This window comes from Citrobacter sp. Awk 4 (genome assembly GCF_028069725.1).
In the GTDB taxonomy this organism is placed as follows: Bacteria; Pseudomonadota; Gammaproteobacteria; order Enterobacterales; family Enterobacteriaceae; genus Citrobacter_D.
The window spans coordinates 1-57,671 of the sequence record NZ_JANEWG010000001.1 but is presented as its reverse complement, the minus strand read 5'-3'; the positions used below and the strand labels follow the sequence as shown (position 1 = coordinate 57,671).

Here is a 57,671-nt window from a genome sequence, read left to right as displayed (position 1 = left end):
TGAGCGCAACCGGTCAAAAAATGGCGGCGCTCGGCAACGATCCCCGACTGGCGGCGATGCTGGTTAGCGCCAGCAATAGCAGTGAAGCCGCAACGGCTGCAAAGCTTGCGGCGATGCTTGAAGAGCCGCCGCGGGGAGGGAACAGTGATTTAAGCGTCGCGTTTTCACGCCATCATCCAGGCTGGCAGCAGCGCAGTCAGCAACTTCTGAAGCGGCTCAACATGCCAGCCACGGAACCGGACAGTCATTTCATAGCCCCGTTGCTTGCCCAGGCATTTGCCGATCGCATCGCGCGTCGGCGCGGGCTGGATGGACGCTATCAACTGGCAAACGGGATGGGGGCAAAACTGGATGCCGATGACGCGCTGGGCCGCCATGAGTGGCTGATAGCGCCACTGCTGTTGCAAGGGAGCGCTTCACCGGATGCGCGTATTTTGCTGGCGCTGCCGCTGGACATCGACGCGCTTATTCAGACGTGTCCCGCACTCTTGCAGCAATCCGATACGGTTGAGTGGGATGACGCGCAAGGTACGCTGAAAGCGCTACGACGGTTGCGTATCGGGCAACTGACGGTAAAAGTTCAGCCGCTTGCCAAACCTTCTGAAGACGAACTGCATCAGGCGATGCTGAATGGCATTCGCGATAAAGGCTTAAGTGTGCTCAACTGGACGCCGGAAGCCGAGCAGCTACGCCTGCGTTTGCACTGTGCGGCAAAATGGCTGCCGGAGTACGCGTGGCCTGCCGTGGATGAGGCTTCTTTGCTGGCTAGTCTGGAATCCTGGTTACTGCCGCAGATGACCGGTGTGCATTCTCTGCGTGGGCTTAAGGCCGTGAATATTGGTCTGGCGTTACGCAGTTTGCTGGACTGGTCTATGCTGCAACGTCTGGATAGTGAACTGCCTGCGCATTACACTGTGCCGACGGGAAGCCGGATAGCCATTCGCTATCATGACGATAACCCGCCTGCGCTGGCCGTCAGAATGCAGGAGATGTTTGGAGAAGCGCAAACACCTACTATTGCTCAGGGGCGCGTTCCGCTGGTGCTGGAGTTATTATCACCGGCGCAGCGACCGCTGCAAATCACGCGGGATTTAAGTGCGTTCTGGCAGGGCGCCTACCGTGAGGTGCAAAAGGAGATGAAAGGACGCTATCCCAAACATGTGTGGCCGGACGATCCGGCGAATACCGCGCCGACGCGGCGTACCAAAAAGTATTCGTAATATTTGTAGGCCGGGTAAGTGAAGCGCCATCCGGCAAAACAGCCCAATAATTGAGAGATTTCTTCTTCTGTCCTCTGGCGGAAGAACAGAGAATCAGGCCCTTGCGCCTGAACGTTGTGGAGAAAAAGCATGGCCGGGAATGACCGCGAGCCAATCGGGCGTAAAGGGAAACCGACACGTCCGGTGAAACAAAAAGTGAGCCGTCGTCGACTCAGAGATGAAGAGTATGACGACGATTATGATGATGACTATGAGGATGAAGAACCGATGCCGCGTAAGGGTAAAGGCAAAGGCGGTAAGCCTCGTGGTAAGCGCGGCTGGGTCTGGCTGTTGCTAAAACTGTCGATTGTTTTTGTGGTGCTGATTGCCATTTACGGCGTCTATCTGGATCAAAAAATCCGTAGCCGTATTGATGGCAAAGTCTGGCAATTGCCTGCGGCAGTCTATGGCCGCATGGTGAACCTTGAGCCGGAAATGCCGGTCAGCAAAACCGAAATGGTGAAGTTGCTGGAAGCGACGCAGTATCGTCAGGTGTCGAAAATGACGCGTCCTGGCGAGTTCACCGTGCATGCGAACAGCATTGAGATGATTCGTCGCCCGTTTGACTTCCCGGATAGCAAAGAAGGGCAGGTACGGGCGCGTTTGACGTTTGATGGCGATCATCTCGACACCATCGAGAACATGGACAACAACCGCCAGTTCGGTTTCTTCCGTCTCGATCCGCGCCTGATCACGATGCTCTCTTCACCGAACGGCGAACAGCGTCTGTTTGTACCGCGTAACGGCTTCCCGGATCTGCTGGTGGATACGCTGTTAGCGACCGAAGATCGTCATTTTTATGAGCATGATGGGGTCAGCCTGTATTCCATCGGGCGCGCGGTGCTGGCGAACCTGACGGCCGGACGTACGGTGCAGGGGGCGAGTACGCTGACTCAGCAACTGGTGAAAAACCTCTTCCTCTCCAGCGAACGTTCCTACTGGCGTAAAGCCAACGAAGCCTACATGGCGCTGTTGATGGATGCGCGTTACAGCAAGGACCGTATTCTCGAACTGTACATGAACGAAGTGTACCTCGGTCAGAGCGGCGACAATGAAATTCGCGGCTTCCCGCTGGCGAGTTTGTACTATTTTGGGCGTCCGGTTGAGGAACTGAGCCTTGATCAGCAAGCCTTGCTGGTGGGGATGGTGAAAGGGGCGTCCATCTATAACCCGTGGCGTAACCCGAAACTGGCGCTGGAGCGTCGTAACCTGGTATTACGTCTGCTGCAACAGCAGCAAATCATTGACCAGGAACTTTACGAAATGCTGAGCGCGCGTCCGTTGGGCGTACAGCCGCGCGGCGGGGTGATCTCTCCGCAACCGGCGTTCATGCAGATGGTGCGTCAGGAGCTACAGGCGAAGCTGGGCGACAAGGTTAAAGATCTCTCCGGGGTGAAGATCTTCACGACGTTTGACTCGGTGGCGCAGGATGCCGCAGAGAAAGCCGCCGTTGAGGGGATTCCGGTACTGAAGAAACAACGCAAACTCAGCGATCTGGAAACGGCGATCGTGGTGGTTGACCGCTTCAGCGGCGAAGTGCGTGCGATGGTGGGCGGGGCTGAACCGCAGTTTGCCGGTTATAACCGCGCCATGCAGGCGCGTCGTTCCATTGGCTCTCTGGCGAAACCGGCGACCTATCTGACCGCGCTCAGTCAGCCGAAGTTGTATCGTCTCAATACCTGGATCGCCGATGCGCCGATTGCCCTTCGTCAGCCAAACGGTCAGGTCTGGTCGCCGCAGAACGATGACCGTCGCTACAGCGAGAGCGGTAAAGTGATGCTGGTGGATGCTCTGACGCGTTCAATGAACGTGCCGACGGTGAATCTGGGGATGGCGCTGGGACTGCCTGCCGTCACCGATACCTGGCTGAAACTGGGCGCGCCGAAAGATCAGCTTAATCCGGTGCCAGCGATGCTGCTCGGGGCGTTGAACCTGACGCCAATCGAAGTCGCGCAGGCGTTCCAGACGATCGCCAGCGGCGGTAACCGTGCGCCGTTGTCGGCGTTACGTTCGGTGATTGCTGAAGATGGCTCGGTGCTTTATCAGAGCTTCCCGCAGGCGGAACGCGCGGTTCCGGCACAGGCGGCCTATATGACGCTGTGGACCATGCAGCAGGTTATACAGCGTGGTACCGGACGTCAGCTGGGTGCGAAATATCCGGGACTGCATTTGGCCGGTAAAACCGGGACCACCAACAATAACGTGGATACCTGGTTTGCCGGTATCGACGGTAGCCAGGTCACCATTACCTGGGTGGGCCGTGATAACAACCAGCCAACCAAACTGTACGGCGCCAGTGGTGCGATGTCGATTTATCAGCGTTACCTGGCCAACCAGACGCCAACTCCGCTGGTGTTAACACCGCCGGAAGACATTGTGGATATGGGCGTGGATTACGACGGCAACTTTGTGTGTGGCGGCGGAATGCGTACGCTCCCGGTCTGGACTACCGATCCTGATTCGCTGTGTCAGCAGGGAGAGATGATGCAACAACCGCAATCGGGTAATCCGTTTGACCAGTCATCTCAGCCGCAGCAGCAGCAACAACAGCAACCGCCGCAGCAGGAGAAGAAAGACGGTGACGGCGTAGCAGGCTGGATAAAGGATATGTTTGGCAGTAATTAATGCCCTCAAAACCCGCTTCGGCGGGTTTTTCTTTGCCGTCAGGTAAGGCAAATTCACCTGACTCATTAACCCCTTTTTTTCATCTGGTTATTTCTTAACCCCTCAGTTTTCATAGGGTCGCGTATCGCTTGCGATCTCGCCAGCGTTTCGAATATCATGCTGCCGTCATAATAATAATTCTCGTTTACGTTATCATTCACTTTTCATCAGAGATATACCAATGGCGCGTTATAAAACTGCTCAGCCAAACTACTCGCTGCGTAAAATCGCAGTCGTAGTAGCCACAGCGGTTAGCGGCATGTCTGTCTATGCACAGGCAGCGGTTCAACCGAAAGAAGAGACCATTACTGTTACTGCCGCACCTGCCCCGCAGGAAAGCGCATGGGGACCCGCAGCCACCATCGCAGCACGACAGTCCGCTACGGCAACCAAAACGGATACCCCTATTCAAAAAGTTCCACAGTCTATTTCTGTGGTCACTGCCGAAGAGATGGCGCTGCACCAGCCTAAATCCGTAAAAGAGGCGCTCAGCTATACCCCCGGTGTGGCGGTGGGCACTCGTGGCGCGTCAAACACTTATGACTATCTGATTATCCGCGGTTTCGCTGCCGATGGCCAAAGCCAGAATAACTATCTGAATGGCCTGAAGATGCAGGGCAACTTCTACAATGATGCGGTTATCGACCCTTATATGCTGGAGCGCGCTGAAGTGATGCGCGGTCCGGTTTCCGTTCTGTACGGAAAGAGCAACCCGGGCGGCTTACTGAATATGGTCAGCAAGCGTCCAACCACGGAGCCCCTGAAAGAAGTTCAGTTTAAAATGGGCACCGACAACCTGTTCCAGACCGGGTTTGACTTCAGCGATTCGCTGGATGACGATGGCGTTTACTCTTATCGCTTAACCGGCCTGGCGCGTTCCGCCGATGCGCAGCAGCAAGGCGCAGAAGAACAGCGTTACGCCATCGCGCCGTCTTTCTCCTGGCGTCCGGATGACAAGACCAACTTCACCTTCCTCTCTTATTTCCAGAACGAGCCGGAAACCGGTTACTACGGCTGGTTGCCGAAAGAGGGGACCGTGTCTGAATTGCCGAACGGTAAACGTCTGCCTACCGATTTCAACGAAGGCGCTGATAACAATACCTACTCTCGTAACGAGAAGATGGTGGGCTACAGCTTCGATCACGAATTTAACGACACCTTTACCGTGCGCCAGAACCTGCGTTACGCGCAAAATAAGGTTTCGCAGAAAAGCGTGTACGGATACGGCATGTGTTCCGATCCGCTCTATTCGAGTAACCCGTCCACCAGTCCTTGCGCCAGTGTTCCGCAGTCTGAGTGGGGGCATACGCTGACCCGTCAATATGTTATCGATAATGAGAAGTTAGAGAACTTCGCCGTTGATACCCAGTTGCAGAGCAGCTTTGCGACAGGCGACGTCGACCATGTCCTGCTGACTGGCGTCGACTTTATGCGTATGCGTAATGACATTGATTCCTGGTTTGGCTACGCCGGCTCAGTTCCGCCGTCTGACATTTACAACCTTGACCGCGGCGACTTCGATTTTGGTTCACATCCTGGTCCTTCAGGCCCTTATCAAGTGCTGAACAAGCAGAAGCAGACAGGGTTGTATATCCAGGATCAGGCGCAGTGGGATAAAGTTCTGGTAACATTGGGCGGTCGTTATGACTGGGCCGATCAGGAGTCGTTTAACCGTGTTTACGGTACTCATGATTCCCGTGATGATCGAGAGTTCACCTGGCGTGGCGGTGTTAACTACCTGTTCGATAACGGTGTGACACCTTACTTCAGCTACAGCGAATCGTTTGAACCGTCTTCACAGACTGATGCGCAAGGCAATCTGTTTGCCCCTTCAAAAGGCAAACAATACGAAGTCGGCGTGAAGTATGTACCGAAAGATCGCCCGATCGTGATTACCGGTGCGCTGTATCAACTGACGAAAACCAACAACCTGATGGCGGACCCGACGGCGGGTTCATTCTTCTCGGTTGACGGTGGTGAGATCCGTGCGCGTGGCGTTGAGATCGAAGCGAAAGCGGCGCTGTCAGCAAGTGTTAACATCGTCGGTTCATATACTTATACCGATGTTGAATACACGACGGACACCAAATACAAAGGCAACACGCCTGCACAGGTGCCGGAACACATGGCATCACTGTGGGGGGATTACACCTTTTATGATGGCGCATTGTCTGGTCTGACGCTGGGTACCGGGGGACGTTTTAGCAGCTCAAGCTATGGTGACCCGGCAAACTCCTTTAAAGTGGGCAGTTATGCCGTTATGGATGCGTTAGTACGCTACGACCTGGCTCGCGTGGGTATGGCGGGTTCCAACGTGGCGCTCCACGTCAACAACCTGCTTGATCGTGAATACGTCGCCAGCTGCTTCAACACGTATGGTTGCTTCTGGGGCGCGGAACGTCAGGTTGTTGCAACCGCAACCTTCCGTTTCTAATTTCTCTTAGGGCACGGTTTTCCGTGCCCGCTATACAAGTTGGCCGCTATGCAGGAAAACACAACCCATCCCGACACGACGTTTGCATTGCGCAATGTCTCCTTTCGCGTGCCTGGACGCACGCTGCTGCATCCTCTCTCTCTAACCTTTCCTGTCGGCAAAGTGACCGGACTTATCGGGCATAACGGCTCAGGTAAATCCACCCTGCTGAAAATGCTGGGGCGACATCAGCCGCCTTCAGAAGGTGAGATTCTGTTGGATGATCAGCTACTGGAAAACTGGAGCAGCAAAGGGTTTGCGCGCAAAGTTGCTTATCTGCCCCAGCAGTTACCGCAGGCTGAAGGGATGACGGTGCGTGAACTTGTCGCGATTGGGCGTTATCCGTGGCATGGCGCATTGGGACGTTTTGGCGTGGCCGACAGAGAGAAAGTGGAAGAAGCGATTGCGTTGGTTGGCTTAAAACCGTTGGCGCATCGGCTGGTGGATAGTCTTTCCGGCGGCGAACGTCAGCGGGCATGGATAGCGATGCTGGTGGCGCAGGATAGTCGCTGCCTGTTGCTTGATGAACCTACCTCGGCGCTGGATATTGCGCATCAGGTTGATGTGCTGGCGTTGGTGCACCGTTTAAGCCAGCAGCGCGGCCTGACCGTGATTGCCGTGCTTCATGATATCAACATGGCTGCGCGCTACTGCGACTATCTGGTCGCGCTGCGTGGCGGTGAAATGATCGCGCAGGGAACGCCTGCCGAACTGATGCGTGGTGAAACGCTGGAACAGATTTACGGCATCCCGATGGGGATTCTACCGCACCCTGCAGGCGCCGCACCTGTGAGTTTTGTTTATTAATGAGTGGCTTATATCCTCTTTCTCGCCGTCGCTTATTAACCGCGATGGCGCTTTCTCCGTTGCTCTGGAAAATGGGGCAGGCGCGCGCCGCCTCTGTTGACCTGCAACGTATTGTGGCGCTGGAATGGCTGCCGGTAGAGCTCCTGCTGGCGCTGGGTATTACGCCGTACAGCGTGGCGGATATTCCTAACTACCGTTTGTGGGTCAACGAACCGCCGTTGCCGGATTCCGTGATTGACGTGGGTTTGCGTACGGAGCCGAATCTGGAACTGCTGACCGAGATGAAACCTTCATTTATGTTCTGGTCGGCAGGATACGGCCCTTCGCCTGAGAAGCTGGCACGTATTGCGCCAGGGCGTGGGTTTAACTTCAGTGACGGCAAAAATCCCTTAGCAGTGGCGCGCCAGTCGCTCACTGAGATGGCGCAACTTCTCGATGTGGAACCCGCAGCCCAACGCCATCTGGCGGAGTTCGACAGCTTTATCGAAAGCCATAAAACACGTTTTACGCAGCGTGGAGAGAGACCGTTGCTGATCACGAGCCTGCTGGATTCGCGTCATATGCTGATCTTCGGGCCGAATTGCCTCTTTCAGCCGGTGCTGGATGAGTATGGCATTCGCAATGCCTGGCAGGGTGAAACCAATTTTTGGGGAAGCACCGTGGTGGGGATTGATCGTCTGGCGGCCTATAAAGAGGCTGATGTTATCTGCTTTGATCACGGTAATCAGCGTGAGATGGAAGCATTGATGGCGACGCCGCTGTGGCAGGCGATGCCGTTTGTGCGTGCCGGGCGTTTTCAGCAGGTGCCCGCCGTCTGGTTCTATGGCGCAACGCTTTCCACCATGAGTTTTGTTCGTATTCTGGATAATGCGTTGGGAGGCAAGGCGTGAGTAAACGTATTGCGCTGTTTCCGGCAGCATTTCTGGCGGTACTGCTGATTGCCGCCGCCGGGCTAACCTGGACTAATTTCTCGATTGCACTGCCTTGTCGCCAGTGGCTGCAGGCGTTGTGGTCACCCGATATTGATGTGGTTGAGCAGATGTTGTTCCACTACAGTTTGTTGCCGCGTCTGGCGATCTCTTTGCTGGTGGGCGCTGGGCTGGGTCTGGTGGGGGTACTCTTTCAGCAGGTGCTGCGTAACCCACTGGCGGAGCCGACGACGCTGGGGGTGGCAACCGGTGCGCAACTGGGGATCACCATCACCACTCTGTGGGCGCTTCCCGGCGCGTTGACAACGCAATTTGCCGCACTGGCGGGAGCCTGTGTCGTCGGTGCCGTGGTGTTTGGCGTCGCATGGGGAAAACGACTGTCTCCGGTAACGTTAATTCTCGCCGGGCTGGTCGTCAGCTTGTATTGCGGTGCCATCAATCAACTGATGGTCCTTTTCCATCATGATCAACTGCAAAGTATGTTTCTCTGGAGTTCCGGGACGCTGACGCAAACGGACTGGGGTGTCGTGCAGCGTCTGTGGCCGCAGTTGTTGGGCGGGGTGATACTCACGTTGCTGCTGTTACGCCCGATGACCCTGATGGGGTTAGACGACGGTGTGGCGCGAAATCTGGGGCTGGCCTTATCGCTGGCGCGCCTGGCGGTGCTATCACTGGCGATTGTGCTCAGTGCGCTACTGGTTAACGCTGTGGGGATTATTGGCTTCATCGGGCTGTTTGCACCGCTGCTCGCGAAAATGCTCGGTGCACGGCGTCTGCTGGCGCGTTTAATGCTGGCACCGCTGATTGGCGCGCTGATCCTCTGGCTTTCCGATCAAATCATTCTCTGGCTGACGCGGGTGTGGATGGAAGTGTCCACCGGATCGGCAACGGCGTTGATTGGCGCGCCGCTGCTTCTGTGGCTGCTGCCACGTCTGCGCAGCATGAGCATGCCAGCGATGAATGCGAATGACAGGATTGCAACCGAACGACAGCATGTGCTGGGTTTTGCGCTGGCAGGCGGCGTGTTGCTGCTGGCGGTGATGATGGTGGCGCTCTCACTGGGACGCGATGTGCATGGCTGGACGTGGGCCAGCGGCGCAATGCTGGATGAGTTAATGCCCTGGCGCTGGCCACGTATTCTGGCCGCCATGATTGCCGGTGTGATGCTGGCGGTCGCCGGGTGTATTATTCAGCGTCTGACCGGTAACCCGATGGCGAGCCCGGAAGTGTTGGGGATAAGCTCCGGTGCGGCGTTTGGCGTGGTATTAATGCTGTTTCTGGTTCCGGGTAATGCGTTTGGCTGGCTGCTACCTGCCGGGAGTCTTGGCGCGGCAGCCACGTTGCTGATCATTATGATTGCCGCGGGGCGCGGCGGGTTCTCTCCACACCGTATGTTACTGGCGGGGATGGCGCTCAGTACGGCATTCACCATGCTATTGATGATGTTGCAGGCAAGCGGCGATCCACGAATGGCGGAAGTGTTAACCTGGATCTCTGGCTCGACCTATAACGCCTCGGGTGAGCAAGTGTTGCATACCGGGATTGTGATGGTGATTTTGCTGGCGATTGCGCCGCTGTGTCGCCGTTGGCTGACCATCTTACCATTAGGTGGCGATACCGCACGGGCCGTGGGGATGGCGCTGACGCCTTCGCGCATTGGCTTGCTGATGTTGGCCGCGTGTCTGACGGCGACGGCAACGATGACCATTGGCCCGCTGAGCTTTGTCGGACTGATGGCGCCACATATTGCGCGGATGGTTGGTTTTCGTCGGACGATGCCGCATATGATCATGTCGGCGCTGGCGGGGGGCGTGCTGTTAGTCTTCGCTGACTGGTGCGGCAGGATGGTACTGTTCCCGTATCAGATCCCGGCGGGATTGCTGTCGACGTTTATTGGCGCGCCGTACTTTATTTATCTGTTGAGAAAGCAGAGCCGATAATAATACCACGCGCTTAAATGGTGTATTGGTAGGCCGGGTAAGGCGTCTGCGCCACCCGGCATTGTATTGCCTGATAGCGCAGGCGCTTATCAGGCCTGCAGTTCTTCACGCGTTGTTACAGCTTCGCGAACACCCGACGCGCGGCGTCGATGGTGTTATTGATATCGTCCATGCTGTGCGCGACTGACATAAAGCCCGCTTCAAAGGCTGACGGCGCCAGATAAACGCCTTCATCCAGCATCAGATGGAAGAAACGCTTAAAGCGTTCCACATCACAGGCCATCACATCCTGGTAGCAGGTCACGGACTCGGCATCGGTGAAGAATATCCCGAACATGCCGCCAACATGGTTCATCACCAGCGGAATTCCCGCCTCTTGCGCCGCATCCAGTAGACCTTCAGACAGACGCGTGGTCAGCTCATCCAGCGTTTCATGGATCCCCGGTTGGGCGACTTCGGTCAGACAGGCAAAACCGGCTGCCATCGCGATAGGGTTACCGGAAAGCGTTCCCGCCTGGTAAACCGGACCGGTCGGAGCCAGCGCATCCATCACGTCGCGGCGACCACCGAAAGCGCCGACAGGCATACCGCCGCCGATGATTTTGCCCAGACACGTCAGATCCGGCGTCACGCCGTAGTAATCCTGTGCGCCTGCCAGCGCGACGCGGAAACCGGTCATCACTTCGTCGATAATCAGCAGTGCGCCGAACTCGTCACACAATGCGCGCAGGCCAGGCAGGAATTCCGGCAGCGGCGGGATGCAGTTCATGTTACCTGCAACGGGCTCAACGATGATGCAGGCAATTTCCTGCGGATACTGCTCGAACGCTGCGCGAACAGAGTCCAGATCGTTGTAAGTACAGGTCAGCGTATGTTTAGCGAAATCCGCCGGTACGCCCGGAGAGTTTGGCTGGCCCAGCGTCAGTGCGCCGGAACCGGCTTTGACCAGCAGGCAGTCGGCGTGACCGTGATAGCAACCTTCAAATTTGATGATCTTGTCGCGACCCGTAAAGCCGCGCGCCAGGCGAATGGCGCTCATGGTAGCTTCGGTACCTGAGTTCACCATACGCACCATGTCCATGGTCGGCACCAGATTGGTGACCAGTTCCGCCATTTTCACTTCCATCTCGGTAGGGGCGCCGAAACTCAGACCCCGTTCGGCAGCTTCAATCACCGCGTTACGGATCGCCGGATGATTGTGACCCAGCACCATCGGTCCCCAGGAACCGACATAATCGATGTAGGCTTTGCCATCGACATCATACAGATACGCGCCGTCTGCTTTTTCGATAAACAGCGGAGTGCCCCCCACGCCAGTAAAGGCGCGAACAGGGGAGTTAACGCCGCCGGGGATAAGCTCGCGTGCTGCGCTGTAGAGGTTTTCAGACTTACTCATGGAAGGGTTCCTGGTTCGTAGAAAAAGTGAATGCCCGCTATTCTAAGTAAAGTTATCCGCATTTGAAACAACACGATTTACAGGGGATTTTCATCATTGGGACGAGTAGAATGCCGTCTCTGTATTTGTATTACCAATTAATGATCATCCGATGAAAACAGACTCTCCCTCTTTTCAGGCACAGCAAATTGTACGTTTACGGCGCAGGGATCTGATCCGCAGACTCGTTGAGCGCGATAAAACGCCGCTGGCGATTTTGTTGATGGCAGCCGTTGTCGGCACAGCGACCGGGTTGGCTGGCGTGGCATTCGAAAAAGCGGTGACCTGGGTCCAGAACCAGCGTCTCGGTACATTGGCCCATGTCGCAGACCATGCGTTATTGGTCTGGCCGCTGGCCTTTATTCTCTCTGCCGGGCTTGCGATGGTCGGTTATTTTCTGGTGCGTAAATTTGCGCCGGAGGCCGGTGGTTCGGGTATCCCGGAAATTGAAGGCGCTCTGGAAGAGTTGCGTCCCGTGCGCTGGTGGCGCGTACTGCCCGTTAAGTTTGTGGGAGGAATGGGAACGCTCGGCGCAGGAATGGTACTCGGGCGCGAAGGACCTACGGTGCAGATAGGCGGCAATATAGGTCGCATGGTGCTGGACGTATTTCGTATGCGCAGCGCCGAAGCGCGCCATACGTTGCTGGCAACCGGTGCGGCTGCGGGGCTTTCTGCCGCTTTTAACGCACCGTTGGCGGGCATTTTATTCATTATTGAAGAGATGCGTCCGCAGTTTCGTTACAACCTTATTTCGATCAAGGCGGTGTTTACTGGGGTTATCATGTCCAGCATCGTGTTTCGCATCTTCAACGGTGAAGCGCCGATCATTGAGGTGGGGAAACTGTCGAATGCGCCGGTTAACACCCTCTGGCTCTATTTGATCCTCGGAATGGTTTTTGGCTGCGTGGGGCCTGTCTTCAATACGATGGTGCTGCGTACCCAGGATATGTTCCAACGGTTTCATGGCGGCAATATCAAAAAATGGGTATTGATGGGCGGCGCTATCGGCGGGCTGTGCGGCATTCTCGGGCTGATTAAACCGGAGGCGGCTGGCGGAGGATTTAACCTGATCCCCATTGCCGCCGCCGGTAATTTTAGCGTTGGACTCCTGCTGTTTATTTTTATCGCCAGGGTCATTACCACGCTGCTCTGTTTTTCATCCGGCGCGCCTGGCGGCATTTTTGCGCCAATGCTGGCACTGGGGACGTTACTGGGCACGGCGTTTGGCATGGCGGCGGCGGTGTTTTTCCCGCAGTATCATCTTGAGGCGGGGACGTTTGCGATTGCCGGAATGGGAGCCTTGCTGGCGGCATCTGTGCGTGCGCCGTTGACGGGAATTGTGCTGGTGCTGGAAATGACCGATAACTATCAGCTCATTTTGCCAATGATTATTACCTGTCTTGGCGCAACACTGTTAGCGCAATTTATGGGCGGAAAGCCGCTATACTCTACAATCCTTGCCCGCACACTGGCAAAGCAGGACGCAGAGCAGGCGGCAAAAAGTCAGGGCGTTACCGCTGGCGAGAATACTTGAACGAAATACCAGGGTATTAGATAATGACGAGAGTATTGGGTTAGAATTTGCCCAATTGCCAATGTCGTTTGGAGCAAAAAATGAGTGATGACGTAGCGCTGCCACTGCAATTTACTGAAGCAGCAGCCAATAAAGTAAAAAGCCTGATCGCTGATGAAGATAACCCGAATCTGAAATTACGTGTGTATATCACCGGTGGTGGTTGCAGTGGTTTCCAGTATGGTTTCACCTTTGATGATCAGGTGAACGATGGCGATATGACCATTGAAAAACAGGGCGTCGGCCTGGTCGTTGACCCGATGAGCCTGCAGTATCTGGTGGGCGGGTCCGTTGACTACACCGAAGGTCTGGAAGGTTCTCGTTTCGTCGTGACCAACCCGAACGCAAAAAGCACCTGCGGGTGTGGCTCGTCCTTCAGTATCTGAGGGTACTGAACATGAAAAAGCCGTGTTCCAGGACACGGCTTTTTGCTATCTGGAGTGATCATCCAGCGCAAAGGTTGGCAGCTTCAGGTGCCAACGAATAGCGGCAAGTCGAATGATGAGCGTCACGACCATCCCCAGCATACTGGACGTCTCCAGTGGAATATCAAACGTATAATACGCAGTCGCATGCACGATACCGCCGATGATACAGGCCGTTGCGTAAATTTCGGTACGTAAAATCATGGGGACTTCGCGGGCTAACACATCGCGAATAATCCCGCCGCCGACGCCGGTAATCACGCCCATACAAATGGCGACCAGTGGACCGCTTCCCGCAATAAAGGCTTTATTCACGCCAATACCGACAAACACCGCCAGACCAACGGCATCCAACACCGGGAGCATCCACTTAGGCAGTCGTCTGGGCTGACGCACCAGTACAATGGTGAGCATACTGGTGATCATCGCCACCACCAGGTCGGTCGGGTCTTTCACCCAAAATACTGGCCCGTTATCCAGCGCCATATCGCGAATGGTTCCCCCGCCAACGGCCGTGACAACGCCGAGAACCAGAACGCCAAAAGGGTCCATGCGCAGCTTTCCGGCCAGTAATACGCCGGAGATAGCAAATACCGCTGTGCCTACAATATCGAGCCAATAGACGAGCATCGTCGAATTCCCACTGAGAGCCTGGCGGGGCCTGGCTCTATTTCACTTGTGAAAGCGCATTACAGAGTTGTTTTGCGGCGAGGATAATACGCGGGCTTGCGCGTTCAAACCAGTCACTGGTGAGTGGAATAACCGGAATTTTTAGCTGATTTCCCCAGTATTGTTTGATTTTGAGAATTTCGCCTGCATCTCCTGCGACGACGATCGCCTGGGGATCCCTTGCCAGCACCTGTTCGCGGCTCACCTGCGGCCAGGGAACCCGACTATCGGAAAAGACATTTTCTCCGCCACACAGCTCAATAACCTGGTTCTGAATCGAGTTTTTTCCGCTGGTAAAGGGCGGATTGATGCCAAACTGGAGAAACACCCGCTTTTTGGGTTTCTCTGCATACTGAGATTTTAGCTGAGCATACTCATCCAACAAGGTTTGCGCCGCACGTTTGGCTTTTTCTGGATCGGGGCTCCAGGCCGCCAATTGCTGTAAAGCGCCAGCGATCTGCTCAATGGTCTCCGCATCTATCCAGATGACGTCGATGCCCAGCGAGGTCAGTTGATTGACCTGCCGTTCTGAGTTCCCGCCACGCCAGGCGATAACCAGATCGGGTTTTAGCGCCACAATCCGTTCCAGATTCATCCCTTGCCAGGTGGATACCTCATCGATGTCTTTTGCTTGTGGGGGATAGTCGGAATAACTGCTAACGCCAACGGGGGTAATGCCTGCGGCAAAGGCGAGCTCAGTGTTAGCGGGGGAAAGAGATACGACACGCGGCGCGGCGGAAAGCCACACCGGCAGTGCGAAAAGCAGGGCGGCCAGCGCCCTGGTTAATGATTTAGCCATGTGCCAGTTTCTGGACCAGCGTTTCCACCATCAGACTGGACTGTTTGGCGGCAACCACCAGAAACTCGTCAAAGCTGAGGTGAGACTGCTGATCGGCCACGTCAGAAATGGCGCGAACCACCACAAAAGGCACGTTAAAGTTATGACAAACGTGCGCGATAGCGGTCGCTTCCATCTCCACGGCAATCGCGTTCGGGAAGTTATGGCGGATTCGCGCCAGACCGACGGATCCATTAATGAAGGCGTCACCACTGACGATTAACCCGCGAACCGCATTCAGGTTCAGTTCTGCAATGCAGGATTCAGCCGCAGCGATCAGCTTGTCATTCGCTTTAAAGCCTGCCGGGCAACCTGGAAGCTGACCAAATTCATAACCAAACGCGGTGACGTCGGCATCGTGATAACGTGCTTCGTCAGAAACCACGATGTCACCGACTTTCAGCGTCGGTGCCAGGCCACCTGCAGACCCCGTGTTAACAATGACATCCGGCTTGCAGCGCTCGAGAAGCAGGGTTGCGCCCAGCGCAGCCGCGACTTTACCGATGCCTGATTTCAGTAGCGCAACCTCGGTTCCGTTCAGTTGGCCGGTGTAAATTTCACAACCACCAAGGGTAATTGTCTGACGGTTTTCGATTTTGTCACGCAGGAGCGTAACTTCTTCTTCCATTGCACCAATGATGCCGATTTTCATAGATTTACTCGCGATAAGCCAGATTTGAGGGCATAGTCTATCATGCGCTTAAGGTGAAGCGCATTGCTCAGGCGGGAGAGAACATGGCACAGATCGATTTCCGAAATAAAATTAACTGGCACCGTCGTTATCGCTCACCGCAAGGCACGAAGTCTGAGCACGAAATTCTACGGATCTTTGAGAGCGATCGTGGTCGGATCATCAATTCTCCTGCTATTCGCCGTCTGCAACAGAAAACCCAAGTGTTCCCCCTTGAACGTAATGCGGCGGTGCGTACGCGACTGACGCACTCTATGGAAGTGCAGCAGGTTGGGCGTTATATCGCTAAGGAGATACTGAGTCGCCTTAAAGAGCTGAAACTGTTAGAAAAGTATGGCCTTGATGAGTTGACCGGTCCTTTCGAAAGCATCGTGGAGATGTCTTGCCTGATGCATGATATCGGCAATCCGCCATTTGGGCATTTTGGCGAGGCGGCGATTAACGACTGGTTTCGCCAGCGTTTGTTCCCGGCAGATGCGGAAAGCCAGCCACTCAGTGACGATCGTTGTGTCGTTGCTGCGCTGCGATTGCGTGAGGGTGAGGAGTCAGTGAATCATCTTCGTCGTAAAGTGCGCCAGGACTTATGTCAGTTTGAAGGGAATGCGCAGGGGATACGTCTGGTTCATACATTGATGCGCATGAATCTGACCTGGGCGCAGGTGGGCGGTATTTTAAAATATACGCGACCCGCCTGGTGGCGGGGTGAAACGCCCTCCTCGCATACGTATTTAATGAAGAAGCCGGGCTACTATCTTTCTGAAGAATCCTATATTGAGCGGTTACGTAAAGAGCTTGAAATGGCGCCATACAGCCGATATCCATTGGCGTGGATTATGGAGGCGGCTGACGACATTTCATATTGTGTGGCCGATCTTGAGGATGCCGTTGAGAAAAGTATCTTTAGCGTGGAGCAGCTTTATCATCATCTTTATGAGGCCTGGGGCCATCATGAAAAAGGTTCACTGTTCTCACAGGTAGTTGAGAATGCCTGGGAGAAATCGCGCGCCAATTCATTAAGTCGCAGCACGGAAGACCAATTTTTTATGTATTTACGCGTGAATACACTTAATAAACTGGTGCCGTATGCGGCCCAACGCTTTATTGATAATTTGCCGCAAATCTTTGAGGGTAATTTCAACCACGCATTGTTGGAAGATGCCAGTGGCTTCAGTCAGTTGCTTGAGTTATATAAAAATGTCGCGGTAAAACACGTGTTTAGCCACCCGGATGTCGAACAACTGGAATTACAAGGATATCGGGTGATCAGCGGTTTGCTGGAGATTTATCAGCCGCTATTAAAAATGTCGCTATTAGATTTTTCTGAGCTGGTTGAGAATGAACGACTGAAACGCTTTCCTATAGAGTCCAGGCTATTCCAGAAACTCTCTACGCGTCACCGTCTGGCCTATGTTGAGGTGGTCGGGAAATTAGCCTCAGATTCACCGGAATACGCCACGCTGGAATATTATTATCGCTGCCGTCTGATCCAGGATTATATCAGTGGGATGACAGACTTGTATGCCTGGGATGAATATCGCCGGCTGATGGCGGTTGAATAATATTCAACCTTTTGTAAAGATGAACAATAAATATTTACCGTTTCCAGAAACTTTATACCGGAACTTCGCGCTATAAAACGAATCTGATGTACACAGCAATTTTGCGTTATCTGTTAATCGAGATCGAAACACATGAAAAAAACCACATTAGCAATGAGTGCACTGGCTCTGAGTTTAGGTTTGGCGTTGTCCCCCCTGTCTGCAACGGCGGCTGAGACGGCGTCTTCAGCAACAACAGCCCAGCAGATGCCAAGTCTGGCGCCGATGCTCGAAAAAGTGATGCCATCGGTGGTGAGTATTAACGTGGAAGGCAGCACGGCAGTGAATACGCCGCGTATGCCGCGTAACTTCCAGCAGTTTTTCGGTGAAGATTCTCCATTCTGCCAGGATGGTTCTCCATTCCAGAGCTCGCCTTTCTGTCAGGGCGGGGCGCAGGGCGGCGGTAACGGCGGCGGCCAGCAACAAAAATTCATGGCGCTGGGTTCCGGTGTCATCATTGACGCTGCAAAAGGTTATGTTGTGACCAATAACCACGTGGTCGACAATGCCAGCGTCATCAAAGTACAACTGAGCGATGGTCGTAAATTCGATGCGAAGGTCGTCGGTAAAGATCCGCGCTCCGATATCGCGCTGATCCAGATTCAGGATCCGAAAAATCTGACGGCGATTAAGCTGGCGGACTCTGACGCGCTGCGCGTCGGCGATTATACCGTTGCCATCGGTAACCCGTTCGGTCTGGGCGAGACGGTGACCTCCGGTATCGTTTCTGCGCTGGGTCGTAGCGGCCTGAACGCAGAGAACTATGAAAACTTTATCCAGACCGACGCTGCCATCAACCGGGGTAACTCCGGTGGGGCGCTGGTGAACCTGAACGGTGAACTGATCGGTATTAACACCGCCATTCTTGCACCAGACGGCGGCAATATCGGTATCGGTTTTGCCATCCCAAGCAACATGGTGAAAAACCTGACGGCCCAAATGGTGGAGTACGGTCAGGTGAAACGCGGCGAGTTAGGGATTTTGGGAACCGAACTGAGCTCTGAGCTGGCGAAAGCCATGAAAGTCGATGCACAGCGTGGCGCATTCGTTAGCCAGGTGATGCCGAACTCTTCAGCAGCGAAAGCGGGCATTAAAGCGGGTGATGTCATTACGTCTCTGAATGGCAAGCCGATCAGTAGCTTTGCCGCACTGCGTGCTCAGGTAGGGACAATGCCGATCGGTAGCAAAATCAGTCTGGGTCTGCTGCGCGAAGGTAAGCCTGTGACGGTAAGCCTGGAGCTGCAGCAAAGCAGCCAGAATCAGGTCGACTCCAGCACCATCTTCAGCGGTATTGAAGGTGCAGAGATGAGTAATAAAGGCCAGGATAAGGGTGTTGTCGTGAATAACGTCAAAGCCAATTCTCCGGCTGCCATGATTGGCCTGAAGAAAGGGGACGTGATCGTTGGGGCAAACCAGCAGGCGATTAAAAACATCGCTGAACTGCGTAAAATCCTCGACAGCAAACCGTCCGTGCTGGCGCTGAACATTCAGCGTGGCGATAGCTCCATCTACCTGCTGATGCAGTAATCTCTCGCAAAACCCTTTCCCCGTTGGGGAAAGGGTTCCCCCTCGTTTTGTGAAGTTTCCCACAACAACCTGATTCAGGCGGAAGAAAATACGCCCGCGCTGACCGAATGGGCGCAGCGACTGGGGATCGATTTGAACCAACCGCGAGTGGTCGCCGTGGTGGAAGTTGATAGCGGCCAGCCTGGTGTCGACAGCGCCATGGCGGAGCTACAGCAGTTACAGAATGCGCTGACCACCCCTGAGCGTAATAACCTGGTGGCGATTGTGCCACTCACTGAAATGGTGGTGTTGAAGCCGGCGCTAAATCCGTTTGGTCGCTGGGATGCAGAAGATCACCGAAGACGTGTTGAACAGCTTATCGCGCGGATGAAAGAGAACGGGCATCTGCGTTTTCGCGTTGCGCTGGGCAACTATTTTACCGGCCCAGGCAGCATTGCCCGCTCGTATCGTACTGCCCGCACGCCCCTGATGGTGGGGAAACAGCGGATACCGGAAAGCCGCGGTTATTTTTATCAGGATCTGATGTTACCGGTGCTGCTGGACAGTTTACGCGGCGGCTGGCAAGGCCGTTAGTACGACTAAAAGCCATGGATAACAACGGACTATTGCGCCGGACGCTTGCTGCGTGGTTTCGTCACAACGTACAACCGCTGGCGACGTCAAAAGCGTTATTTATCCACCGTAATACACTGGAGTATCGCCTGAATCGTATCTCTGAATTAACCGGGCTGGATTTGGGGAATTTTGACGATCGGTTGTTGCTGTATGTGGCATTGCAACTGGATGAACAACGGTAACCGGGAATTGTTTTGTAGACCAGATAAACGCAGTGCCATCAGGCAAAATAAAGCCGGGTGGCGGCTTCGCCTTACCCGGCCTGTAAATGTCTCTACTCGCAGTTACTTACGAGTCAGCTTCTCAAGATCGGATTCAATTTCGGTGATCTTGTTGGCGACGACGCTCTCCAGGTGACGGAGATCGTCGAGGATCTTACGTTTAAGATCGACTTCGGTGCGGTCACGCTGGCAGATCTGATCCAGTTCATCGATCACATAGCGTAAATTCGGGCTGATCTCCTGCACCTCTTTGTACCCCTGACCAACTCCATCGGCGACGACCGTTTTGCGCTGGCGAGGATATTTAAACTTAACGCTCTTGGCAAAGAATTCGCCTTTATCCTTCTGGAAATAGATTTTCAGGATATCGTTGTTGGCTTCTTGCCGTAGGCTGTAACGATCGATTTCTTCAGGATTGGTAATGCCCAGACTTTTCAGATTGTCGTACATAGCGGTACCCCTAATCTCAACATAACCTTTGAATAATTAACGAAAAGTTATTTTTCCGCCACCAGAAGATATAAAAAAAGCGGGGTTGCCCCCGCTTTTTTTAATCATGATTAGTCGATGGTGCGCAGTAGCTCGTTGATGCCCACTTTACCGCGGGTTTTCGCATCCACTTTTTTCACAATCACGGCACAGTACAGGCTGTATTTCCCGTCTTTGGATGGCAGGTTGCCGGAAACGACCACCGAGCCTGCCGGAACGCGGCCATAGTGCACTTCACCGGTTTCGCGATCATAAATACGGGTGCTTTGACCGATGTACACGCCCATGGAAATCACGGAACCTTCTTCCACGATCACCCCTTCAACGACTTCTGAACGCGCGCCGATAAAGCAGTTGTCTTCGATGATGGTTGGGTTTGCCTGCAGCGGCTCCAGAACACCACCGATACCCACGCCGCCAGACAGGTGAACGTTTTTACCAATCTGCGCGCAGGATCCAACTGTCGCCCAGGTGTCAACCATGGTGCCTTCGTCAACGTAAGCGCCGATGTTCACGTAAGATGGCATCAGCACGGTATTGCGAGCGATAAATGCGCCCTGGCGAACGGCCGCAGGCGGAACCACACGGAAGCCTTCTTTCTGGAAACGCGCTTCATCGTAGTTGGCGAATTTCATTGGCACTTTATCGAAGTAGCGGCTTTCCGCACCGTCGATAACCTGGTTATCGTTAATACGGAAAGAGAGCAGTACCGCTTTCTTCAGCCACTGATGGGTGACCCACTGGCCATCAATCTTTTCTGCGACACGCAGCACGCCGGAATCCAGCAGAGAAATGACCTGATTAACCGCTTCACGGGTCACGGTATCTACATTTGCCGGAGTGATGTCGGCACGGCGCTCGAAAGCGGACTCAATAACGTTCTGTAACTGCTGCATTGTTGAACTCTTATCCATATAAATAAACACACTACACTTTATCGTTTGGATTGAGGGCCTCTGTCAACCGTTGATGCACTTCCTGCTGCAGCTCATTATTAAGCGCACGCCGGTCGGCGGTGGCGATTATGAATAAATCTTCTACTCGCTCACCAATGGTTGTAATTCGGGCGCCATGAAGCGAAATTCCCAGATCGGCAAAAATTTGCCCGACCCGCGCCAGCAGGCCAGGTTGATCGAGTGCAATCAATTCCAGGAACGATTTCCGGTCGGTATGGGTCGGCAGGAAATTCACTTCGGTCTCAACGGTGAAATGACGGAGTTTGGCCGGTTGTCGACGCGGTTGCGGCGGCTGCCAGCTGCGCTGCGTGATCGCCTGCTCCAGCCCAAAACGGATGGCTTCGTGGCGATCCGATGAAAGAGGGCTGCCATCGGGTTCCAGAACGATAAACGTATCCATCGCCATGCCGTCGCGGGTGGTGAAAATCTGCGCGTCGTGAACGCTCAGATTGCGCCTGTCCAGTTCGGCGCAGACAGCGGCAAACAGATACGGTCTGTCCGGACTCCAGATAAAGATTTCGGTTCCGCCGCGCGTGGCCTGCGGGCTGAGTAGAATCAACGGTTTACTGAGATCATGCTGCAACAGATGCCGCGCGTGCCAGGCTAGCTGATTTGGGCTATGGCGGACAAAATAGTTGGCGCGACATCGCGACCAGATGTGATGCAACGCCTCTTCGTCAATATTATCCATACGCAGCAGCGCCAGGGCCTGCAACTGGTGATGACGCACACGCTCGCGCATATCGGGCGTATTCTGCATTCCCCGGCGAAGCTGTTTCTCAGTGGCGAAATAGAGTTCACGCAACAGGCTCTGCTTCCAGCTATTCCACAGCGTTTCATTGGTGGCGCAAATGTCGGCTACCGTCAGACAGGCGAGGAAGCGCAGACGGTGTTCTGTTTGCATCTCTTCGGCGAATTGCTTGATCACTTCTGGATCCTGAATATCACGTCGCTGCGCCGTGACAGACATCAGCAGGTGATGACGTACCAGCCAGGCAACCAGTTGTGTTTCGCGTGAGTTCAGACCGTGCAGTTCGGCGAATTTAAGCACATCCTGCGCACCCAGCACCGAGTGGTCGCCACCGCGTCCTTTGGCAATATCATGAAACAGCGCGGCGATAAAAATCAGCTCGGGTTGTCGCAGGCGAGGCCAGAGATCCACGCACAGCGGGTGAGCCTGACGCGTCTCTTCTTTGGCGAAGCTCTCCAGCTTCAGCATGACCCGAATGGTGTGCTCATCCACGGTATAGGCGTGGAACAGGTCAAACTGCATTTGACCGACGATGTGCGACCATTGCGGCATATAGGCCCACAGCACACTGTGACGGTGCATCGGCAACAGACCACGCCTGACGGCGCCAGGATGGCGCAGCATACTCAGAAACAGCGAGCGCGCTTCCGGGATGTAGCACAGTGGCTGATTAAGATGGCGGCGTGCGTGACGCAGATGACGCAGTGTGGTGGAATAGATCCCCGTGATCGCGCTGTTGCGCACCATGATGTAGAACATCCGCAGGATCGCTTCCGGTTCACGGATAAACAGATCCTCGCTGCGCAGGTCGATCAGTGTGCCGCGTAACTGAAAATCATCATCAATGGGGCGTGGTTTTTCATCGGCAGGCAGCGCGAGGATCGCTTCATCAAACAGTTGCAGCAGCATCTGATTGAGTTCAGTGACGCGGCGGGTGACCCGGAAATAATCCTTCATCATCTGCTCGACCGGTTCGTTGCCTTCGCCGCTATAGTTAAGGCGCTGGGCAACGTTTAACTGGCGGTCAAACAGCAGGCGATTATCGTAACGGTTGACCACCAGGTGGAGTGCAAAGCGAATGCGCCACAGGATATGCAGGCACTCGTTTAGCTCGGCACGTTCCGCCTGCGTTAAAAAGCCGAAACCGACCATCTCGTCTAACGATGTCGCGCCAAAGTGACGACGCGCCACCCACTGCAGAGTATGAATATCGCGTAGGCCGCCGGGACTGCTTTTGATGTCAGGTTCCAGATTGTAACTGGTACCGTGATAGCGGTGATGGCGCAGGTGTTGCTCTTCAACTTTCGCAGCGAAAAATTTTTCTGACGGCCAGAATCCTTCGCTGAAGATGTGTTTCTGCAACTCAAGAAATAATGCGACATCGCCGATCAGCAGACGTGTTTCGATAAGGTTGGTGGCGACGGTGAGATCCGACAACCCCTCCAACAGACACTCTTCCAGAGTCCGCACGCTGTGTCCAACCTCCAGCTTGACGTCCCACAGCAGCGTCAGCAATTCACCAATTTTTTGCGCCTGCGCGTCGGGCAACTTTTTACGGCTTAAGATCAACAGGTCGATGTCGGAAAGCGGATGAAGTTCACCGCGACCGTAGCCGCCAACCGCCACCAGCGCGACATCGCTAATTTGCCCAAAACCGTAATCGATCCACAGTCGCTGCAGAAGCTGGTCAATAAATTCAGTACGGGCTTCAATGAGCATTTCGGCTGAAACGCCTTCGTCAAAGGCCTCGCCCAGCCAACGCTGAAAGACATCAAGATGCGCTTTGATGTGCGCGCAAGTTAGCTCATGTTGAGGCCAGACGCCGGGGTTTTGCGGTTGGCCAGGTAGGGTGGGGAGGGCCGTGTTCGCATGTTGTTCAGGAAGAGTATTCATCGTATGCCACCCATTAAAAAGCCGGATGACGGCGCGAGCGCCTTATCCGGCCTACGGGATAGTGCAATTTGTAGGCCTGATAAGATGCAGGAGCATCGCCATCAGGCAAAAAATTATTCGTCGTGCGTGATGACCGCCGGGATGGTGTCATCCTTGCGTAATGTCAGAATTTCACAGCCATTCTCTGTCACCACAATAGTATGCTCATACTGTGCGGACAAGCTGCGATCTTTCGTTTTTACCGTCCAGCCATCTTTCATGGTACGGATACGATAATCACCTGCGTTAAGCATCGGCTCAATGGTGAACGTCATCCCGGTTTGCAGCACGACGCCACCGTCATCAGCATCGTAGTGCAGAACCTGCGGTTCTTCATGGAAACCGCGACCAATGCCGTGGCCGCAATATTCACGCACCACGGAGAAGCCTTCACCTTCCGCATATTTCTGAATGGCGGCACCCAGCGTACGCAGACGGATGCCAGGTTTTACCATCCGCAGCGCCAGATAGAGACTTTCCTGCGTCACACGGCACAGACGTTCGCCCAGAATGGTCGGTTTGCCGACGATAAACATTTTGGAGGTATCGCCGTGGTAGTCGTCTTTAATGACGGTCACGTCGATGTTGACGATATCGCCATCTTTCAGATGTTTTTCATCATCCGGAATACCGTGACACACCACTTCATTAATCGAGATGCAGACGGATTTCGGGTAGCCGTGATAGCCCAGACATGCGGAAATAGCATGCTGTTTATTAACGATATAGTCGTTACAGATACGATCCAGTTCACCAGTGCTGACGCCCGGTTTGATATACGGCTCGATCATTTCCAGTACTTCGGCGGCCAGACGACCAGCGACGCGCATTTTTTCGATTTCTTCAGGGGTCTTGATTGAGATAGCCATGAATTCTGTCCATCAGTGTCGATTATTTCGACAATAATTGTGTAAGTGCTGACAATGGTATCAGTCTGGGGTACACGCTGCCAAATTGAGAATCATTCTGAACTTCGCCTTTCGTGCCACAAGTGCGTTGGCTGCATTTTTTCACCCCAGTCACTTACTCCTCGTAAGTTCCAGGGGATTCAAAAATTTGCCGCCTTCTTGTAACACGAAATTCATTGTTCAATTCAGCACGGACTGCCAACAATTATTGGTGTCTGCGGCGTATTTGTGGTATAAAGCGCGCCGGACTTCCGTTCTCTCTCAGATACACAAGACAGACGGAAGCGACAAATCTCACTTTGTGTAACAACACACACGTATCGGCACATATTCCGGGGTGCCCTTTGGGGTCGGTAATATGGGATACGTGGAGGCATAACCCCAACTTTATATATAGAGGTTTTAATCATGGCAACTGTTTCCATGCGCGACATGCTCAAGGCTGGTGTTCACTTTGGTCACCAGACCCGTTACTGGAACCCGAAAATGAAGCCGTTCATCTTCGGTGCGCGTAACAAAGTTCACATCATCAACCTTGAGAAAACTGTACCGATGTTCAACGAAGCTCTGGCTGAACTGAACAAGATCTCTTCTCGCAAAGGCAAAATCCTTTTCGTTGGTACTAAACGCGCTGCAAGCGAAGCGGTGAAAGACGCTGCTAACAGCTGCGACCAGTTCTTCGTGAACCATCGCTGGCTGGGCGGTATGCTGACTAACTGGAAAACCGTTCGTCAGTCCATCAAACGTCTGAAAGACCTGGAAACTCAGTCTCAGGACGGTACTTTCGAAAAGCTGACCAAGAAAGAAGCGCTGATGCGCACTCGTGAGCTTGAGAAACTGGAAAACAGCCTGGGCGGTATCAAAGACATGGGCGGTCTGCCGGACGCTCTGTTCGTTATCGATGCTGACCACGAGCACATTGCTATCAAAGAAGCAAACAACCTGGGTATTCCGGTATTTGCTATCGTTGATACCAACTCTGATCCGGACGGTGTTGACTTCGTTATCCCGGGTAACGACGACGCAATCCGTGCTGTTAGCCTGTACCTGGGCGCTGTAGCTGCAACCGTTCGTGAAGGCCGTTCTCAGGATCTGGCTTCCCAGGCGGAAGAAAGCTTCGTAGAAGCTGAATAATAAGGCACGCTCGTTAGAGCCCTTATAGACCAGGTAGTATCACGTTTGGTTAGGGGGCCTGTATATGGCCCCCTTTTTCACTTTTAAATCTGTGCGGTTAATGGCCGGGCAGATCAAATCTTCCGAGGATTTTAGAATGGCTGAAATTACCGCATCCCTGGTAAAAGAGCTGCGTGAGCGTACCGGCGCAGGCATGATGGATTGCAAAAAAGCACTGACTGAAGCTAATGGCGACATCGAGCTGGCAATCGAAAACATGCGTAAATCCGGCGCGATCAAAGCGGCGAAAAAAGCAGGCAACGTTGCTGCTGACGGCGTAATCAAAACCAAAATCGACGGCAACATCGCTTTCATTCTGGAAGTTAACTGCCAGACTGACTTCGTTGCTAAAGATGCTGGTTTCCAGGCATTTGCTGACAAAGTACTGGACGCTGCCGTTGCTGGCAAAATCACTGACGTTGAAGTTCTGAAAGCACAGTTCGAAGAAGAACGTGTTGCTCTGGTTGCTAAAATCGGTGAGAACATCAACATCCGTCGCGTTGCTTCCCTGGAAGGCGAAGTTCTGGGTAACTACCAGCACGGTGCGCGTATCGGTGTTCTGGTTGCTGCAACTGGCGCTGACGAAGAACTGGTTAAACAGCTGGCAATGCACGTTGCTGCAAGCAAACCAGAATTCGTTAAGCCGGAAGACGTGTCTGCTGAAGTGGTAGAGAAAGAATACCAGGTTCAGCTGGACATCGCGATGCAGTCTGGTAAGCCGAAAGAAATCGCAGAGAAAATGGTTGAAGGCCGCATGAAGAAATTCACCGGCGAAGTTTCTCTGACTGGCCAGCCGTTCGTCATGGAGCCGAGCAAATCTGTTGCTCAGCTGCTGAAAGAGCACAACGCTGACGTTACTGGCTTCATCCGCTTTGAAGTGGGTGAAGGCATCGAGAAAGTTGAGACTGACTTTGCAGCAGAAGTTGCTGCGATGTCCAAGCAGTCTTAATTTTATAAGGAGCCGCCTGAGGGCGGCTTCTTTTTGTGTCCGTCATGCAAAATTCAGACAGACTCCTGGCGTTTCTGTGCTGATATGCGACATATCATATGTCGCCAGAATTAACCCCATCTTAATCGTTGACAGTCTCAGGAAAGAAACATGGCTACCAATGCAAAACCCGTCTATAAACGCATTCTGCTTAAGTTAAGCGGCGAAGCCCTGCAGGGTTCAGAAGGCTTCGGTATTGACGCAAGCATACTGGATCGTATGGCTCAGGAAATCAAAGAGCTGGTTGAACTGGGTATTCAGGTTGGTGTGGTGATTGGTGGCGGTAACTTGTTCCGTGGTGCTGGTCTGGCGAAAGCGGGTATGAACCGCGTTGTGGGCGACCACATGGGCATGCTGGCCACCGTAATGAACGGTCTGGCAATGCGCGATGCGCTTCACCGCGCCTATGTGAACGCCCGCCTGATGTCTGCTATTCCCCTGAACGGCGTATGTGACAATTACAGCTGGGCAGAAGCGATTAGCCTGCTGCGTAATAACCGTGTGGTTATTTTGTCTGCTGGTACGGGTAATCCGTTCTTCACCACCGATTCCGCAGCGTGCCTGCGTGGTATTGAAATTGAAGCGGATGTTGTACTGAAAGCCACCAAAGTGGATGGTGTATTTACCGCCGATCCTGCGAAAGATCCAACCGCAACGATGTACGAGCAATTGACCTACAATGAAGTGCTGGATAAAGAGCTGAAAGTGATGGATCTGGCAGCGTTCACGCTGGCTCGTGACCACAAATTGCCGATTCGTGTATTCAACATGAACAAGCCTGGCGCGTTGCGTCGTGTGGTTATGGGCGAAAAAGAAGGGACTTTAATCACGGAATAATTCCCGTGATGTCCAAATACAGGTAATATTCCGCTTTACTGTCGCGGGAGAGGCTCTTACCCGTATATGAATTAATCAGGGCTATACTTAGCACACTGCCACTGTGTGCGACGGTCTGGTCTGACTGAGACAAGTTTTCAAGGATTCGTAACGTGATTAGCGAAATCAGAAAAGATGCTGAAGTACGCATGGACAAATGCGTCGAAGCGTTCAAAAACCAAATCAGCAAAATACGCACGGGTCGTGCTTCTCCCAGCCTGCTGGATGGCATTGTCGTGGAATATTACGGCACGCCGACGCCGCTGCGTCAGCTGGCAAGCGTAACGGTAGAAGATTCCCGTACTCTGAAAATCAACGTGTTTGACCGCTCTATGGGGCCTGCTGTTGAGAAAGCGATTATGGCTTCTGACCTCGGCCTGAACCCAAGCTCTGCAGGTAGCGATATTCGTGTTCCGCTGCCTCCGCTGACGGAAGAACGTCGTAAAGATCTGACGAAAATCGTGCGTGGTGAAGCTGAACAAGCACGTGTTGCCGTACGTAACGTACGTCGTGATGCGAACGACAAAGTGAAAGCTCTGCTGAAAGAGAAAGAGATCAGCGAAGATGACGATCGCCGTTCTCAGGAAGACGTGCAGAAACTGACTGACGCAGCCATCAAGAAAGTTGATGCGGCGCTGGCAGAAAAAGAAACAGAACTGATGCAGTTCTGATTTCCCTGTACGACTAAAACGCCGCACAGAAAACCTGAAAGGGTTGGCTGGCGGCGTTTTGCTTTTTATCGTATCTCAATTCTTCTGGACGTCTTATGAAGCATTTAACCATTCTGGGCTCAACCGGCTCTATTGGTTGCAGCACACTGGATGTGGTGCGCCATAACCCAGACAATTTCCGTGTTGTTGCACTTGTCGCGGGTAAAAATGTTACCCGTATGGTCGAGCAGTGCCTGGAATTCACCCCGCGTTACGCAGTGATGGACGATGAGAATAGCGCCCGTCAGGTGAAAGCTGCGCTTTTGCAGCATGGCAGCCGTACTGAAGTGCTGAGCGGACAACAATCGGCCTGTGATATGGCGGCGCTTGATGACGTTGATCAGGTGATGGCGGCGATTGTTGGCGCTGCTGGCCTGTTGCCAACGCTGGCGGCTATCCACGCGGGGAAAACCATTCTGCTGGCGAATAAAGAGTCGCTGGTGACCTGCGGTCGTCTGTTCATGGATGCGGTGAAACACAGTAAAGCCCAGCTTTTACCGGTAGATAGCGAACATAACGCGATTTTTCAGAGTTTACCGCAACCTATTCAGCACAACCTGGGATACGCTGACCTGGAGCAAAATGGCGTGATGTCGATTTTGCTTACCGGGTCTGGTGGCCCGTTCCGTGAAACGTCATTGCATGATCTGGCAACGATGACGCCCGATCAGGCATGCCGTCATCCGAACTGGTCGATGGGGAGAAAAATCTCTGTCGATTCGGCCACTATGATGAATAAAGGTCTGGAATACATTGAAGCGCGTTGGTTGTTCAATGCCAGCGCAAGCCAGATGGAAGTGCTGATTCATCCGCAGTCTGTGATTCACTCCATGGTGCGTTATCAGGACGGTAGCGTCCTGGCGCAATTGGGAGAACCAGACATGCGCACGCCCATTGCCCATACGATGGCATGGCCGAATCGTGTTCCTTCTGGCGTGAAGCCGCTTGATTTTTGTTCGCTCAGCGCGTTGACGTTTTCTGCCCCGGATTATCAGCGCTATCCGTGTCTGAAATTGGCCATGGATGCCTTCGAGCAGGGGCAAGCTGCCACAACCGCGCTTAATGCGGCGAATGAAATCACGGTTGCTGCATTTCTTGCACAGCAGATTCGTTTTACCGACATTGCCGATCTGAATTTATCGGTACTGGATAACATGAATCTGCAGGAACCACAAAGCGTAGACGACGTGCTGAGGGTCGATGCTGTCGCACGTGACGTCGCCAGAAAACAAGTGACGCGACTCTCCGTATGACGATAATCCATCTACAGTAGATCGTGCTATTTGTTAGCGTTGTGCTTCAGTGATATAGTCTGCGCCACCTGATCGGAGGTATTTGGCTTTTTTCGGTCAGGTAAGCCGTGGTTTGACACGGCTTTTTTTTGTAAAGGCTTCAGTATTCCTGAGTACCGTTAAATCCTTTCAGGGACTAAAAACGCGTTATGTTGTCTGCAACTCAACCATTAAGCGAAAATTTGCCAGCGCATGGCTGTCGTCATGTTGCGATCATTATGGATGGCAATGGCCGCTGGGCGAAGAAACAAGGGAAGATTCGAGCCTTTGGGCACAAGGCCGGGGCAAAATCCGTCCGCCGTGCTGTCTCTTTCGCTGCCAATAACGGTATTGACGCGTTAACGCTGTATGCCTTTAGTAGTGAGAACTGGAACCGACCAGCGCAGGAAGTCAGTGCGTTAATGGAGCTGTTTGTGTGGGCGCTTGATAGTGAAGTAAAAAGCCTGCATCGCCATAACGTTCGTCTGCGCATTATTGGAGATACCAGTCGATTTAACTCGCGTTTGCAAGAACGTATTCGCAAGTCTGAAGCGCTCACGGCCCAGAATACCGGGTTGACGCTGAATATTGCCGCGAACTACGGCGGACGTTGGGATATTGTCCAGGGAGTCAGGCAACTGGCAGAACAGGTGCAGGAAGGTCTGCTGCGCCCTGATCAGATCGATGAAGAAATGCTAAGTCAGCAAATCTGCATGCATGAGCTGGCTCCTGTGGATTTAGTAATTAGGACTGGGGGAGAGCATCGCATCAGTAATTTTTTGCTGTGGCAAATTGCCTACGCCGAACTTTACTTTACTGATGTTCTTTGGCCCGATTTCGATGAACAAGACTTTGAAGGTGCGCTGCATGCCTTTGCTAATCGAGAGCGTCGTTTCGGCGGCACCGAGCCCGGTGATGACAAAGCCTGATGGGGGTCGCTTTTGCTGAAGTATCGCCTGATTTCTGCTTTTGTTTTAATACCTGTTGTCATCGCGGCGCTTTTTCTGCTGCCGCCGGTGGGGTTCGCCATTGTTACGCTGGTCGTTTGTATGTTGGCCGCCTGGGAATGGGGACAGTTAAGCGGTTTTGCCACTCGTACACAACGGGTTTGGCTGGCGGTGCTGTGCGGGTTATTGCTGGCACTTATGCTATTTTTATTACCCGAATATCATCACAATGTACGCCAACCGCTGGTTGAAGCCTCACTTTGGCTGTCGCTAGGCTGGTGGGCGGTGGCGTTGTTGCTGGTGTTGTTTTATCCGGGCTCAGCCGCAATGTGGCGTAATTCGAAGACATTACGCGTTATTTTCGGCGTATTGACCATCGTTCCCTTCTTTTGGGGAATGCTGGCGCTTCGCGCCTGGCACTATGATGAGAATCATTACAGTGGCGCAGTGTGGCTGCTCTATGTCATGATCCTTGTCTGGGGAGCTGATTCCGGAGCGTATATGTTTGGCAAACTGTTTGGCAAACATAAGCTGGCGCCAAAGGTCTCTCCCGGTAAAACATGGCAAGGTTTCATTGGTGGTCTGCTGACCGCTGCGGTGATCTCATGGGGTTACAGCATGTGGGCTAACCTTGATGTCGCGCCTTCAACCTTGTTCATATGCTCTATTTTTGCTGCGTTGGCCTCTGTGCTGGGTGACTTAACAGAGAGTATGTTTAAGCGTGAAGCGGGAATTAAGGATAGCGGTCATTTGATCCCCGGACATGGTGGTATTCTGGATCGTATTGATAGCCTGACGGCTGCAGTACCGGTCTTTGCGTGCCTGTTGTTGTTGGTATTCAGGACGCTTTAACGGAAGGTATTATGCTGAGTATTCTCTGGAATCTGGCTGCATTCATCATCGCACTGGGTGTGCTTATCACCGTGCATGAATTTGGTCATTTCTGGGTTGCCCGGCGCTGCGGCGTTCGTGTCGAGCGCTTTTCCATTGGTTTTGGTAAAGCGCTTTGGCGACGCACCGATCGTTTTGGCACTGAGTATGTCATTGCGCTTATCCCCCTCGGCGGTTACGTCAAAATGTTGGATGAACGCGCAGAGCCGGTGATTCCGGAACTGCGCCATCATGCCTTCAACAATAAAACCGTTGGACAGCGGGCGGCGATTATCGCCGCAGGTCCGATTGCAAACTTCCTTTTCGCTATATTTGCTTACTGGCTGGTCTTTATCATCGGCGTCCCTGGTGTGCGTCCGGTGGTTGGCGAAATAACACCCAATTCAATTGCTGCTCAGGCGCAAATTCGTCCAGGAACGGAACTTAAAGCCGTTGATGGTATCGAAACCCCTGATTGGGATGCCGTCCGTTTACAATTGGTGTCAAAAATCGGCGATGAGCATACGACAATCAGCGTAGCGCCGTTTGGTAGCAACCAACGCCAGGACAAAACGCTGGATTTGCGTCAGTGGGCATTTGAGCCAGACAAAGAAGATCCTGTATCGTCTTTAGGGATTCGACCTCGCGGTCCACAGATTGAACCTGTGTTGTCAGAAGTGCAAACGCACTCCGCAGCAAGTAAGGCAGGTTTGCAAGCTGGCGACAGGATCGTTAAAGTCGATGGTCAATCGTTAACGCAATGGATGATGTTCGTGACGCTGGTGCGCGATAATCCGGGTAAACCGTTAGCGCTCGAAATCGAAAGACAAGGGAGCTCCTTGTCTTTGACGTTAATTCCGGATACAAAACCGGTTAACGGTAAAGCAGAGGGTTTTGCGGGCGTGGTGCCTAAAATTATTCCTCTGCCAGATGAGTACAAGACAGTACGCCAGTATGGGCCATTCAGCGCCATCCTCGAAGCCACGGACAAAACGTGGCAGTTGATGAAGCTGACGGTCAGTATGCTGGGGAAATTGATTACCGGTGATGTGAAACTGAACAACCTCAGTGGGCCGATTTCTATCGCCCAGGGGGCTGGGATGTCAGCGGAGTTTGGGGGCATTTATTACCTGATGTTTCTTGCGCTTATCAGCGTGAACTTAGGGATAATCAACCTGTTTCCGTTGCCCGTTCTTGACGGGGGACATCTGCTGTTCCTGGCGATTGAAAAGCTGAAGGGCGGTCCGGTATCCGAGCGGGTTCAAGACTTTAGTTATCGCATTGGCTCGATTTTGCTGGTGTTGTTAATGGGGCTTGCACTTTTCAATGATTTCTCTCGGTTGTAAGAGAGTGTTAGGAAGAACGCATAATAACGATGGCGATGAAAAAGTTGCTCATAGCGTCGCTGCTGTTTAGCAGCGCCACCGTATACGGTGCTGAAGGGTTCGTAGTGAAGGACATTCATTTCGAAGGCCTGCAGCGAGTCGCTGTTGGTGCGGCCCTCCTCAGTATGCCGGTGCGCACAGGCGACACGGTTAATGATGAAGATATCAGTAATACCATTCGCGCTCTGTTTGCCACTGGTAACTTTGAGGATGTCCGTGTCCTGCGTGACGGTGATACCCTTCTGGTTCAGGTAAAAGAACGTCCGACGATTGCCAGTATTACTTTCTCCGGTAACAAATCGGTGAAAGAAGAAATGCTTAAGCAAAACCTCGAGGCGTCTGGTGTGCGTGTTGGTGAATCTCTGGATCGCACCACTCTGGCTGATATCGAAAAAGGCCTGGAAGACTTCTACTACAGCGTCGGTAAATACAGTGCCAGCGTGAAAGCGGTTGTCACACCGTTGCCGCGTAACCGTGTTGACCTCAAACTGGTGTTCCAGGAAGGCGTATCGGCGAAGATCCAACAGATCAATATCGTCGGTAACCATGCCTTCAGCACTGACGAACTCATTTCTCACTTCCAACTGCGGGATGAAGTACCGTGGTGGAACGTCGTGGGCGATCGTAAGTACCAGAAACAGAAACTGGCGGGCGACCTCGAAACGCTGCGCAGCTACTATCTGGATCGCGGTTACGCGCGTTTCAACATCGACTCTACGCAAGTAAGTCTGACCCCGGACAAGAAAGGGATCTACATCACGGTTAACATCACTGAAGGCGATCAGTACAAGCTTTCGGGTGTTGAGGTGAGCGGTAACCTGGCAGGGCATTCAGCTGAAATTGAGAGTCTGACGAAGATCGAGCCGGGCGAACTCTATAACGGCACCAAAGTGACCAAAATGGAAGATGATATCAAGAAGCTTCTGGGTCGCTATGGTTATGCCTATCCGCGTGTACAGTCGCAACCTGAAATTAACGATGCTGACAAAACCGTAAAATTACGTGTGAACGTGGATGCGGGTAACCGTTTCTATGTGCGTAAGATCCGTTTTGAAGGTAACGATACCTCCAAAGATTCCGTTTTGCGCCGTGAAATGCGTCAGATGGAAGGGGCATGGTTAGGCAGCGATCTGGTCGATCAGGGTAAAGAGCGTCTGAACCGTCTGGGTTACTTTGAAACCGTCGACACCGATACACAGCGCGTTCCGGGCAGCCCGGATCAGGTTGATGTGGTGTATAAGGTCAAAGAACGTAACACCGGTAGCTTCAACTTCGGTATTGGTTACGGTACGGAAAGCGGCGTTAGCTTCCAGGCCGGCGTTCAGCAGGACAACTGGTTGGGTACAGGTTATTCCGTTGGGATTAACGGTACCAAAAACGACTATCAAACCTATACTGAGTTGTCTGTAACGAACCCGTACTTTACCGTTGATGGCGTTAGTCTCGGTGGTCGTGTCTTCTATAACGACTTTGAAGCTGATGATGCCGATCTGTCCGACTATACCAACAAAAGTTATGGTACGGACGTGACTCTGGGCTTCCCAATCAACGAATACAACACGTTGCGTGCAGGTTTAGGTTATGTGCATAACAAACTGTCTAACATGCAGCCTCAGGTAGCGATGTGGCGTTATCTTGATTCGATGGGGGAAAATCCAGACCCGACGAATGATAACAACAGTTTTACTGCAGATGACTTCACCTTCAACTATGGTTGGACGTATAACAAACTTGACCGTGGGTACTTCCCGACGGAAGGGTCGCGTATCAACCTGAACGGTAAAGTGACCATTCCGGGCTCTGACAACGAATACTACAAAGCGACATTGGATACGGCGACCTATGTGCCGATTGATGATGATCACAAATGGGTGGTTCTGGGTCGTACCCGTTGGGGCTATGGTGATGGCTTAGGCGGCAAAGAAATGCCGTTCTATGAGAACTTCTATGCGGGTGGTTCAAGCACCGTGCGTGGTTTCCAGTCCAATACCATTGGTCCGAAGGCACTGTATTTACCTGCGAACAGTCGTCATGACGGTGACGATGATTTCGAAAACGAGTGCGCAAGCACTAACACAGCGCCGTGCGAATCTGATGATGCAGTGGGCGGTAACGCGATGGCTGTCGCCAGCCTGGAGTTCATTACCCCAACGCCGTTTATTAGTGAAAAATACGCCAACTCGGTCCGTACCTCGTTCTTCTGGGATATGGGTACCGTGTGGGATACTAACTGGGATTCCAGCAAGTATGCCGGTTATCCGGACTACAGCGATCCAAGCAATATCCGTATGTCTGCAGGTATCGCATTACAATGGATGTCCCCATTGGGGCCGTTGGTCTTCTCCTATGCCCAGCCGTTCAAGGATTACGATGGAGACAAAAAAGAGCAGTTCCAGTTTAACATTGGTAAAACCTGGTAACTGTTCTTCGCAAAGGAATGTAAGTGTTGTGTAGCGATGACTTTTGGCGATCCCATTAAGGGTCGCCTGGCCACGCAAAGAGCTGTACCTTCGGGTGCAAATGGGATGGTAAGGAGTTTATTGTGAAAAAGTGGTTATTAGCTGCAGGTCTCGGTTTAGCGATGGTTACGTCCGCACAGGCTGCTGACAAAATTGCAATCGTCAACATGGGTAGTCTGTTCCAGCAGGTTGCGCAGAAGACGGGTGTTTCCAGCACGCTGGAAAATGAGTTCAAAGGCCGCGCCAGCGAACTGCAGCGCATGGAATCCGATCTGCAATCTAAAATGCAACGTCTGCAATCCATGAAAGCTGGCAGTGATCGCACTAAGCTGGAAAAAGAAGTAATGGCTCAGCGCCAGACTTTTGCTCAGAAAGCACAGGCTTTTGAGCAGGATCGTGCGCGCCGTTCCAACGAAGAGCGTGGCAAACTGGTTACCCGTATCCAGACTGCTGTGAAATCCGTCGCTAACAGCCAGGATATCGATCTGGTCGTTGATGCTAACACCGTTGCTTACAACAGCAGCGAAGTGAAAGATATCACCGCTGACGTACTGAAACAGGTTAAATAAGTAATGCCTTCAATTCGACTGGCTGATTTAGCAGAGCAGTTGGATGCAGAATTACACGGTGATGGCGATATCGTCATCACCGGCGTTGCGTCCATGCAATCTGCGCAAACAGGTAATATCACGTTCATGGTAAATCCTAAGTACCGTGAGCATCTGGCCTTATGTCAGGCTTCTGCCGTCGTGATGACGCAGGATGATCTTCCTTTTGCTAAGAGTGCCGCCCTGGTAGTGAAGAATCCCTACCTGACGTATGCGCGAATGGCACAAATTTTAGATACCACGCCGCAGCCAGCGCAAAACATTGCCCCCAGTGCAGTGATTGATGCGACGGCGACGCTGGGTAGCAATGTCTCCGTAGGTGCAAACGCGGTGATCGAATCTGGCGTAACGCTCGGCGATAACGTGGTTATCGGTCCGGGTTGCTTCGTTGGAAAGAATACAAAAATCGGCGCAGGTTCACGCTTGTGGGCGAATGTGACGATCTACCACGACATTCAGATTGGTGAAAATTGTCTGATCCAATCCAGTACGGTTGTGGGTGCAGACGGTTTTGGCTACGCCAACGATCGTGGTAATTGGGTGAAGATCCCGCAACTTGGTCGCGTTATTATCGGTGATCGCGTGGAGATCGGCGCTTGTACAACTATCGATCGTGGTGCGCTTGACGATACAATTATCGGTAATGGTGTGATTATTGATAATCAGTGCCAGATTGCACATAACGTCGTGATTGGCGACAATACGGCGGTTGCCGGTGGCGTCATTATGGCGGGCAGCCTGAAGATTGGCCGTTACTGCATGATTGGCGGCGCCAGTGTGATCAACGGGCATATGGAAATATGCGACAAAGTCACGGTGACTGGCATGGGTATGGTGATGCGTCCTATCACTGAACCTGGCGTCTATTCCTCAGGCATTCCGTTGCAACCTAATAAAGTATGGCGTAAAACCGCTGCGCTGGTGATGAACATTGATGATATGAGCAAGCGTCTCAAAGCAATTGAGCGCAAGGTTAATCAGCAGGACTAACGCTTCATCTTTTGCGTGCCAAACTTTCCGGCCTGTCGGCATTCTTTCGATTGCGGCAGGCCGTGTTATTATTGCCTTTTAGTATATTTAGACAGGAAGAGTATTTTGACTACTAACACTCATACTCTGCATATTGAAGAGATTTTAGAACTTCTGCCGCACCGTTTTCCGTTTTTGCTGGTTGATCGTGTGCTGGATTTTGAAGAAGGTCGTTTTCTGCGCGCAGTGAAGAATGTCTCCGTAAACGAGCCGTTTTTCCAGGGGCATTTCCCTGGCAAACCGATTTTTCCGGGCGTGCTGATTCTGGAAGCGATGGCTCAGGCAACAGGTATTCTCGCCTTTAAAAGCGTAGGAAAACTGGAGCCAGGTGAACTGTATTACTTCGCGGGTATTGACGAAGCGCGCTTTAAGCGTCCTGTCGTGCCAGGCGATCAGATGATCATGGAAGTCACTTTCGAGAAAACACGCCGTGGCCTGACCCGCTTCAAAGGGGTTGCTCTGGTTGACGGTAAAGTCGTTTGCGAAGCAACTATGATGTGTGCCCGTAGCCGGGAGGCCTGATACGTGATTGATAAATCCGCCTTTATTCATCCTACCGCCATTGTGGAAGAGGGCGCCTCTATTGGCGCTAACGCTCACATTGGCCCTTTTTGTCTTGTTGGACCCCATGTAGAAATTGGTGAGGGTACCGTACTGAAGTCTCACGTTGTTGTGAATGGCCATACTAAAATTGGTCGCGATAATGAGATTTATCAGTTCGCCTCTATCGGTGAAGTTAACCAGGATCTGAAATATGCGGGTGAACCGACCCGTGTGGAAATTGGCGATCGTAACCGCATTCGCGAAAGCGTCACCATTCATCGTGGCACAGTGCAGGGCGGTGGGTTGACGAAGGTGGGTAGCGATAACTTACTGATGATCAATGCCCACGTGGCGCACGATTGTACGATAGGTAACCGCTGTATTCTGGCCAATAACGCCACTCTTGCGGGGCATGTTTCGCTCGATGATTTTGTCATCATTGGCGGCATGACCGCGGTGCACCAGTTCTGCATTATCGGTGCGCACGTGATGGTTGGCGGTTGTTCTGGCGTTGCTCAGGACGTTCCGCCGTATGTTATTGCTCAGGGCAACCACGCGACGCCGTTTGGCGTCAACATCGAAGGGCTAAAGCGCCGCGGTTTCACCCGCGAAGCGATCACTGCTATCCGCAACGCCTATAAAGCGTTGTACCGTAGTGGCAAAACGCTGGAAGAAGCTAAACCGGAAATCGCCGAACTGGCGCAGCAGTACCCAGAAGTTCAGCTATTCAGTGATTTCTTTGCCCGCTCAACACGCGGTCTGATTCGTTAATGGCTGAACAGCGCCCTTTAACGATTGCCCTGGTCGCCGGAGAAACCTCCGGCGATATTCTTGGTGCAGGTTTAATCCGTGCTCTCAAATTACGTGTTCCCAACGCCCGTTTTGTGGGGGTTGCCGGTCCACGCATGCAGGCCGAAGGCTGCGAAGCCTGGTACGAAATGGAAGAGCTGGCGGTGATGGGCATTGTTGAAGTGCTCGGACGCTTACGTCGCTTACTGCATATTCGTGCCGATCTCACGAAGCGTTTTACCGAACTGCAGCCGGATGTCTTTGTTGGCATTGATGCCCCGGATTTTAACATCACTCTTGAGGGCAACCTCAAAAAGCAGGGTATCAAAACCATTCATTACGTCAGTCCGTCCGTCTGGGCGTGGCGACAGAAACGCGTTTTCAAAATAGGCAGATCCACCCATATGGTGTTGGCATTTCTGCCTTTCGAAAAAGCGTTTTACGACAAATTTAATGTCCCGTGCCGTTTTATTGGTCACACGATGGCGGATGCCATGCCGCTGGACCCGGATAAAAATGCGGCGCGCGATGTGCTGGGGATCTCTCATGATGCCCATTGCCTCGCATTGTTGCCCGGCAGCCGTGGCGCTGAAGTTGAAATGCTCAGCGCTGACTTCCTGAAAACTGCGCAACTGTTGCGACAGCACTATCCCGATCTTGAAGTTGTGGTGCCGTTGGTCAATGCCAAACGTCGCGAGCAGTTCGAGCGAATCAAAGCTGAAGTGGCGCCTGAGCTCGCTGTCCATTTGCTTGATGGAATGGGGCGTGAAGCCATGGTGGCAAGCGATGCAGCCCTGCTGGCTTCCGGTACGGCAGCGCTGGAGTGTATGCTGGCGAAATGTCCGATGGTGGTGGGCTATCGTATGAAGCCCTTCACGTTCTGGTTAGCGAAACGACTGGTAAAAACCGACTATGTTTCGCTGCCTAACCTGCTGGCAGGAAGAGAGTTAGTCAAAGAGCTGTTGCAGGAAGAGTGTGAGCCGAATGCGTTGGCGGAAGTATTATTGCCCCTGTTGGCAAACGGTAAAACCAGCCATGCAATGCACGACACATTCCGCGCACTGCATCAGCAGATCCGTTGCAATGCCGATGAGCAGGCGGCGGATGCAGTTCTGGAGTTAGCACGATGATTGAATTTGTTTATCCGCATACCCATTTAGTGGCCGGAGTGGATGAAGTCGGGCGCGGACCTTTGGTCGGAGCAGTCGTTACCGCGGCAGTCATTCTTGATCCAGCTCGCCCAATTGTGGGACTCAACGACTCAAAAAAGCTTTCAGAAAAGCGCCGCCTGGCGCTGTATGACGAAATTAAAGAAAAAGCGTTAAGCTGGAGCCTGGGACGTGCGGAGCCGCATGAGATCGATGAGCTGAATATTTTACACGCGACCATGCTGGCGATGCAGCAAGCCGTTGCGGGCCTGCATATTGCGCCGGAATACGTGCTGATAGACGGTAATCGTTGTCCGGCGCTGCCGGTGCCTTCTATGGCGGTGGTGAAAGGCGATAGCCGGGTGGCGGAGATCAGTGCCGCATCCATTCTGGCAAAAGTGACGCGAGATGCTGAGATGACCGCGCTGGACGCCGTATTTCCCCAATATGGCTTTGCGCAACATAAGGGTTATCCAACCGCTTTTCATCTGGAGGCGCTTGCTGAACATGGTGCGACGGAGCATCACCGACGCAGCTTTGCTCCTGTCAAACGTGCACTGGGACTTGCGTCCTGATTCTTGCGTCGAGAATAAGTAAACCGGAATCTAAAGATGTCTGAACCACGTTTCGTTCACCTGCGGGTGCACAGCGACTACTCTATGATCGATGGGCTGGCGAAAACCGGACCGCTGGTGAAAAAGGCGGCCGCGTTGGGCATGCCTGCGCTGGCGATCACCGATTTCACTAACCTTTGCGGTCTGGTGAAGTTCTACGGAGCGGGCCACGGCGCGGGGATAAAACCTATCGTCGGCGCCGATTTTCACGTTCAGAGCGAGCAGTTGGGCGATGAGCTCACCCAACTGACGGTACTGGCGGCGAACAATACCGGTTATCAGAATCTGACGTTATTGATCTCTAAAGCGTACCAGCGCGGTTATGGCGCCGCCGGGCCGATTATCGATCGTGACTGGCTGGTCGAATTAAAAGAGGGATTGATCCTGCTTTCCGGCGGGCGGATGGGTGATGTAGGACGTTGCCTGCTGCGCGGTAACAGCGCGCTGGTTGACGAGTGCGTCGCGTTTTACGAAGAACATTTTCCCGATCGCTACTTCCTTGAGCTGATTCGCACCGGCAGACCGGATGAAGAGACGTACCTGCATGCGGCGGTAGAACTGGCTGAAACGCGCGGCTTGCCGGTCGTGGCGACCAACGACGTCCGTTTTCTCGAAACGGGCGATTTTGATGCGCATGAAATTCGCGTCGCCATCCACGATGGCTTTACCCTTGACGATCCAAAGCGTCCACGTAACTATTCGCCACAGCAATATATGCGCAGCGAAGAGGAGATGTGCGAGCTTTTTGCCGACATCCCGGAAGCGCTGGAAAATACTGTTGAGATCGCCAAACGGTGTAACGTCACAGTACGTCTGGGCGAATATTTCCTGCCGCAGTTTCCGACCGGAGACATGACCACCGAAGATTATCTGGTCAAAAAATCGAAAGAGGGGCTGGAAGAGCGTCTGGCGTTTTTATTCCCGGACGAAGCCCAGCGTAATGAGAAGCGCCCGCCCTATGACGAACGCCTGGATATTGAACTTCAGGTGATTAACCAGATGGGATTCCCGGGGTACTTCCTGATCGTGATGGAGTTTATCCAGTGGTCGAAAGATAACGGCGTGCCGGTAGGCCCGGGGCGTGGTTCTGGCGCCGGTTCGCTGGTCGCTTACGCGTTAAAAATTACCGACCTTGATCCGCTGGAATTTGACCTGCTTTTTGAACGTTTCCTTAACCCGGAACGCGTCTCCATGCCTGACTTCGACGTTGACTTCTGTATGGAGAAACGCGACCAGGTGATTGAGCACGTGGCGGATATGTATGGTCGCGATGCGGTATCGCAGATCATTACTTTCGGTACGATGGCGGCAAAAGCGGTAATCCGTGACGTCGGCCGCGTGCTGGGGCATCCGTACGGCTTTGTGGACCGAATTTCTAAGCTGGTGCCTCCCGATCCGGGCATGACACTGGCAAAAGCGTTTGAAGCAGAACCGCAACTGCCGGAAATTTACGAAGCAGATGAAGAGGTTAAAGCGCTAATTGATATGGCGCGTAAGCTGGAAGGTGTCACCCGTAACGCCGGTAAACACGCCGGTGGTGTGGTGATCGCGCCAACCAAAATTACCGATTTTGCACCGCTTTATTGTGATGAACAGGGGCTACATCCGGTCACCCAGTTTGATAAAAACGACGTGGAATATGCCGGGCTGGTGAAGTTCGACTTTCTTGGCCTGCGTACGCTCACTATCATTAACTGGGCGCTGGAGATGATCAACGCCCGCCGTGAGAAAAACGGCGAACCGCCGTTGGATATCGCCGCGATTCCGTTAGACGACAAAAAAAGCTTCGACATGCTGCAGCGTTCGGAGACCACTGCGGTCTTCCAGCTTGAATCCCGCGGCATGAAAGACCTGATCAAACGTCTGCAGCCCGACTGCTTCGAAGATATGATCGCGCTGGTGGCGCTGTTCCGTCCTGGTCCGTTGCAATCAGGAATGGTAGATAACTTTATCGACCGTAAACACGGCCGCGAAGAGATTTCCTATCCGGATGTTCAATGGCAGCATGAATGCCTAAAACCGGTTCTGGAGCCAACCTACGGCATTATCCTGTACCAGGAACAGGTCATGCAGATTGCCCAGGAACTCTCCGGCTATACGCTCGGCGGCGCAGATATGCTGCGTCGTGCGATGGGTAAGAAAAAGCCGGAAGAGATGGCCAAGCAGCGCGGTACCTTTGAAGAGGGTGCGAAAAAACGCGGCGTCGACGGCGAACTGGCGATGAAAATCTTTGACCTGGTGGAGAAATTCGCCGGTTACGGGTTTAACAAATCTCACTCCGCCGCTTATGCCCTGGTGTCGTACCAAACGCTGTGGCTGAAAGCGCACTATCCGGCTGAGTTTATGGCCGCGGTAATGACCGCCGATATGGACAACACCGAGAAGGTAGTTGGCCTAGTGGATGAGTGCTGGCGCATGGGGCTGAAGATCCTGCCGCCAGATATCAACTCCGGACTGTATCATTTCCACGTCAATGATGATGGCGAGATTGTTTACGGTATCGGCGCGATTAAAGGCGTGGGTGAAGGCCCGATTGAAGCTATTATTGAAGCGCGTAATGAAGGCGGCTATTTCCGAGAGCTGTTTGATCTGTGCGCACGTACGGACACTAAAAAGCTTAATCGCCGGGTGCTGGAAAAGCTGATCATGTCCGGGGCGTTTGACCGCCTTGGGCCGCATCGCGCCGCACTGATGAACGCATTGGGCGATGCCCTGAAAGCCGCCGATCAGCACGCGAAAGCAGAAGCTATCGGCCAGGCGGATATGTTTGGTGTTCTGGCTGAAGAGCCGGAGCAAATTGAGCAATCTTATGCCAGCTGCCAGCCATGGCCGGAACAGGTGGTGTTGGATGGGGAGCGAGAAACGTTAGGTCTGTACCTGACGGGACACCCCATCAATCAGTATTTAAAAGAAATTGAGCGCTATGTCGGAGGCTACAGGCTGAAAGACATGCATCCGACAGAACGTGGTAAAGTCACCACGGCTGCGGGGCTCGTCATTGCCGCAAGGGTTATGGTCACCAAGCGCGGCAATCGTATCGGCATCTGTACCCTGGATGACCGTTCCGGACGTCTGGAAGTGATGTTGTTTACCGATGCTCTGGATAAATACCAGCAATTGCTGGAAAAAGACCGCATACTTATCGTCAGCGGACAGGTCAGCTTTGATGACTTCAGCGGGGGGCTTAAAATGACCGCCCGCGAAGTGATGGATATTGACGAAGCCCGGGAAAAATATGCTCGCGGGCTTGCTATCTCGCTGACGGACAGGCAAATTGATGACCAGCTTTTAAACCGACTCCGTCAGTCTCTGGAACCCCACCGCTCGGGGACAATTCCAGTACATCTCTACTATCAGAGGACGGATGCACGTGCGCGGTTGCGCTTTGGCGCGTCGTGGCGTGTCTCTCCGAGCGATCGTTTGCTAAACGATCTCCGTGGCCTCATTGGTTCGGAGCAGGTGGAACTGGAGTTTGACTAATACAGGAATACTATGAGTCTGAATTTCCTTGATTTTGAACAGCCGATTGCAGAGCTGGAAGCGAAAATCGATTCTCTGACTGCGGTGAGCCGTCAGGATGAGAAACTGGATATTAACATCGATGAAGAAGTCCATCGTCTGCGCGAAAAAAGCGTAGAGCTGACGCGCAAAATCTTCGCCGATCTTGGCGCATGGCAGGTGGCCCAACTGGCACGCCATCCACAGCGTCCATATACCCTGGATTATGTCCGCCTGGCGTTTGATGAATTTGACGAACTGGCGGGCGATCGCGCTTATGCAGACGATAAAGCTATCGTTGGTGGCATCGCACGTCTGGAAGGTCGTCCGGTGATGATCATTGGTCATCAGAAAGGCCGTGAGACCAAAGAAAAAATCCGTCGTAACTTTGGTATGCCAGCGCCGGAAGGTTATCGTAAAGCGCTGCGTCTGATGGAAATGGCCGAGCGTTTTAACATGCCGATCATTACCTTCATCGACACCCCTGGTGCCTACCCTGGCGTTGGTGCGGAAGAGCGCGGTCAGTCCGAAGCCATTGCCCGCAACCTGCGTGAAATGTCACGTCTGAGCGTCCCGGTTGTCTGCACCGTTATCGGTGAAGGTGGTTCCGGCGGCGCACTGGCGATTGGTGTGGGTGATAAGGTTAACATGCTGCAGTACAGCACGTATTCCGTTATCTCTCCGGAAGGTTGCGCCTCTATCCTCTGGAAGAGTGCAGACAAAGCGCCGCTGGCCGCAGAAGCAATGGGCATCATCGCCCCGCGTCTGAAAGAGCTGAAGCTGATTGATTCTATCATTCCAGAACCGCTGGGCGGCGCGCATCGCAACCCGGAAACAATGGCGGCTTCTTTGAAAGCGCAATTGTTGTCTGATTTGGCCGATCTCGATGTGTTGAGCAAAGAAGATTTGAAAAACCGTCGTTATCAGCGTCTGATGAGCTACGGCTACGCGTAATTCGCTACTTTTCTGAAAAGGGCCACTTTTTGTGGCCCTTTTTTTTACCTGCGGTTTGACCAGGCTATGATGAGATAAGGATTTTCCAGGAGGAACGCATGAATATCATTGCCATAATGGGACCGCACGGGGTTTTTTATAAAGACGAGCCCATCAAGGAACTTGAACACTCCCTGCAATCACAGGGATTCCAGATTATCTGGCCACAAAATAGCGTTGACCTGCTCAAATTTATCGAACACAACCCACGGATCTGCGGCGTGATTTTTGACTGGGATGAGTACAGTCTCGAACTGTGTAGCGATATAAATCAACTGAACGAATATCTTCCCCTTTACGCGTTTATTAATACGCACTCAACCATGGATGTCAGTGCGCAGGATATGCGTATGGCGCTGTGGTTTTTTGAGTACGCGCTCGGTCAGTCCGATGATATTGCAACGCGCATTCGTCAGTACACTAACGAATATCTGGAAAACATCACGCCACCGTTTACCAGGGCGCTGTTTACGTATGTGAAAGAGGGGAAGTACACCTTTTGTACGCCAGGCCATATGGCGGGGACGGCATATCAAAAGAGTCCTGTAGGTTGCCTGTTCTATGATTTTTTCGGTGGCAATACGCTGAAAGCCGACGTCTCTATCTCTGTTACTGAATTAGGCTCTTTGCTGGACCATACGGGTCCGCATCTGGAAGCCGAAGAATATATTGCCCGCACATTTGGGGCTGAACAGAGTTACATGGTGACGAACGGAACCTCGACGTCGAATAAAATTGTCGGGATGTATGCGGCTCCGGCAGGCAGTACGTTGCTTATCGATCGTAACTGCCATAAATCCCTCGCCCACTTGCTGATGATGAGCGACGTGGTCCCGATTTGGTTGAAACCCACGCGAAATGCGCTCGGCATCCTCGGTGGGATCCCCCGGCGCGAGTTTTCTCGCACGAACATTGAACGCAAAGTGGCAGAAACGGCACGGGCGCAGTGGCCGGTGCATGCGGTCATTACCAACTCGACCTACGACGGCCTGCTCTATAACACGAACTGGATCAAGCAAACGCTGGAGGTGCCTTCGATTCATTTTGACTCTGCCTGGGTGCCGTACACCCATTTTCATCCGATCTATCAGGGGAAAAGCGGAATGAGCGGCGAGCGGGTGGCAGGGAAAGTGATTTTCGAAACGCAATCTACGCACAAAATGTTGGCGGCATTATCCCAGGCATCCCTCATCCATATTAAAGGTGAGTACGATGAGGACACCTTCAACGAAGCGTTTATGATGCACACTTCAACCTCACCCAGCTATCCCATTGTGGCATCAATTGAAACAGCGGCGGCAATGCTGCGCGGCAACCCTGGCAAGCGATTAATTAATCGCTCGGTGGAACGAGCGCTCCATTTCCGTAAAGAGGTACAGCGGCTGCGGGAGGAGTCGGACAGCTGGTTCTTTGATATCTGGCAGCCGGAAGAGGTTGATGACGCGCAGTGCTGGCCTGTCGCGCCAGGGGAATCGTGGCATGGATTTTCCGATGCCGATAGCGATCACATGTTCCTCGACCCGGTCAAAGTCACGATTCTGACGCCGGGGATGGACGAGCAGGGCGTTATGAGCGAGGAAGGGATACCTGCGGCGCTGGTGGCGAAATTTCTCGATGAACGTGGTGTGGTCGTTGAGAAAACAGGGCCGTATAACCTGCTGTTCCTCTTTAGCATCGGTATTGATAAAACGCGGGCGATGGGATTGTTGCGTGGTCTGACGGAGTTCAAACGATCCTACGATCTTAATCTTCGCGTTAAAAATATGCTGCCGGATCTGTACGCGGAAGATCCCGATTTTTATCGAAATATGCGGATTCAGGATCTGGCTCAAGGGATCCATAAACTGATCCGTCAGCACGATCTTTCTGGCCTGATGTTGCGGGCGTTCGATACATTGCCTGAAATGAAAATGACGCCTCACGAAGCCTGGCAGAGGCAGATCAAAGGTGAAGTCGAAACCATCGCAATTGATCAACTGGTGGGGCGTATTTCGGCCAATATGGTATTGCCTTATCCACCCGGAGTACCGCTGCTGATGCCGGGTGAAATGATCACCGAAGAGAGTCGGGCAGTGCTCGATTTTCTGTTAATGCTGTGTTCTATTGGCCACCATTATCCCGGGTTTGAAACGGATATTCATGGTGCGAAGCAGGATGACGATGGGGTATACCGTGTGAGAGTCCTAAAAACGGTCTAACCGCTTGCTTTCGCCAGCGTTTGACGGGTAACGTGCTGATAACATGTCTAAAGGAGACGTTATGCTGGGATTAAAACAGGTTCACCATATTGCGATCATCGCGACAAACTACGCCGCCAGTAAGGCATTTTATTGCGATGTGCTGGGCTTTACGCTGATGAGCGAAGCGTACAGAGAGGAACGTGACTCCTGGAAAGGTGACCTGGCGTTAAACGGGCAGTATGTCATTGAGCTGTTTTCGTTTCCCTTCCCGCCAGCGCGCCCCAGTCGGCCAGAAGCCTGTGGCTTGCGTCATCTTGCCTTTAGCGTGGATGATGTGGAAAAGGCCATTGCGCATCTGGAAGAAAACGGCGTGAAATGCGAGCCAGTGCGTATTGATCCGTTTACCCACAAACGTTTCACCTTTTTTAATGATCCTGACGGGTTGCCGCTTGAGTTGTACGAGCAGTAAGACTTGTCATTATGGCTTCTGCCCGGTAACGTGCCGGGCAACGCCACAGTAAATAAGCATCATGACGACACTCACCCTGAACACTTCACTCCTGACCAGCCGCCAGATTCTGGTGGCTTTTAGCGGTGGTCTGGATTCCACCGTGCTCCTGCATCAACTGGTGCTGTGGCGACAACAGACCCCAGACCTCACTCTGCGCGCGATTCATGTTCATCATGGACTCAGTCCCCATGCCGACAGTTGGGTGGCACACTGTGAAGCGATTTGTCAGCAATGGCAGGTGCCGCTGGTGGTCGAGCGCGTCCAGCTTCAGGATGAGGGGCTGGGGATTGAGGCGCAGGCCCGCCGCGCGCGATATAACGCTTTTGCCCGGACATTACAGCCTGGTGAAGTACTGGTAACCGCCCAACACCTCGACGACCAGTGCGAAACTTTTCTGCTGGCGCTTAAGCGCGGCAGCGGCCCGGCAGGTCTTTCGTCGATGGGGGAACGTTCGTCGTTTGCAGGTTCATCTCTTCTTCGCCCGCTGTTGATGGAAACGCGTGGCTCGCTTGAACAGTGGGCGCAAGCATACGAGCTACGCTGGATTGAAGATGAAAGTAATCAGGATGATACCTACGATCGTAATTTTTTACGGCTGCGTATTATCCCGCTCCTGCAACAGCGCTGGCCGCACTTCGCCGGAGCGACAGCCCGTAGCGCGGCGTTGTGCGCAGAGCAGGAGAGCCTGCTGGATGAATTGTTAGCTGATGAGGTAGCAGACTGCATCACGCCACAAGGCTCGCTTCAGCTGGAGCCGCTCATGGCGATGAGCGATGCCCGGCGTGCGGCAATATTACGTCGTTGGCTGGCGGCGCAGAATGCGCCGATGCCATCGCGTGACGGGCTGGAGCGCATCTGGCAGGAAGTGGCGCTGGCGCGCGAGGATGCGTCCCCGTGTTTGCGTTTTGGCGAGTATGAAATCCGCCGTTATCAGTCGCAACTGTGGTGGATTAAATCCATTACCGGGCAAAGCGATACGGTTCTGCGCTGGTTGTCCTGGCAAACGCCGCTGGAATTGCCCGCCGGACTTGGAACAGTACACCTGGTGACTGGTGGTGAACTACGAACTCCACGTGCCGACGAGCCTGTCAGTATCCGTTTTAAAGCATCTGGATTACTGCACATTGTGGGACGTAACGGTGGACGCAAGTTGAAGAAAATCTGGCAGGAGCTGGGCGTCCCTTCCTGGAGACGGGATACAACGCCGATGCTGTTTTACGGCGAAACGCTGATTGCGGCTGCTGGAGTATTTGTGACGCCTGAGGGGCTTGCAGAGGATGAATCGGGTGTGAAATTGGTGTGGGATAAGAGTATCTGAAATGCCGGATGACGCTGCGCTTAACAGGCCTACATATCGCATGGAGAGTAGGCCGGATAAGGTGCTTGCACCGCCATCCGGCAACACATATTCAGGATTCGCTGACCACCACGGTTCCAATTTGTGGGTGGCTGAAGCTGGAAATTTTGTCGAGACGTAGCTCACGCGTTTCGCCTGAGACGTCTGCAATCAGGTATTCCACATTTTTACGAGAGACCAGATCGTTGGCTTTTGCCTGCATAACTTCGCCATCTTTCAGCGTCAGCGTCAGTATTAAATGATGCTGGCAGGCGAGCTCGAGATTGTCGTAGTCATCGCAATTGATGGGTTGATATGTTTCATTCATTGACATAATCGCTCACCAGTAAGTTCGCGGCAGCATAGGCCGCCTTTTCCCTGACCGACTCTGAAATGGCGCTGTCTTCCGCCACTTCATTAAGCACTTTCAATACGCAACCCAGCGCATCCGGGATATACCCTAAGTCTCCGCTGGCGATTTCCGCGTACCGCTTGCGTATTAACTCACAATATTGTTCCACATGCCCTCCTGTCAGCATTCTGACTTAACCGTGGATGCAAGTCTAAGCCTACGAAGATAAACTCTGTTTAGCAAGGTGACTATACCATACTCATTCAAGCAATATCAGCGTCTTGATAGAGGAGACATCAGGCATCCGTTAACAGCCTTTTGGCGCCAATTTCGTTACAATGTGCGCCTGATTCGAAAGGAGCTCTCTCATGGCGCTTAAAGCGACAATTTATAAAGCTGTTGTCAATGTGGCGGATCTGGATCGCAACCAGTTTCTTGATGCGACATTAACGCTGGCGCGTCACCCCTCTGAAACGCAGGAGCGCATGATGTTGCGCTTGTTGGCGTGGATTAAATATGCCGACGAACGGCTACAGTTTACGCGCGGGCTGAGTGCTGAAGATGAGCCTGAGGCGTGGCTGCGTAACGATCACCTCGGTGTTGATCTGTGGATTGAGCTTGGACTCCCCGATGAGCGCCGTGTTAAGAAAGCTTGTACTCAGGCCGCCCAGGTCGCATTGTTTGCCTACAACAGCCGCGCGGCACAAATCTGGTGGCAACAAAATCAGAGTAAATGCGCGCAGTTCTCTAATTTGTCCGTGTGGTATTTGGATGATGAGCAACTGGCGCAGCTGAGTGATTTTGCCGGTCGTACCATGACATTGCAGGCGACCATACAAGATGGCGCTATCTGGCTGTCGGATGCTCAGAATAATCTGGAAATTCATCTGGCTGCGTGGCAACAGGCTTCATGATCGTTATCTCCCGAAATGTCTCTATTCCTGACAATGAGCTGGAGATTACGGCGATTCGCGCTCAGGGAGCGGGTGGGCAGCATGTCAATAAGACGTCGACGGCTATCCATTTGCGTTTTGACATTCGGGCCTCCGGGCTGCCAGAGTATTATAAGGAACGTCTGTTAAGCGCCAGTCACCACCTGATTAGTCAGGAGGGTGTCATTATTATCAAGGCGCAGGAATACCGCAGCCAGGAGCTAAACCGGGAAGCCGCAATTGCCCGGTTAGTGGCAGTTATAAAAGAATTAACCGCAGTACAGAAAAGCCGTCTGGCGACGCGACCCGGGCGCGCCGCAAAGGAGCGTCGGTTATCGTCGAAGGCGCAGAAGTCTTCAGTGAAGGCGCTACGCGGTAAAGTTCGCCATTCTCAGGATTGACGGGCGAGATTGAAAATTTTTATAAGGAATTCATGGTGAAAACAGCGATTTTGTCCGTCGTGGCAGCCTGTACACTCTTTTCATTAATGGGGTGTAATAATCGTCACGACGTGGAGGCGTTACAGCCCGCGCAGGCGGCAGAATTAAAACCAATGCAGCAAAGCTGGCGCGGTGTATTGCCCTGTGCGGATTGCGAAGGTATTGAAACGTCTCTGTTTCTCGATAAAGACGGAACATGGGTGATGAACGAACGCTATCAGGGCGTACGCAAAGAGCCTTCGTCATTCGCTTCATACGGCACATGGGCGCGTACTGCGGATAAACTGGTGCTGACGGACAGTAAAGGCGAGAAGTCTTACTATCGCGCGAAAGGCGATGCCCTGGAGATGCTCGATCGTGAAGGTAATCCAATTGAGTCGCAGTTCAACTACACACTAGAGTCTGTATCTGCCAGCCTGCCGGTAACGCCAATGCCAATGCGCGGCATGTATTTCTATATGGCGGATGCGGCGACCTTTACTGATTGTGCAACCGGAAAACGTATGCCGGTAGCGAACAATGCCCAACTGGAACGAGACTATTTGTCGGCGCGTGGAGAAACGGGCAAACCTGTTCTGCTGACCGTTGAAGGTCACTTTACGCTGGAAGCCAATCCGGATACGGGCGAGAAGGTAAAAACACTGATGGCGGATAAAACGATGAAATTTATTCCGGGTCAGGATTGCGCCAGTAAATAACGCGCGGATCTTTGCGAAGAACGATATAAAAAAACCCCGCACTTGCGGGGTTTTTCATGACTTAACCTTTAATGGCTTTCACCAGATAGTTAAGAATATCACCGGTTTTGATCAGCTGCTTCTCGCCGTTACGACGATATTTATATTCGATATCGTCATTGTCGAGGTTACGGTCGCCCAGCACGATGGTGTGCGGAATACCAATCAGCTCCATGTCGGCGAACATCACGCCCGGACGCTCTTTACGGTCATCCATCAGCACTTCGATACCTTGCGCACGCAGCTCTGCATACAGCTTCTCGGCCAGCTCCTGCACGCGGTAGGATTTGTGCATGTTCATCGGCAGAATCGCAACCTGGAACGGGGCGATGGCGTCAGGCCATACGATGCCGCGCTCGTCGTAGTTCTGCTCAATGGCCGCCGCCACAACGCGAGTAACCCCGATACCGTAGCAACCCATGGTCAGGATCTGGTTACGACCATCTTCGCCCTGTACGGCCGCTTTCATTGCTTCAGAGTACTTAGTACCCAACTGGAAGATGTGACCGACTTCGATACCGCGCTTAATCAGCAGCGTACCTTTACCGTCCGGGCTTGGATCGCCAGCAACCACGTTACGGATGTCCGCAACTTCCGGGGTTGCCACGTCGCGATCCCAGTTGATACCGAAGTAGTGTTTACCGTCGATGTTCGCGCCCGCGCCGAAGTCGCTCATCGCCGCTACGGTACGGTCAATAACCATCGGAATCGGCATGTTCACCGGACCGAGAGAACCCGGGCCTGCTTTCACTACGGCGCGAATTTCTTCTTCGGTCGCGAAGGTCAGCGGGCTGGCAACCTGCGGCAGTTTTTCTGCTTTTACTTCGTTCAGTTCGTGATCGCCACGAACCAGCAGCGCAACCAGCGGGTAAGCGCTTCCTTCCACTGCTTTCACCAGCAGGGTTTTCACGGTTTTCTCGATCGGCAAATTGAACTGTTCAACCAGCTCGGCGATGGTTTTCGCGTTCGGCGTATCAACCAGCGTCATCTCCTGAGTTGCTGCAGCACGTGGTTCTTTCGGCGCGACGGCTTCAGCAAATTCGATGTTTGCTGCGTAGTCAGAAGAGTCAGAGAAGATCACATCATCTTCACCACTCTGCGCCAGCACCTGGAATTCGTGGGATGCGCTACCGCCGATAGAACCGGTGTCAGCCTGCACAGCACGGAAATCCAGCCCCATACGGCTGAAGATTTTGCTGTAAGCCGCGTACATGGCGTCGTAGGTTTCCTGCAGGGATTCCTGAGAAGTATGGAAAGAGTAAGCATCTTTCATCAGGAATTCGCGGGAACGCATTACACCGAAACGCGGGCGAACTTCGTCGCGGAATTTGGTCTGGATCTGGTAGAAGTTCAGCGGCAACTGCTTGTAAGAGCTGAGTTCGTTACGAATCAGGTCGGTGATCACTTCTTCGTGAGTCGGGCCGAGTACGAACGGACGATCGCCACGGTCTGCAATACGCAGCAGTTCCGGGCCATACTGTTCCCAACGACCACTCTCTTGCCACAGTTCAGATGGCTGAACGACCGGCATTAACACCTCGATGGCACCGGCGTTGTTCATCTCTTCACGCACGATATTTTCGACTTTTTTCAGGACGCGCACGCCGGTCGGCAGCCAGGTGTATAACCCGGAGGCCAGCTTGCGGATCATCCCGGCGCGCAGCATCAGCTGGTGGCTGATAACCTCGGCGTCGGCAGGTGTCTCCTTCAGAGTGGAGAGCAGGTATTGGCTAGTACGCATGTTGTTACGGTTCCAGTTGGACGATCGAACAGGCTCAACGCGAGCCTGACACAAAAAAAGTGATTTAGTTTACCAGCGAGAAAGGGATGTCAAAAGAGAAGGCCGCGAAATTACCGTGGTTCCAGCGCAAAGACTTCAAAACCCTCTTCAGTGACGCGCCAGCGCACGTTGAATTCGTGTAGCCACACGGCGTAGGTTTTACCTGTCTCTTCACCCTTACGATAGGCAGGGCGAGGGTCCTGCGACAGCACTTCACGAATAAACGTTTTCAATTGTGGATAACGTTTTTCGTGCGACAGAAGTTGCTGCTCAATCTCGGTCGTAAAGCTGACTTCCATTTCGGCTATTGGCGCATGTTGCGCATAGCTGGCCGTGGCATCCGGCAGCGCCTCAGCAAACGGCAGGTAGGGCTTAATATCGATGACTGGCGTCCCGTCCACCAGATCCAGACTGCCTAATTTCAGAATGACGTTGTCTTTCTGGCAATGAATTTCTTTTAGCTCGACCAGCGACATCCCGATGGGATTCGGACGAAAAGTGGAACGCGTGGCGAAAACGCCCATTCTGGCGTTGCCGCCCAGACGAGGTGGCCGCACCGTAGGGCGCCATCCACCTTCCATTGTCTGATGAAAGACAAAAATCACCCACAAATGACTAAACGCTTCCAGGCCGCGAACAGAATCGGCCTGGTTATAGGGTGCGAGCAAATGCAGTTCGCCGCTGGCGCTTTTCACCAGACCCGGCTGGCGCGGAACAGCGAACTTTTCTTTGTAAGGAGAGCGGATAACGCCTATTTGCTCGAACTGAAAATGGCTCATTTAGACGAAATGTTCAGGGCCGAACCAATACAAACCGCCTGACGGTAGCAGCCTGGTGTACCGCTGGTGACTTCGCAGCTGTGCTGCAGTACCGCATTAGCTTTCATTTTAGATGCGTTAATCTGCATGCGTTTGCGCGCGGTTGGAATGCTCGGAGGGGAGTCCTGATTCGATGCCTGGCAGGATTCTCCGCTGACTTCGCCAAGATCGCGGAACGGTTTACCCACTAAATCTTCAGCGTTGGTAATAATTCTGACCGGTGTCGCGCGCGGTGCTTTTGGTTTTTGCGGCTCCGCTTTAGGCGGGGTTGCGGTGCTTTGAACGGGTTCAACAGGGGATCTGCTTAACATAGAACAGCCGCTCAGCATGAGTGCTACTAAACAGATCGGTAAAGCACGCATAATATTTCCTCAATGAATGATCTAATCGTCAGATATTGAATCAGTTGCCTGCATAAATGACAAGACGGGCTTTCGCCCGTCCCGAATAATATTACAGATTGTGCAAACAGCCTAAAAATTACCAGCCTTTAACCGCGCCGCCATTGAAGACTTTATTTGCGGCTTCGTAGACTTCGTCAGACTGGTAAGCCTGAACGAATTTCTTCACGTTTTCAGCATCTTTGTTATCTTCGCGGGTGACGACCAGGTTAACGTATGGGGAGTCCTTGTCTTCAACAAAGATACCGTCTTTTGCCGGGGTCAGGTTAATCTGGCTTGCGTAGGTCGTATTGATCACTGCCAGTGCAATCTGTGCATCGTCCAGAGAACGCGGCAGTTGCGGCGCTTCCAGCTCAACCAGTTTCAGGTTTTTCGGGTTTTCGATAACGTCCAGCGCCGTCGGCAACAGGCCAACGCCATCTTTCAGCTTGATCAAGCCCACTTTTTGCAGCAGCAGCAGGGAACGACCAAGGTTAGTCGGGTCATTGGGGATAGCGACCTGTGAACCTTCCTGTAGCTCATCCAGCGATTTGATTTTTTTGGAGTAGCCTGCAATCGGGTAAACGAACGTATTGCCTACTGCCACCAGTTTGTAGCCACGATCTTTGATCTGCTGATCCAGATAAGGTTTGTGCTGGAACGCGTTAGCATCGATATCGCCTTTGCTCAATGCTTCGTTTGGTAGAACGTAATCATTGAACGTGACCAGTTCAACATCCAGACCGTAATTTTCTTTTGCCACTTTCTGGGCAACTTCAGCAACCTGTTGTTCCGCGCCGACAATCACGCCCACTTTGATGTGGTTCGGATCTTTTTCATCCTGGCCGCAACCCACAAGTGCCAGAGAACCGATCAAGGCTCCAACTGCCGCAAAGGTTTTGAATTTGAACGCCATGCTTATTTCCTTAATGAGTTATTTGTGTTGTGTTTACTGTTATTTGTGCGTCACTGCCCGAACGATGCGATCGCCGGATAACTGAATTAAATAAACCAGAACGACGAGTAATACCAGCACCGTATTCATCACGGTCGCATTGTATCCGATGTAACCGTACTGATAGCCAATTTGGCCTAACCCGCCAGCGCCGACGGCACCGCCCATCGCCGAGTAACCGACCAGCGTAATGAGCGTAATGGTCGCTGCGTTCACCAGACCCGGCAATGCTTCTGGCAGGAGCACTTTACGCACGATCTGCAGCGGTGTGGCCCCCATCGCCCGGGATGCTTCGATAAGCCCGGCAGGGATTTCCAGCAGGGCGTTTTCTACCATACGCGCAATAAACGGCGCGGCTCCAACCGTCAGCGGTACAATGGCCGCCTGCAGACCGATTGATGTGCCTACAATCATTCTTGTGAATGGAATCATCCACACTAATAAGATAATGAAAGGAATAGAACGGAAAATATTGACCAACGCCGAAAGCGTACGGTAGAGCTTTGCGTTCTCAATAATTTGCCCTGGACGCGTGACGTACAGCAGCACGCCTACAGGCAGTCCAATGACAAAACCAAAAAAGCCGGACACAAAGGTCATCGCCAGCGTTTCCCAGACGCCACGCGCCAGCAGCCATATCATCGCCTCAGACATAACCCAGAACCTCTACTTTTACATGGTGTTGTTGCAGCCAGGCAATGGCGGCTTGCGTTTCTTCTTGTGTGCCGTGCATTTCCGTCAGCATGATGCCGAACTTCACGCCTCCTGCGTAATCCATCTGCGCGCTAATAATGTTGTTATTCACATTGAAGCGGCGCGCTGTCTCTGAGAGCAGCGGAGCATCAACCGACTGACCGGTAAATTCCATGCGTAGCATTGGGACGCTGTCTGCATGCGGCTCGGGTTTTAATCGTTCCAGATAATCTTCTGGAATATCCAGATGCAGGGTGGATTGAATAAATTTCTGCGCCAGCGGGGTTTTCGGGTGTGAAAACACTTCGCTTACCGTGTCCTGTTCAATCAGCTCGCCGTTACTGATCACTGCAACGCAATCACAGATACGCTTAACCACGTCCATTTCATGCGTAATAAGCAGAATCGTCAGACCGAGACGACGGTTAATGTCTTTTAATAACTCCAGAATGGAGCGCGTCGTCGCCGGATCCAGGGCGCTGGTGGCTTCATCGCACAGCAAGACTTTCGGATTGCTGGCCAGGGCACGGGCAATCGCGACACGTTGCTTTTGACCACCTGAGAGATTGGCTGGGTAGCTGTCATGTTTATCACTGAGTCCAACCAGGTCTAACAGTTCTGACACGCGACGTTTAATCTCGTCTTTAGGCGTGTTGTCCAGTTCTAGCGGCAAAGCGACGTTACCAAATACGGTACGTGAAGATAACAGGTTAAAATGCTGGAAAATCATGCCTATCTGGCGACGGGATTTTGTCAGCTCAGATTCTGACAACGTTGTCAGTTCCTGGTCGCCAACCTGCACGCTGCCTTCGGTTGGACGCTCAAGCAGGTTTACACAGCGAATTAAGGTACTTTTACCCGCACCGGAGGCGCCAATAACGCCATAAATTTGCCCGGCAGGGACATGCAGGCTGACATTATTCAGAGCCTGAATGGTGCGAGTCCCCTGTTGGAACACTTTGGTGATATTCGAAAGTTTAATCATTGATTATTTATTATCGTAATTAAGTTAGCCGTGGCATTTTCGTCTGCCTGATATGGTCGAAGCCGTCAACAAGATGGATGTTAAGGCATCCAGACGTCTAAATCAATCCAGCTTTCGACGATGAGCACTTTCTTGCGTGCGGAAACATGCGATACTAGCGGCATATATCTTATTCAGGAGCAAACCGGTGGCAAAATCAGTACCTGCAATTTTTCTTGACCGCGATGGCACAATCAATGTGGATCATGGTTACGTGCATGAAATAGATGAGTTTGAGTTTATCGATGGCGTAATCGATGCAATGCGTGAACTTAAGAAGATGGGTTATGCGCTTGTGGTTGTCACCAACCAGTCGGGTATTGCACGCGGTAAGTTTACCGAAGCGCAGTTTGAAACGTTGACTGAATGGATGGATTGGTCTCTGGCCGATCGGGATGTTGAACTGGACGGTATCTATTATTGCCCACATCACCCGCAGGGGAGTGTGGAAGAGTTCCGCCATGTCTGCGACTGCCGTAAACCGCATCCCGGCATGTTTATCTCCGCTCGCGATTTCCTGCACATCGATATGGCTGCTTCTTATATGGTCGGCGATAAAGTAGAAGACATGCAGGCAGCGGCTGCAGCCAATGTAGGGACAAAAGTTTTGGTGCGTACAGGTAAACCTGTCACCCCTGAAGCGGAAAATGCAGCAGATTGGGTGATAAATAGCCTTGCAGATCTGCCTCAGGCCATCAAAAAGCAGCAAAAATAGGCATTGTGGTGAAAAGATGAACGGTTGGCATTTTTTTTCTATTTTTGACTTGTCAGCCCGAAATAACTCCCTATAATGCGCCTCCATCGACACGGCGGATGTGAATCACTTCACACAAACAGCCGGTCCGGTTGAAGAGAAAAATTCTGAAAATCAGGGTTGACTCTGAAAGAGGAAAGCGTAATATACGCCACCTCGCGACAGAGCGCTAAAGCGC

The 57,671-nt window shown here is 52.8% G+C and carries 51 protein-coding genes and 1 pseudogene (1 of these 52 running past the window's edge); 36 read left to right on the top strand and 16 right to left on the bottom strand.

The window, feature by feature from the left end; translation table 11 throughout:
• The 6 genes from hrpB to fhuB form a co-directional block, all read left to right on the top strand.
• On the top strand, positions 1–1,220 hold the 3' portion of the coding sequence (hrpB, locus tag NNO04_RS00255; RefSeq protein ID WP_271442957.1) for an ATP-dependent helicase HrpB. 1,210 nt of this gene lie to the left of the window's left edge; only the last 1,220 of its 2,430 coding nucleotides appear in the window; its start codon lies off the left edge, out of view; the stop codon is at positions 1,218–1,220.
• A gap of 129 nt (positions 1,221–1,349) precedes the next feature.
• Positions 1,350–3,884 carry a bifunctional glycosyl transferase/transpeptidase gene (gene mrcB / locus NNO04_RS00250; protein ID WP_271442956.1) on the top strand — a complete coding sequence of 845 codons (2,535 nt, stop codon included), beginning with the start codon at positions 1,350–1,352 and terminating at the stop codon, positions 3,882–3,884.
• A 220-nt stretch (positions 3,885–4,104) separates the two neighbouring features.
• Positions 4,105–6,357, top strand: a complete 2,253-nt coding sequence (gene fhuA / locus NNO04_RS00245; protein ID WP_271442955.1) for a ferrichrome porin FhuA — start codon at positions 4,105–4,107, stop codon at positions 6,355–6,357.
• A gap of 48 nt (positions 6,358–6,405) precedes the next feature.
• Complete coding sequence (gene fhuC, locus NNO04_RS00240; RefSeq protein WP_271442954.1) at positions 6,406–7,203, top strand: Fe3+-hydroxamate ABC transporter ATP-binding protein FhuC; 798 nt, start codon at positions 6,406–6,408, stop codon at positions 7,201–7,203.
• Positions 7,203–8,093 carry a Fe(3+)-hydroxamate ABC transporter substrate-binding protein FhuD gene (gene fhuD, locus NNO04_RS00235; protein WP_271442953.1) on the top strand — a complete coding sequence of 297 codons (891 nt, stop codon included), beginning with the start codon at positions 7,203–7,205 and terminating at the stop codon, positions 8,091–8,093. Before fhuC ends, fhuD begins: the two co-directional genes overlap by 1 nt.
• Positions 8,090–10,072, top strand: coding sequence for a Fe(3+)-hydroxamate ABC transporter permease FhuB (fhuB, locus tag NNO04_RS00230; RefSeq protein WP_271442952.1), 1,983 nt, complete (start codon positions 8,090–8,092; stop codon positions 10,070–10,072). The genes fhuD and fhuB overlap by 4 nt, the downstream gene beginning before the upstream one ends.
• A 115-nt stretch (positions 10,073–10,187) precedes the next feature.
• Here the strand turns inward: fhuB and hemL are convergent, their stop codons facing one another.
• Positions 10,188–11,468, bottom strand: a complete 1,281-nt coding sequence (gene hemL / locus NNO04_RS00225; RefSeq protein WP_271442951.1) for a glutamate-1-semialdehyde 2,1-aminomutase — start codon at positions 11,466–11,468, stop codon at positions 10,188–10,190.
• A gap of 151 nt (positions 11,469–11,619) precedes the next feature.
• On the opposite strand from hemL, the gene clcA reads away from it, so the two are divergent.
• The 3 genes from clcA to erpA are packed head-to-tail and all read left to right on the top strand — an operon-like array spanning position 11,620 to position 13,466.
• A complete protein-coding gene (gene clcA / locus NNO04_RS00220) occupies positions 11,620–13,041 on the top strand; it encodes a H(+)/Cl(-) exchange transporter ClcA (RefSeq protein ID WP_271442950.1) in 1,422 nt (473 codons plus the stop codon).
• Positions 12,965–13,129 (top strand): small protein YadW, encoded by a 165-nt coding sequence (gene yadW, locus NNO04_RS22835; RefSeq protein WP_442870718.1) that lies wholly within the window; start codon positions 12,965–12,967, stop codon positions 13,127–13,129. Before clcA ends, yadW begins: the two co-directional genes overlap by 77 nt.
• The gene (erpA, locus tag NNO04_RS00215; RefSeq protein WP_006686771.1) at positions 13,122–13,466 is read left to right on the top strand and encodes an iron-sulfur cluster insertion protein ErpA; all 345 of its coding nucleotides are present in this window, start codon (positions 13,122–13,124) and stop codon (positions 13,464–13,466) included. The genes yadW and erpA overlap by 8 nt, the downstream gene beginning before the upstream one ends.
• Positions 13,467–13,511: 45 nt before the next feature.
• Here the strand turns inward: erpA and NNO04_RS00210 are convergent, their stop codons facing one another.
• Genes NNO04_RS00210 through mtnN form a run of 3 tightly spaced genes read right to left on the bottom strand, consistent with a single transcriptional unit; the run spans position 13,512 to position 15,664 of the window.
• On the bottom strand, positions 13,512–14,135 hold the full coding sequence (locus NNO04_RS00210; protein ID WP_162381122.1) for a TRIC cation channel family protein: 624 nt from the start codon (positions 14,133–14,135) through the stop codon (positions 13,512–13,514).
• Positions 14,136–14,172: 37 nt separating this feature from the next.
• The gene (gene btuF / locus NNO04_RS00205; RefSeq protein ID WP_271442949.1) at positions 14,173–14,973 is read right to left on the bottom strand and encodes a vitamin B12 ABC transporter substrate-binding protein BtuF; all 801 of its coding nucleotides are present in this window, start codon (positions 14,971–14,973) and stop codon (positions 14,173–14,175) included.
• On the bottom strand, positions 14,966–15,664 hold the full coding sequence (gene mtnN / locus NNO04_RS00200; RefSeq protein WP_271442948.1) for a 5'-methylthioadenosine/S-adenosylhomocysteine nucleosidase: 699 nt from the start codon (positions 15,662–15,664) through the stop codon (positions 14,966–14,968). Before mtnN ends, btuF begins: the two co-directional genes overlap by 8 nt.
• An 83-nt stretch (positions 15,665–15,747) precedes the next feature.
• On the opposite strand from mtnN, the gene dgt reads away from it, so the two are divergent.
• The 3 genes and pseudogenes from dgt to NNO04_RS00185 form a co-directional block, all read left to right on the top strand.
• Positions 15,748–17,262: a dGTPase gene (gene dgt, locus NNO04_RS00195; RefSeq protein ID WP_271442947.1), complete on the top strand. Its 1,515-nt coding sequence runs from the start codon at positions 15,748–15,750 to the stop codon at positions 17,260–17,262.
• Between the two features lie 132 nt (positions 17,263–17,394).
• The gene (degP, locus tag NNO04_RS00190; RefSeq protein WP_271442946.1) at positions 17,395–18,828 is read left to right on the top strand and encodes a serine endoprotease DegP; all 1,434 of its coding nucleotides are present in this window, start codon (positions 17,395–17,397) and stop codon (positions 18,826–18,828) included.
• Positions 18,829–18,894: 66 nt separating this feature from the next.
• A pseudogene (locus NNO04_RS00185) lies at positions 18,895–19,625 on the top strand (helix-turn-helix domain-containing protein); the annotation flags it as partial.
• A gap of 102 nt (positions 19,626–19,727) precedes the next feature.
• Here the strand turns inward: NNO04_RS00185 and NNO04_RS00180 are convergent.
• The 4 genes from NNO04_RS00180 to map all read right to left on the bottom strand — a co-directional run bounded on the left by NNO04_RS00180 (position 19,728) and on the right by map (position 24,661).
• The gene (locus NNO04_RS00180) at positions 19,728–20,114 is read right to left on the bottom strand and encodes a DUF3461 family protein (RefSeq protein WP_181683186.1); all 387 of its coding nucleotides are present in this window, start codon (positions 20,112–20,114) and stop codon (positions 19,728–19,730) included.
• A gap of 110 nt (positions 20,115–20,224) precedes the next feature.
• Entirely contained in the window at positions 20,225–21,049 is an 825-nt protein-coding gene (dapD, locus tag NNO04_RS00175) for a 2,3,4,5-tetrahydropyridine-2,6-dicarboxylate N-succinyltransferase (protein ID WP_162381135.1), read from the bottom strand.
• Positions 21,050–21,080: 31 nt separating this feature from the next.
• Positions 21,081–23,753 carry a bifunctional uridylyltransferase/uridylyl-removing protein GlnD gene (glnD, locus tag NNO04_RS00170; RefSeq protein ID WP_271442945.1) on the bottom strand — a complete coding sequence of 891 codons (2,673 nt, stop codon included), beginning with the start codon at positions 23,751–23,753 and terminating at the stop codon, positions 21,081–21,083.
• 113 nt (positions 23,754–23,866) lie between these two features.
• Complete coding sequence (map, locus tag NNO04_RS00165) at positions 23,867–24,661, bottom strand: type I methionyl aminopeptidase (protein WP_271442944.1); 795 nt, start codon at positions 24,659–24,661, stop codon at positions 23,867–23,869.
• Between the two features lie 447 nt (positions 24,662–25,108).
• Between map and rpsB the strand changes: the two genes are divergently transcribed.
• The 20 genes from rpsB (at position 25,109) to tilS (ending at position 48,610) form a co-directional block, all read left to right on the top strand.
• The gene (gene rpsB / locus NNO04_RS00160) at positions 25,109–25,834 is read left to right on the top strand and encodes a 30S ribosomal protein S2 (RefSeq protein WP_162381141.1); all 726 of its coding nucleotides are present in this window, start codon (positions 25,109–25,111) and stop codon (positions 25,832–25,834) included.
• A gap of 136 nt (positions 25,835–25,970) precedes the next feature.
• Positions 25,971–26,822: a translation elongation factor Ts gene (tsf, locus tag NNO04_RS00155; RefSeq protein ID WP_162381143.1), complete on the top strand. Its 852-nt coding sequence runs from the start codon at positions 25,971–25,973 to the stop codon at positions 26,820–26,822.
• A 150-nt stretch (positions 26,823–26,972) separates the two neighbouring features.
• Positions 26,973–27,698 (top strand): UMP kinase, encoded by a 726-nt coding sequence (gene pyrH, locus NNO04_RS00150; RefSeq protein WP_181622319.1) that lies wholly within the window; start codon positions 26,973–26,975, stop codon positions 27,696–27,698.
• A gap of 152 nt (positions 27,699–27,850) precedes the next feature.
• The gene (gene frr / locus NNO04_RS00145) at positions 27,851–28,408 is read left to right on the top strand and encodes a ribosome recycling factor (RefSeq protein ID WP_192611142.1); all 558 of its coding nucleotides are present in this window, start codon (positions 27,851–27,853) and stop codon (positions 28,406–28,408) included.
• Between the two features lie 95 nt (positions 28,409–28,503).
• Positions 28,504–29,700, top strand: coding sequence for a 1-deoxy-D-xylulose-5-phosphate reductoisomerase (gene ispC / locus NNO04_RS00140; RefSeq protein WP_271442943.1), 1,197 nt, complete (start codon positions 28,504–28,506; stop codon positions 29,698–29,700).
• A 188-nt stretch (positions 29,701–29,888) separates the two neighbouring features.
• Entirely contained in the window at positions 29,889–30,647 is a 759-nt protein-coding gene (gene ispU / locus NNO04_RS00135) for a (2E,6E)-farnesyl-diphosphate-specific ditrans,polycis-undecaprenyl-diphosphate synthase (RefSeq protein WP_162381150.1), read from the top strand.
• Between the two features lie 12 nt (positions 30,648–30,659).
• Complete coding sequence (gene cdsA / locus NNO04_RS00130) at positions 30,660–31,517, top strand: phosphatidate cytidylyltransferase (RefSeq protein WP_271442942.1); 858 nt, start codon at positions 30,660–30,662, stop codon at positions 31,515–31,517.
• 11 nt (positions 31,518–31,528) lie between these two features.
• Entirely contained in the window at positions 31,529–32,881 is a 1,353-nt protein-coding gene (gene rseP, locus NNO04_RS00125) for a sigma E protease regulator RseP (RefSeq protein ID WP_162381153.1), read from the top strand.
• 29 nt (positions 32,882–32,910) lie between these two features.
• A complete protein-coding gene (bamA, locus tag NNO04_RS00120) occupies positions 32,911–35,340 on the top strand; it encodes an outer membrane protein assembly factor BamA (RefSeq protein WP_271442941.1) in 2,430 nt (809 codons plus the stop codon).
• 122 nt (positions 35,341–35,462) lie between these two features.
• On the top strand, positions 35,463–35,948 hold the full coding sequence (gene skp, locus NNO04_RS00115) for a molecular chaperone Skp (protein WP_162381157.1): 486 nt from the start codon (positions 35,463–35,465) through the stop codon (positions 35,946–35,948).
• Between the two features lie 3 nt (positions 35,949–35,951).
• A complete protein-coding gene (gene lpxD / locus NNO04_RS00110; protein WP_271442940.1) occupies positions 35,952–36,977 on the top strand; it encodes a UDP-3-O-(3-hydroxymyristoyl)glucosamine N-acyltransferase in 1,026 nt (341 codons plus the stop codon).
• A 105-nt stretch (positions 36,978–37,082) separates the two neighbouring features.
• Complete coding sequence (gene fabZ, locus NNO04_RS00105; RefSeq protein WP_003018528.1) at positions 37,083–37,538, top strand: 3-hydroxyacyl-ACP dehydratase FabZ; 456 nt, start codon at positions 37,083–37,085, stop codon at positions 37,536–37,538.
• Positions 37,539–37,541: 3 nt separating this feature from the next.
• Positions 37,542–38,330 (top strand): acyl-ACP--UDP-N-acetylglucosamine O-acyltransferase, encoded by a 789-nt coding sequence (gene lpxA / locus NNO04_RS00100; protein WP_271442939.1) that lies wholly within the window; start codon positions 37,542–37,544, stop codon positions 38,328–38,330.
• Positions 38,330–39,478: a lipid-A-disaccharide synthase gene (lpxB, locus tag NNO04_RS00095; RefSeq protein WP_271442938.1), complete on the top strand. Its 1,149-nt coding sequence runs from the start codon at positions 38,330–38,332 to the stop codon at positions 39,476–39,478. The genes lpxA and lpxB overlap by 1 nt, the downstream gene beginning before the upstream one ends.
• Positions 39,475–40,071, top strand: a complete 597-nt coding sequence (gene rnhB / locus NNO04_RS00090; protein WP_271442937.1) for a ribonuclease HII — start codon at positions 39,475–39,477, stop codon at positions 40,069–40,071. The genes lpxB and rnhB overlap by 4 nt, the downstream gene beginning before the upstream one ends.
• A gap of 36 nt (positions 40,072–40,107) precedes the next feature.
• Positions 40,108–43,590, top strand: coding sequence for a DNA polymerase III subunit alpha (gene dnaE / locus NNO04_RS00085; RefSeq protein WP_271442936.1), 3,483 nt, complete (start codon positions 40,108–40,110; stop codon positions 43,588–43,590).
• Between the two features lie 12 nt (positions 43,591–43,602).
• Positions 43,603–44,562 (top strand): acetyl-CoA carboxylase carboxyl transferase subunit alpha, encoded by a 960-nt coding sequence (accA, locus tag NNO04_RS00080; protein ID WP_271442935.1) that lies wholly within the window; start codon positions 43,603–43,605, stop codon positions 44,560–44,562.
• Between the two features lie 98 nt (positions 44,563–44,660).
• Entirely contained in the window at positions 44,661–46,799 is a 2,139-nt protein-coding gene (gene ldcC / locus NNO04_RS00075; RefSeq protein ID WP_271442934.1) for a lysine decarboxylase LdcC, read from the top strand.
• Between the two features lie 61 nt (positions 46,800–46,860).
• Positions 46,861–47,250 (top strand): VOC family protein, encoded by a 390-nt coding sequence (locus NNO04_RS00070; protein ID WP_271442933.1) that lies wholly within the window; start codon positions 46,861–46,863, stop codon positions 47,248–47,250.
• A gap of 61 nt (positions 47,251–47,311) precedes the next feature.
• On the top strand, positions 47,312–48,610 hold the full coding sequence (gene tilS, locus NNO04_RS00065) for a tRNA lysidine(34) synthetase TilS (protein WP_271442932.1): 1,299 nt from the start codon (positions 47,312–47,314) through the stop codon (positions 48,608–48,610).
• Positions 48,611–48,701: 91 nt separating this feature from the next.
• On the opposite strand, the gene rof is transcribed toward tilS, so the two are convergent.
• Complete coding sequence (gene rof, locus NNO04_RS00060) at positions 48,702–48,962, bottom strand: Rho-binding antiterminator (RefSeq protein WP_162381175.1); 261 nt, start codon at positions 48,960–48,962, stop codon at positions 48,702–48,704.
• Positions 48,949–49,149 carry a YaeP family protein gene (locus tag NNO04_RS00055; RefSeq protein ID WP_271442931.1) on the bottom strand — a complete coding sequence of 67 codons (201 nt, stop codon included), beginning with the start codon at positions 49,147–49,149 and terminating at the stop codon, positions 48,949–48,951. Before NNO04_RS00055 ends, rof begins: the two co-directional genes overlap by 14 nt.
• A gap of 199 nt (positions 49,150–49,348) precedes the next feature.
• On the opposite strand from NNO04_RS00055, the gene NNO04_RS00050 reads away from it, so the two are divergent.
• Genes NNO04_RS00050 through nlpE form a run of 3 tightly spaced genes read left to right on the top strand, consistent with a single transcriptional unit; the run spans position 49,349 to position 51,050 of the window.
• Complete coding sequence (locus NNO04_RS00050; protein ID WP_271442930.1) at positions 49,349–49,894, top strand: YaeQ family protein; 546 nt, start codon at positions 49,349–49,351, stop codon at positions 49,892–49,894.
• Positions 49,891–50,313, top strand: a complete 423-nt coding sequence (gene arfB, locus NNO04_RS00045) for an alternative ribosome rescue aminoacyl-tRNA hydrolase ArfB (RefSeq protein ID WP_203358853.1) — start codon at positions 49,891–49,893, stop codon at positions 50,311–50,313. Before NNO04_RS00050 ends, arfB begins: the two co-directional genes overlap by 4 nt.
• Before the next feature lie 32 nt (positions 50,314–50,345).
• A complete protein-coding gene (gene nlpE / locus NNO04_RS00040) occupies positions 50,346–51,050 on the top strand; it encodes an envelope stress response activation lipoprotein NlpE (RefSeq protein WP_271442929.1) in 705 nt (234 codons plus the stop codon).
• Positions 51,051–51,111: 61 nt separating this feature from the next.
• Here the strand turns inward: nlpE and proS are convergent, their stop codons facing one another.
• From proS to metN, 6 genes are all read right to left on the bottom strand, one after another.
• Positions 51,112–52,830 (bottom strand): proline--tRNA ligase, encoded by a 1,719-nt coding sequence (gene proS, locus NNO04_RS00035; RefSeq protein ID WP_271442928.1) that lies wholly within the window; start codon positions 52,828–52,830, stop codon positions 51,112–51,114.
• A 110-nt stretch (positions 52,831–52,940) separates the two neighbouring features.
• Positions 52,941–53,648, bottom strand: a complete 708-nt coding sequence (tsaA, locus tag NNO04_RS00030; RefSeq protein ID WP_271442927.1) for a tRNA (N6-threonylcarbamoyladenosine(37)-N6)-methyltransferase TrmO — start codon at positions 53,646–53,648, stop codon at positions 52,941–52,943.
• On the bottom strand, positions 53,645–54,049 hold the full coding sequence (rcsF, locus tag NNO04_RS00025) for an Rcs stress response system protein RcsF (RefSeq protein WP_271442926.1): 405 nt from the start codon (positions 54,047–54,049) through the stop codon (positions 53,645–53,647). The genes tsaA and rcsF overlap by 4 nt, the downstream gene beginning before the upstream one ends.
• 118 nt (positions 54,050–54,167) lie before the next feature.
• Entirely contained in the window at positions 54,168–54,983 is an 816-nt protein-coding gene (gene metQ / locus NNO04_RS00020) for a methionine ABC transporter substrate-binding lipoprotein MetQ (RefSeq protein ID WP_271442925.1), read from the bottom strand.
• Positions 54,984–55,022: 39 nt separating this feature from the next.
• On the bottom strand, positions 55,023–55,676 hold the full coding sequence (locus tag NNO04_RS00015) for a methionine ABC transporter permease MetI (RefSeq protein WP_162381189.1): 654 nt from the start codon (positions 55,674–55,676) through the stop codon (positions 55,023–55,025).
• Positions 55,669–56,700: a methionine ABC transporter ATP-binding protein MetN gene (gene metN / locus NNO04_RS00010; protein ID WP_271442924.1), complete on the bottom strand. Its 1,032-nt coding sequence runs from the start codon at positions 56,698–56,700 to the stop codon at positions 55,669–55,671. The genes NNO04_RS00015 and metN overlap by 8 nt, the downstream gene beginning before the upstream one ends.
• Before the next feature lie 187 nt (positions 56,701–56,887).
• Here metN and gmhB point away from each other — a divergent pair, with 187 nt between their 5' ends.
• Positions 56,888–57,454 (top strand): D-glycero-beta-D-manno-heptose 1,7-bisphosphate 7-phosphatase, encoded by a 567-nt coding sequence (gene gmhB, locus NNO04_RS00005; protein WP_271442923.1) that lies wholly within the window; start codon positions 56,888–56,890, stop codon positions 57,452–57,454.
• The last annotated feature ends 217 nt before the right edge of the window (positions 57,455–57,671 follow it).

What these genes read in the sequence shown, in the direction of transcription:
- tsaA (WP_271442927.1), bottom strand. Translation starts at nt 53,648, where the DNA reads ATGAGCCATTTTCAGTTCGAGCAAATAGGCGTTATCCGCTCTCCTTAC.
- proS (WP_271442928.1), bottom strand. Translation starts at nt 52,830, where the DNA reads ATGCGTACTAGCCAATACCTGCTCTCCACTCTGAAGGAGACACCTGCC.
- NNO04_RS00050 (WP_271442930.1), top strand. Translation starts at nt 49,349, where the DNA reads ATGGCGCTTAAAGCGACAATTTATAAAGCTGTTGTCAATGTGGCGGAT.
- ispC (WP_271442943.1), top strand. Translation starts at nt 28,504, where the DNA reads ATGAAGCATTTAACCATTCTGGGCTCAACCGGCTCTATTGGTTGCAGC.
- lpxD (WP_271442940.1), top strand. Translation starts at nt 35,952, where the DNA reads ATGCCTTCAATTCGACTGGCTGATTTAGCAGAGCAGTTGGATGCAGAA.
- metQ (WP_271442925.1), bottom strand. Translation starts at nt 54,983, where the DNA reads ATGGCGTTCAAATTCAAAACCTTTGCGGCAGTTGGAGCCTTGATCGGT.
- ispU (WP_162381150.1), top strand. Translation starts at nt 29,889, where the DNA reads ATGTTGTCTGCAACTCAACCATTAAGCGAAAATTTGCCAGCGCATGGC.
- rpsB (WP_162381141.1), top strand. Translation starts at nt 25,109, where the DNA reads ATGGCAACTGTTTCCATGCGCGACATGCTCAAGGCTGGTGTTCACTTT.
- mtnN (WP_271442948.1), bottom strand. Translation starts at nt 15,664, where the DNA reads ATGAAAATCGGCATCATTGGTGCAATGGAAGAAGAAGTTACGCTCCTG.
- fhuD (WP_271442953.1), top strand. Translation starts at nt 7,203, where the DNA reads ATGAGTGGCTTATATCCTCTTTCTCGCCGTCGCTTATTAACCGCGATG.
- map (WP_271442944.1), bottom strand. Translation starts at nt 24,661, where the DNA reads ATGGCTATCTCAATCAAGACCCCTGAAGAAATCGAAAAAATGCGCGTC.
- erpA (WP_006686771.1), top strand. Translation starts at nt 13,122, where the DNA reads ATGAGTGATGACGTAGCGCTGCCACTGCAATTTACTGAAGCAGCAGCC.
- dapD (WP_162381135.1), bottom strand. Translation starts at nt 21,049, where the DNA reads ATGCAGCAGTTACAGAACGTTATTGAGTCCGCTTTCGAGCGCCGTGCC.
- nlpE (WP_271442929.1), top strand. Translation starts at nt 50,346, where the DNA reads ATGGTGAAAACAGCGATTTTGTCCGTCGTGGCAGCCTGTACACTCTTT.
- glnD (WP_271442945.1), bottom strand. Translation starts at nt 23,753, where the DNA reads ATGAATACTCTTCCTGAACAACATGCGAACACGGCCCTCCCCACCCTA.
- tsf (WP_162381143.1), top strand. Translation starts at nt 25,971, where the DNA reads ATGGCTGAAATTACCGCATCCCTGGTAAAAGAGCTGCGTGAGCGTACC.
- rcsF (WP_271442926.1), bottom strand. Translation starts at nt 54,049, where the DNA reads ATGCGTGCTTTACCGATCTGTTTAGTAGCACTCATGCTGAGCGGCTGT.
- ldcC (WP_271442934.1), top strand. Translation starts at nt 44,661, where the DNA reads ATGAATATCATTGCCATAATGGGACCGCACGGGGTTTTTTATAAAGAC.
- pyrH (WP_181622319.1), top strand. Translation starts at nt 26,973, where the DNA reads ATGGCTACCAATGCAAAACCCGTCTATAAACGCATTCTGCTTAAGTTA.
- NNO04_RS00070 (WP_271442933.1), top strand. Translation starts at nt 46,861, where the DNA reads ATGCTGGGATTAAAACAGGTTCACCATATTGCGATCATCGCGACAAAC.
- rseP (WP_162381153.1), top strand. Translation starts at nt 31,529, where the DNA reads ATGCTGAGTATTCTCTGGAATCTGGCTGCATTCATCATCGCACTGGGT.
- dnaE (WP_271442936.1), top strand. Translation starts at nt 40,108, where the DNA reads ATGTCTGAACCACGTTTCGTTCACCTGCGGGTGCACAGCGACTACTCT.
- NNO04_RS00180 (WP_181683186.1), bottom strand. Translation starts at nt 20,114, where the DNA reads ATGTACGACAATCTGAAAAGTCTGGGCATTACCAATCCTGAAGAAATC.
- metN (WP_271442924.1), bottom strand. Translation starts at nt 56,700, where the DNA reads ATGATTAAACTTTCGAATATCACCAAAGTGTTCCAACAGGGGACTCGC.
- hemL (WP_271442951.1), bottom strand. Translation starts at nt 11,468, where the DNA reads ATGAGTAAGTCTGAAAACCTCTACAGCGCAGCACGCGAGCTTATCCCC.
- NNO04_RS00210 (WP_162381122.1), bottom strand. Translation starts at nt 14,135, where the DNA reads ATGCTCGTCTATTGGCTCGATATTGTAGGCACAGCGGTATTTGCTATC.
- rnhB (WP_271442937.1), top strand. Translation starts at nt 39,475, where the DNA reads ATGATTGAATTTGTTTATCCGCATACCCATTTAGTGGCCGGAGTGGAT.
- dgt (WP_271442947.1), top strand. Translation starts at nt 15,748, where the DNA reads ATGGCACAGATCGATTTCCGAAATAAAATTAACTGGCACCGTCGTTAT.
- clcA (WP_271442950.1), top strand. Translation starts at nt 11,620, where the DNA reads ATGAAAACAGACTCTCCCTCTTTTCAGGCACAGCAAATTGTACGTTTA.
- arfB (WP_203358853.1), top strand. Translation starts at nt 49,891, where the DNA reads ATGATCGTTATCTCCCGAAATGTCTCTATTCCTGACAATGAGCTGGAG.
- degP (WP_271442946.1), top strand. Translation starts at nt 17,395, where the DNA reads ATGAAAAAAACCACATTAGCAATGAGTGCACTGGCTCTGAGTTTAGGT.
- accA (WP_271442935.1), top strand. Translation starts at nt 43,603, where the DNA reads ATGAGTCTGAATTTCCTTGATTTTGAACAGCCGATTGCAGAGCTGGAA.
- mrcB (WP_271442956.1), top strand. Translation starts at nt 1,350, where the DNA reads ATGGCCGGGAATGACCGCGAGCCAATCGGGCGTAAAGGGAAACCGACA.
- rof (WP_162381175.1), bottom strand. Translation starts at nt 48,962, where the DNA reads ATGTCAATGAATGAAACATATCAACCCATCAATTGCGATGACTACGAC.
- btuF (WP_271442949.1), bottom strand. Translation starts at nt 14,973, where the DNA reads ATGGCTAAATCATTAACCAGGGCGCTGGCCGCCCTGCTTTTCGCACTG.
- fhuC (WP_271442954.1), top strand. Translation starts at nt 6,406, where the DNA reads ATGCAGGAAAACACAACCCATCCCGACACGACGTTTGCATTGCGCAAT.
- fhuA (WP_271442955.1), top strand. Translation starts at nt 4,105, where the DNA reads ATGGCGCGTTATAAAACTGCTCAGCCAAACTACTCGCTGCGTAAAATC.
- bamA (WP_271442941.1), top strand. Translation starts at nt 32,911, where the DNA reads ATGGCGATGAAAAAGTTGCTCATAGCGTCGCTGCTGTTTAGCAGCGCC.
- tilS (WP_271442932.1), top strand. Translation starts at nt 47,312, where the DNA reads ATGACGACACTCACCCTGAACACTTCACTCCTGACCAGCCGCCAGATT.
- lpxB (WP_271442938.1), top strand. Translation starts at nt 38,330, where the DNA reads ATGGCTGAACAGCGCCCTTTAACGATTGCCCTGGTCGCCGGAGAAACC.
- NNO04_RS00015 (WP_162381189.1), bottom strand. Translation starts at nt 55,676, where the DNA reads ATGTCTGAGGCGATGATATGGCTGCTGGCGCGTGGCGTCTGGGAAACG.